This window comes from Streptomyces sp. NPDC051214, assembly GCF_040682375.1.
Classification (GTDB): domain Bacteria; phylum Actinomycetota; class Actinomycetes; order Streptomycetales; family Streptomycetaceae; genus Streptomyces.
This window is the reverse complement of record NZ_JBFBAT010000013.1, coordinates 230,687-279,901: the sequence shown is the minus strand read 5'-3', so window position 1 is coordinate 279,901 and position 49,215 is coordinate 230,687. Positions and strand designations below refer to the sequence as shown.

Here is a 49,215-nt window from a genome sequence, read left to right as displayed (position 1 = left end):
GACACCTTGAGGTGCTGGACCGGTATCTGCACCACCTGCCAGCAGCCGCTGCCCAGAAACCGCAGATCAGCACCAACTTAACGGAGTCCTACTAGCGGTCCGTGTCCGGTGCTGCCGCCGGTAGTTCCACGGTGATGCGGAGTCCACCCTCCGGGCGTGCAGTGAGGGTGAGTGTGCCGTCGTGCGCGTGGGTGATGGTCTCGACGATGGCCAGGCCGAGGCCGACGCCCGCGTGGTCGGTGTGAAGGCGCTCGGTGCCGCGCTGGAACGGTTCGGTGAGTGTCGCGACCAGGTGCGGAGTCAGTTTCTCGCCGGTGTTCTCGACCGTGAGCAGCACGGTGCCGGGACGGGCGCCGGTAGTGACCCACACCCTGCCCCGCCCGGACGGATTGTGCACGATCGCGTTGTGCACGAGGTTCATGGTCAGCTGCAGCAGAAGCGCCGGCGAACCGCTCGCGGGGGTGACGTCACCGCGGGTCTCGATGGTGACGCCGTTCCTTTCTGCGAGGGGGAGCAGTGTCTCGGTGGCTTCTTCCGCCATGAGGGACAGGTCGACCTGTTCCCGGGTGAAGGACCGCTGGCCGGCCCGGCTGAGCACGAGCAATGCTTCAGTGAGGTCGATCGCTCGGGTGTTGACGGCGTGCAGGCGGTCAAGGACTTCGCCGGTGTCGTGTGAAGGGTCGCTGCGGGCCACGTCGAGAAGTGACTTCGAGATGGCCAACGGGGTGCGCAGCTCGTGCGAGGCGTTGGCCGCGAATCTCCGCTGCTCGGCGACATGTGCCTCAAGCCGTGCGAGCATCGCGTCGAAGGCGTCGGCGAGTTCGCGAAATTCGTCCTGGCGGCCGGGCAGCTGGATGCGGTGCGAGAGCGACCCTGTCGCGGCAGTGCGGGTGGCCTCCGTGATACGGGTCAAAGGGGCGAGCATACGGCCCGCGAGGACCCATCCTCCGAGGAGGCCGAACACCAGGAGGAACACCATGACCGCGGCAGCGATGGGAGCGAACCCACGCACGAACGTGGTGCCCGGAGTCGCGGTCCATGCCCCCGCTTTGTTGGTCTGCAACCACCCCACTTTCAGAAGCCACCAGCTCACGGCGGCGAGCAGCAAGGCACCGGCGAGCAGGAGGAACCCGGCGTAGCTGAGGGTGAGCTTGAGTCGGACGCTGAGGCCGCGGGATCTATCCACCGTCGCCTCCGATGCGATAGCCGACGCCGGGCACGGTGGCGATGATCCAGGGTTCGCCGAGCCGCTTGCGCAGCGCCGAGATGGTGATGCGGACGGCGTTGGTAAACGGGTCGGCGTTCTCGTCCCATGCGCGCTCCAGGAGTCCCTCGGCGCTGACGACACCCCCTTCGGCGGCGATCAGGACCTCGAGGACGGCGAACTGCTTGCGCGTCAGCGCGACGTGACGGCCGTCCCGGTAGACCTCGCGTCGGAACGGATCAAGGCGCAGCCCCGCGATCTCACGGACCGGAGGCCGGCTGTGGGCACGCCTACGGTCGAGCGCCCGGAGCCTGAGGACAAGTTCCCGCAGATCGAACGGTTTCGTCAGGTAGTCGTCGGCGCCGAGCTCGAACCCCGATGCCTTGTCGTCAAGCCGGTCGGCCGCGGTGAGCATGAGGATCGGCATCCCGCTGCCGGTGGCGACGATGCGCTCGGCGATCTCGTCGCCGGAAGGCCCGGGGATGTCGCGGTCGAGTACGGCGATGTCGTAGGCGTTGATGCTCAGCAGTTCCAGAGCGGAATCGCCGTCACCCGCGATATCGGCCGCGATCGCTTCCAGGCGTAGGCCATCGCGAATGGCTTCCGCCATGTAGGGCTCGTCCTCGACGATCAACACGCGCATGCTCTCGATGCTACGAGTGGGCGCATATCGCCGGCGTATCGAAAACCGCATACGTGCCGGCAACACTCTGCTGCCTTGACTGGCGGCATGACGCGAACCCCACCATCAGCACGCACCATGCCCGGCCGGATGCCTCGACGCATGCCTCTACGGATGCCTCGACGGATGCGCCGGCGCCTTGCCGTAGGGCTGCTTGGCCTGCTCGGCCTGGCAGTCGTCATAGCGGCGATCACCGCGGCCCTCGGCGGGCGATTACTCAAGCCCTCGTCCTCCTCGGCCGCATCACCCCTGCACTCGCTCGGCAGCGATCGTGACCGTGACCGGGACCGGGACCGGGACGGGGACCGTCACCGCGATGCGCTCGGCGAGGAGGACGGCGTGGTCCCCGACGGCGTGACGGTCTTCGACGACACGACGCCGGCCGTGACCGGCCTGGACCCGGAGCTGCTCAAGGCCCTTCGCCGGGCCGCGACGGAAGCGTCGTACGACGGCGTCAAGGTCTACGTCAACAGCGGCTGGCGCTCCGCGGATTATCAGAACCAGCTTCTTCGCGAAGCGGTCGCCGAGCACGGGTCTGAGGACGAGGCGGCCCGATGGGTGGCCACCGCGGCGACGTCTCCCCACGTGTCAGGGGATGCGGCCGACCTCGGCCACTCCGAAGCCACGAAGTGGCTCACCGAGCATGGCGCCGAGTACGGGCTGTGCCAGATCTACAAGAACGAACCGTGGCACTACGAACTACGCCCCGAAGCGGTCGATCACGGCTGCCCGCGTACGTATGCCGACCCCACCGAGGACCCGAGGATGCAGCAGTGAACGTGAGCGAGCGAGAACAGAGCGTGGTGCAGGTCGACACGGAGGAAGAGGCCAGCCAGGGCCACGAGCGCGACCAGGGCGACCAGGGTGTCCGCGGCCGGCCGGGCGGGCCGGGCTGGGCGGGCCCCTGGAAGCGTGGCCCGGTGCTCGCCGCCCTGGCCCTGCTCCTGGGTCTGTTCATGCTGCTGCACACACAGATCACGAACTACGGGGGCCTCGGCAGCCTGGTGGAGACCTTCCTGCCATGGTTCGGCCTCTTCGTCCCCGTGCTTCTGGCGGGTGCGCTGTGGCGTCGCTCCGCCTCCGCGGTTGTCGCGCTGCTGGTACCGGTCACGGTGTGGCTGAACCTCTTCGGCGGGATGCTCACCGACAAGTCCCACCCCGGCAGCGACCTCACCGTGGCCAGCCACAACGTCGGCGCCGACAACCCCGACCCGTCCGGCACCGCCCGCGCGCTTGCCGCCTCCGAGGCGGACGTACTGGCCCTGGAGGAGATCAGTGCCCAGGCGAAGCCGCTGTACGAGAAGGCCCTGGCGAAGACGTATCCGTATCACGTGGCGAAGGGGACGGTCGGGCTGTGGAGCAAGCTGCCGCTGTCCGACACTCGGCCGGTCGACACCGAGATGGACTACGGACCGCTGGGGGACAGCAAGCCGGCCGACGTCAAGCTGGCCTACAACCGCGCGCTGCGCACCACGGTGGCCACGGACCAAGGTCCGCTGGCGGTGTATGTGGCCCACCTGGGTTCCGTACGCGTGGTTCCCAGGGACGGCTTCACGACGGACGACCGGGATCGCGGCGCGAAGGCGCTCGCCGAGGCCGTCGCCGCCGAGCGGAACGAGCGGGTGGTCCTGCTCGGCGACCTGAACGGCACCACGGATGACCGCGCGCTGGCCGGCATCACCTCGCAGCTGCGGTCGGCGCAGGACGAGGCCGGCGATGGCCTCGGCTTCAGCTGGCCGGCGTCCTTCCCGGTGGCGCGGATCGACCAGATCCTGGTCAGGGGTGTGGAGCCGGCGAATGCGTGGGTGCTGCCGGAAACGGGCAGCGACCACCTGCCGGTGGCGGCCGGGATCAAGTGGTGACTGACGCGAAGCTACTGGTGACTGATGCGAAGCAATGGGTGCTGACGCGGCGAGCGCAGTTGCTCCGGGGCGAAACGCGTTTTGCGGCGACTCGGTGGTGGAAGGGGAGGTCCTTCGACCTCCCCAGGCGTACAGCCCTCCCCTTCCAGCCTTCGCCGGGTGCCCAGCCGCGCGGGATCCATGCGCGCCGGGGCGATCATTCCCCGGGCTTGTTTGTCAGAGGCGTCCACTACTGGGGCGTGACGGACTCCCTGGTCGACCGCAGCCGGACTGACCCCCTCTGAGAGAGCCATCCGACAGGCGCTCACCGGGTCGGCTCTCTTCGCCTGCCTGATGCGACCTGACCACGGTGGGGTCAGCAACGCAGGAGGAGGCCGTGTCGACCGTGCGCGGGGTTTCGATAACCTCACCTTTCAGCGCAGAGATTCGGCGTACGTACGCCACGACATGGGGGCTTTTCGATGAGCGGCAACTCACAGGATCCGGCAGCACGAGCCGCCGTCGAAGCGCGCGTTTTGCGGGACTGGGGCCTGGAGCTGCCCGAGTCGATCTTCCGGTTCTGGCGGTTCCTTGAGTCACTCGGCCCGGTGGAAGAGCGCGCGCTGGGGGATATCGGGATCAGGCCGTTCGGCATCATGGACCTGTTCGCCGACCCTGAGCGGATGCCAGTCGAGAACATCGACGTACGCGTGCACGGCCGCTACTACCGGGACCCGCCCGAGTTCCTGACCTTCATGCACGGTGGTACGGACGGCCTGCACTACGGCCTGTGGTTCGACGACGGTCGCACCTGCAGCACGGTTGCCTCCTACTACAACAACGACGGCGACGGGATCGACACCACCGCGAGCACGCCGCTGGAGGCGGTACGCGCCCTCCTCGAACGAGTCTGGCGTGACATCGAGGACGACGTACGAGACGAAGAGGCGGACGTACGACGCGATCACTTGGCCCAGCTGCGTGCCGCGCTGACCGCCGAGGAGACGGGGGACCGGCCCGAAGTCGGTCTCGCCTACTCCTCGAAGTACGACAGGGCCACCGGACCCGTGGACCCGGACCGGATCACCACGCTGGACGGAGCCGGCGGGCTCGCCTCAGGCGCCTCCACCCTGGACCGCCCCGGGCACCGCGGCGCCGACGAGTACAAGTTCGCGACCTACATGTACGACCTGTTCGACGATGCCGCCGCCTTGCGGGCGAACGTGGAGGACGCCCGCCGCCGCTGCGCGCAGGGCGATCCCACGGAGGCGCTGCTCCTGGGGCGCGACCTGCACTGGGCGTCGGCGGGCGACCCGGACCGCGAGGCCCTGGCGCACGAACTCCTCGTCCTCGCCTATCGCGCGCTGGACCGCCCCGCGCTGGAGGCCATCGCGGAGGCGCACCACCGGCACCGTTCCCTTCCGAAGGTGGACGTGCTGGCGACGTGAACCGCGGGGCTGGGCAGGGACGTACGCCCTCTCAGACCGCGACCAGCAGTGGGCGAGCGTCCGCGCGGCCGTAGGCGAGCACCTTCGCAAGGACCGCGCGGAAGCCATCGCGGTCCGAGATGCCGGCCTCGATGAAGTCGCCGTCCGGGTCTATCTCTGTGCCGGCTTCACACGCGACGAAACGGTAGGTCATGACGCCGTTTCTAGCAGGCCCTCCGTACAGGGCCGTGCCCCGTGCGCCTCACCAGGTCTTGCCGGCCTGTTCCCGGGTCGTGCGGTTGATGCGGTTGAAGAAATTGGTCAGCGCGATCTCCATGGTGATCGCGCCCAGTTGCTCCTGACTGAAGTGTTCGGCGGCGGCATCCCAGATCTCGTCGGTCACGCCCGCTGCGCCGTCCTGGAGGCGGGTGGCAGCCTCGGTCAGTTCGAGCGCTGCGCGCTCCTGCTCGGTGTAGAAGGGGGTCTCGCGCCACGCGACCACGTGGTGCAGCCGGTCGTCCGTCTCGCCCGCCTTCTTCGCCCCCGTGACGCTGGCGAAGACGCATGGCGCGCAGCCGTTGATCTGGCTGGCGCGCAGGTGGACCAGCGTCAGCAGGTGCTGGTCGACACCACCGGCGGCAATCACCTTGTGGAGGTGCTGGATCGCGGTGATCAGGTCGGGACTTACCGCGCTCTTCAAACGTGCTTCCATCGGTCTGCTCCTTCATCGGTTACCTGAGCCCGTTCGGGCCCGTCATCACCTACGACGGAGCAGCTCTGAGGAAGGTAACAAGATGCGCGACACCAGCCCGGCGAACCCGACAGACCCCATGGCCGCGGCGTTCGAATCCCAGCGGGACCGGCTGCGCGCGGTAGCCTACCGCATGCTCGGATCGCACGCCGACGCCGAGGACGCCGTCCAGGAGGCATGGCTGCGGCTCTCCCGCCAGGACGCGGCGGCCATCGACAACCTCGCCGGCTGGCTGACGACGGTGGTCGGCCGGATCAGCCTGGACGTCCTGCGCTCGCGCCGCTCCCGCCCCGAGGCGCCCTACGGCGACCAGCTCCCCGAGCTCGTGGTGACCCTCGACGACGGGGTGGTACCCGAGGAGGACGCGATGCTCGCGGACTCGGTCGGGCTCGCGCTCCTCGTCGTACTCGAGTCGCTCCGGCCGAACGAACGGCTGGCTTTCGTGCTGCACGACCTGTTCGCGGTGCCCTTCGACGAGATCGGCCGGATCCTCGGCAAGTCGACCGACGCCACCAAGATGCTCGCCAGCCGCGCCCGCAGAAAGGTGCGGTCGACCGAGCGGCCGTCGGGCGTCGGGCCAGGACAGCGTGAGGTGGTCAAGGCGTTCTTGGCGGCGGCTCGGCTCGGTGAGTTCGAGGAGCTGCTGCGACTGCTCGACCCCGACGTACAACTGACCGTCGACACCCCCGACGGTGTGGCCGTCGTCCTCGGCGCCTCCAAGGTGGCCTCGGGCGCGAAGCTGGCCGCCGGTGCGGCCGCAGTGGGGCATGCGGCGATCGTCAACGGTTTGCCCGGGGTCATTTCCTGGCACGAGGACGGCACCCCGCTGTCGGTCCTCGCGTTCACCGTCGTCGACGGGCGGATCACCGAGATGACGGCAGTGACCGACCCGGCCAAGCTCGCGCTGATGGACCTGCCTGCCCCGGCGTGAGCGCGGACGTAAGCTGGCAGGCATGCGGATGCGACCCACGTTGACCTGGGAGCCCACTGCCGGTCTGCTCCCGGCCTCGAACGACCTCACTGCTGTCGTCGAGGCGGTGCGCGCGGGCCAGGTCGTGGTGCTGAGCGGTGCGGGGCTGTCCACGGAGTCGGGCATCCCGGACTACCGCGGCGAGAACGGTTCCCTGCGCCGGCACACGCCCATGACGTATCAGGAGTTCATCGGCGCCGAGCACGCTCGACGGCGGTACTGGGCGCGCAGTCAGCTGGGGTGGCGGGCGATGACGCAGGCGCGTCCCAATGCCGGTCATCGGGCCGTGACCGCGCTGTCCGACGCGGGCTTCGTCACCGGCGTGATCACCCAGAACGTCGACGGGCTGCAGCAGTCGGCCGGGGCCCAAAACGTCATCGAGCTCCACGGAAGCCTGAGCCGGGTGGTCTGCCTGACCTGCGGGCGAGGCAGCACCCGAGCGGAGCTCGACCATCGGCTGAGGGAGGCCAACCCGGGGTTCGAGGCCGCCGCCGAGCGCTATCGTGCCGCGCGGGTCAATCCGGACGGCGACGTGGAACTGCCGGATGAGGCGGTACGCGAATTCCGGGTGGTGGCGTGTGCGGCCTGCGGCGACGGGGTGCTCAAGCCGGACGTCGTCTTCTTCGGCGAGAACGTCCCCCCAGCACGGGTCGCGGACTGCCGCCGCCTGGTCGATGACGCCGCCGCCCTGCTCGTCCTCGGCTCCTCCCTCACCGTCATGTCCGGCCTGCGCTTCGTGCGCCAGGCGGCAGAGTCAGGCACGCCGGTCCTGATCGTCAACCAGGGCCCAACCCGAGGCGACCGCTGGGCAACCCAACGCATCGAACTACCACTGGGCGAGGCGCTGGCGACCCTGGTGGCGAAGGTGTGCCCCTGAGGGTATGCGACCAGGCAGGTCGTGCACCTCAGACGTGCACCTCAGCAGGTGCTCTTCTCGGCGGCGGATCTCTCAGCGGCGGAGTCGTGCAGGCAGCTCCACCCAGCGGCGCGGCGAGCGGCGGTCCAGGGCCTCCTGGGCGTTACTGATGCGCAGACCGGCTGACGCGGCGGCGTAGGCGAGGATGTTGGCGTCGTGCGGGAAGGTGTGCTGTCGCTGCCAGAAGCGGAAGTGCCAGTGGCTCGATGGATCCGACTCACCCGGCGGCAGGCCGATCTCCTCGCGCACTACGACTTCACCGTTGCGGGCCAAGGTTCCGTAGGTACCGCCCTTGGGGTTGAAGTAAATGCCGTACGCCACGGTGTCCGCGGATATCGCTTGCAGCAGGGTGTCGTCGCTCGGCATGTATCCCTCTTGGGTGATCACACAGCCGCCCGGTGTGCCGGCCACGCTTGTCACCCCCACATAGCGGAGGGTCGCGTCATGGTCCGTCAGGGCGAAGGGGGCGTACTCAAGACCCGCCGTCGGGCATCGGGTGGGGTCAGCGCTGAGGCGGAGGATCAGTTCTTCCTCACTCAGTCCCCGTACGAAGCAGAGGCCGAGTCCCTCGGTCCACAGTTCTTGCTCGCCGCAGGCCGCAATGAGCGCGTCCGCCTCCCGGAAAGCAGCGGCTTCGTCGGCGGGCAGCTCCACCCTCCCGGGCAGTTCCGCGACAAGTCCTGCGAGCGATGTGGTCATCAGTAGCCGACCCGGCGACCACGGTCCCGTCTGCGGTGTCCACACGTCGGCCCCAGCGGCGATCAGCGCACGGACACTGGCCTCGTTCACGGTGCAGGCGGCGTACCACAGTGGCGTGTGCTCTTCCTCGTCGTGAGAGTCGGCTCCGGCGCCGTGGGACAGGAGTGCGGTGACCGCTTCAGCTGCCTCGCGCTCCGCCGCGAGGTGCAGAGGAGTCGTACCTTGGACGCGTGCGTTGGGCGGCGCGCCGGCGTGCAGGCGAGCCCGGACCACCGCTGCGTCCCCCCAATCCCCGTAAGCCATGCGTTCCCAGTCGGGCCTGGGAAGGTAGCGCAGCCGTTCTTCCTCCTGGCGGCGCAGCATCGTGCGCTGGTGTCGTGTCAGCGGCGGAGCCAGAAAGGCGGGCGGTCCGTCCGTCTCGAAGGTCGCGAAGGTCTCCGGTTGTTCCGCCGGATCGGGTGCTTCAAGGCCTGGCCAGATTTCGAGAGCCCTCGCCGACGCGGCGACCAACGCAGCGGCATCGATCGGCGTGCGCGTCTCCGTGATGCCCTCGTCCGGCCACTCGACGACCAACTGTGCCTCGCCGGGCGGGGGAAGTTCCGGCAGATACAGATCGATGTCGCTCTTGAAGAGAGAGCGGCGGGACCTGTGCAGCCCGGTGTCCAGCCGGATCAGCCCGACGGCCTGATCCGTGACAACCGTGGTCTCCTGGCCGTCCGGCCTCGTCCACTGCAGAGGGCGTTGCACCTTGGCGTCAAGTGAGGTCACCCGGCGCCCGTCACAGAACAGCAGGCCGATCCGGAGCCCGGACTGCCGTCCGCCCTCAGTGCTGGACCATCTGGCGCTGCGAAAGACCGACAGATGCAAGGTCGCCGCGTGCGGCCACAGGGACCAGCCCGTCATCGCCACCCGGGCGTGCGCCCCGGAACCGACCACCGCCAACTGCGAGTGCAGCACCGGTGCGAACCACTCGGTGGGCGGTGTGAAGCGTGCAGCGTCACTTCCCGGCGGACTCAGCCGGACCAACGCGGTGCGTTCTGCGGCCGGTTCCTCGGGTAACACCAGATCATCGAAGAATCCCATGCGGAGATCGTGGCAGAGAGGTCTGACATCGACCGGTGCCGAAGCCGGGCCGAGATCAGAGGGGCGAGGCACCTTGTGGCGCTCGAGGACCGGCAGCAAGGTGAGCTGCGATGCGATCGATCGTCCGGGTGTTGTCCTCGAACCGATGCCCCTGCATGCCCACCGCCTCGGCGGCTTCGACGTTGACCGCGACATCGTCGATGAACAGGCAGTCTTCCGGGAGCACATCCAAACCGGCGCATGCGGCCTCGAAGGCTCGCGGGTCCGGCTTGGCGATGCCGATCTCGTGCGAGTAGACGATCTGTTCCACCAGGTCGTCAAAGTGGTACAGCGACGTCTCCCGCGCCCGGGCGCCGACGAAGCTGTTGCTCAGGATGCCCAGGCGGCATCTTCCCCGCAGCTCCCGCACATAGGAGATGAGGTCGCCATTCGGCATCCCCAGGTACTCCGCCCACAGATCGGTCATGAAAGCCGATACCTGAGGTTCGTCGAGACCCAGGCGCGCAGCTACCTGCTCGTGCACCTCACGTTCGCTGATGCTCCCGATGCTTCCGGCGTGCCACACGTCGTGCATCCGCTCATGCACTGAGCCCGCCGGCAACTTCATCTGTTCTTCCCACCGTTGAATCCACCCCGTTTGTGGCGTGACCTCCAGCACGCCACCGATGTCGAGAATGACGCAGGTCTCGCTCATGCGGCCCCCTCTTCTTTCCGCCGTAGAGCGCACTCAGCATCCACTGATCGCCCGCTCCTGTGATCAACAAAGACACTGTTGTTCGACTCCCGGGGGTGGGGTCAAGCGATCTTGGACTGTTGTGACAGTCCCGTCGCGAGCCGAGGGGGGCGGACGTGCCCGGCTTTCGGTGTTGGTGGTGCCACACTGGCGTCGTGAGCGACAAGGAACGGCCGATCGAGCAGCGCCTGGAGCGTGTCATCGTGGAGTTGCTTGACGGGCGTGCGGCAGATGCGACCATCTGCCCGTCCGATGCCGCGCGGGCGGTGTACGAAGGGGACGGTGACGGCTGGCGTGAGCTCATGGAGCCGGCCCGTCGCGCGGCCCGGCGGCTGGTGACGGCCGGCGAGGTGGAGATCACCCAGGGCGGCCGGACCGTCGATCTGGACAAAGCTCGCGGTCCGATCCGTATCCGCCGCGTTCGCTGACTGCCGCGCTCGTCCTCAGAGTGTGCGTCGTAGCGCCGTCTCCACCGCGTCGATCAGTGGATCGCCCTCGGTTCGTGGGTGTCGTGCGAGGCCCAGTTCGATGTCCGGCAGGGTGGGCAGGGCGTTCGTGTCGTGGCCGACCATGCTGGGTTCGAGGTTCGTGGGCATGAGTGCGGCGACGCCGAGCCCGGCCCGTACCGCGGCGAGTACGCCGACCAGGCTGTTGCTTTCGAACGCCACCCGCCAGCTCCGGTCGGCCCGTTCCAGGGTCTCGAGGACCGACGTACGCCAGGTGCACGGACCCGAGAAAAGCACCACGGGCAGGGGATCGGCGGTCACGTCCACGCCTTGGCCGACCGCCCAGACCAGCGGGCGGCGGACCGTCCAGCGCGGGGGTGCGGGCACCACCGGCACCTCGTCGAGCACGAGTTGTACGCGGCCGGCCTCGTACGCCTCGCGCATCTCGGCGGTGGAACAACTGAGCACCTCCAGCGTCGCGCCGGGGTGCAGTCGGGCGAGGTCGGCGAGAGCTTGTGGAAGCTGGGCCGCGGCGAGGTCTTCGAGCAGCCCGACGCCGCAACGGCCGGTCAGCGCGCGCCCGGTCTCGGTGAGGGCCTGGGCGCTGAGCGAGAGGATGCGTTCGGCGTACGGCAGGAGCTCCTCGCCCGCCCGGGTCAGTGAGACACCGGACGGCGATCGGTAGAGCAACGGGCGGCCGACGGCGCTCTCGAGCTTGCGGACCTGCTGACTGAGCCCCGGCTGGGTCCTGCCCAGCGTGGTCGCTGCGCGGCTGATGCTGCCCGCCCGAACGACGGCGACGAATGACCGCAGCAACGCGGTCTCAAGGTCCTTGGCCATAAATAATTACTATGGCAGCTCCAGCGAAATAACCTCTACCTATGTCGTGACGCGGGAATTAGCGTCACACACGTGACCGGATACCGACAGATACTCGCCGTGCCAGGGATGGCACCGCTGCTGGGCATCTCCCTGCTCGCGCGAGCCGCGATCACGGCTGACGTGATGGCGCTGACGATGTACGTCGTGCTGGGTCTGGACATGAGCTATGCGGCGGCCGGCGGTGTCGCGGCGGCGCTCACCACCGGACTGGCGCTCGGCGGGCCGCTGCTCGGCCGCATGATCGACCGGCGGGGCCTGCGCGTGGTGGTGCCGGTAACTGTCGTGGTCCAGGTCGTGTTCTGGCTGAGCGTGCCGATCCTGCCGTACGGGACCCTGCTGGGCGCCGCCTTCGTGGCGGGGCTGCTGATGGTGCCGGCTCAGCCGGTGACCCGGCAGGCGATCGCCGCGATGACGACGGCGGAACAGCGCCGCCCCGCCTTCGCGCTGGAATCCGTGCAGGGCGAGCTGTCGTACATCATGGGCCCGCCGATCGTGATCCTCTGCGCGGCGCAATGGTCCCCGGAGATGGTGGCCTGGGGTGTCGGTGCCGCGATCGTGGTCGGGGGCGCGGGCATCGCCCTTCTTAACCCGCCGCTGCGCACCAAGGACGAGGCGGGCGCCGGCACGGTCGTACGCCCGCGTCGCCGGGAGTGGCTCGGCCCGGGCATGATCGCCATGCTCATGATGGCATTCGGCACCACGATGCTCCTCAGCGGTACCGACCTGGCCATCGTCGCCACCCTCAAAGAAGCCGGCCAAGTGTCCTGGGCCGCCGTGGTCGTGGCGACGTACGGCGCTGCCTCTGTCGTCGGCGGGCTCGTCTACGGCGTGCTGTCCCGGCCGGTGCCGACATGGCTGCTGCTGGGTCTGCTCGGCCTTGCGACCATCCCGGCCGGACTGGCCCACGACTGGCCCTGGTTGTGCGTGGCCGTCGCCCTTTCGGGGCTGCTCGTCGCGCCGACCCTTTCCACGGTGGCCGACGCGGTGATGCGACTCGCGCCGGCCGGCGTACGTGGTGAGGCGACGGGCCTGCAGTCCTCGGCGCTGAGCGCGGGTTTCGCGCTCGGAACGCCGATCGTCGGGGTCGCGATCGACGCCTCCGTGCCAGGGGGCGGCTTCGCGGCGGCGGGGCTGGCCGGCCTCGCCGCCGCACTGGCCGGATACCTGCTGTCCCGCGGCTCACGGGCCCGAACGCGGCCTTCCCCCGGGGAACTTGGGCTCCCCGGGGGAAGGGACATCGATCCGCACCCGACCTGCCCGCCCCGTATGCGCGAGACCGGCACCCGGCCTCGCGGATGAGGTCAGGTCCGCCGGAGCACGGCACCACCTCTCGGCGGGGCCGGTTTGGTGCGGTTCGGTTTGACGGGGTCGGTCAAGGCAGGATCTCGATGTACCCGTCGGTTCCGTGGACGCGGATACGCTGCCCGTCACGGATCAGGCGGGTGGCCTGCTCCACGCCCACGACAGCCGGCAAGCCGTACTCACGGGCGATCACCGCGCCATGGGTCATCAGGCCGCCCACCTCCGTCACCAGGCCCGCGATTCCGACGAACAGCGGGGACCAACTGGGGTCCGTGAAGGAGGTGACCAGGATGTCGCCCGCTTCGAGATCGGCCTGCGACATGTCGAGGATGACGCGGGCCCGTCCCTCGATGGTCCCCGCCGAAACCGGCAGGCCGACCAGAGCGCCGGCCGGCACGTCGTCGCGCCGGTACGCCCCGGTGAGGGCCTCCCCGTCCGACGTGAGCACGCGGGGCGGGGTGAGCGCCTGGTACGACCGGAACGCGTCTTTGCGCTGCGGGATGAGCTGGTCGTCCAGCTGCTTCGAGCGCACGACCTCGTGGAGTTCCTGGAACGTGAGGTAGAAGATGTCCTCTCTCTCGGGCAGTACGCCTGCGCGCACGAGGCGTTCCGCCTCGTCCAGGAGGGCCTTCTTGTAGACGAAGTAGCGGCAGATGATGCCGTACTTGGGGTACTCCCGGTAGCCGATGAAGGTTCTGATCCGGTCGATCATCTCCTTGGTCTCGTCGGCCTTCCGGTCCCCGTCCGGCAGGGCCCGCAAGCGCGACAGCACTTCCTGTTCCTTCTGCTGCGCCCTCTGCCGCCCCTGCTCGAAGCGCTGTTCGGCGGCGCCCGGCTCGAAGTTCCTGACGTTGTCGAGGATCACGGGCACGAGCGTGGTGGGGCACTCGCTCCAACGCGGCCTGGTGATGTCGATCTCGCCGACGCAGCGCATGCCGTACCGGTCGAGGTAGGCCTGGATGGCGTCGCGCGCCTCGGTTCCGCCCGCGAGCTTCGGCAGCTCGTCCAGGAAGCTCTCGTCCTGGACGCCCTGCAGGAAGGCCACCACCTCCGGATGCGGGCGGATCACGTCCGCGACGTCGAGCAGCGCCAGTCCCATCTCCGACGTGATGTTGTCGGGGGCGGACAAGGTGAGGGTGTCGGCCGCGTTCTTCTCGCCCAGCCACTCCTGCAGCTTCTCGTTGAGCCACCAGGTGGCCTCCATCCCCGCCATGACCGCCTGCATGCTCAAGGGGTCACCGAGGACTCGCTTGTGTTCCTCGAAGGCCTCCAGGAGGAAGTCGAACAGAGCAGGTCCGGTCTTCGTCCGGACGTCGCGCTCCAGGGCGGCGACAGACGCCTCGCTACGCTTGATCAGTTCGGTGACGAGGGCTGGGTCGGTCGCGATCGGGGCTGCGGGCGCAGCGCCGGCCGGTGGCCCGGCTGGGGCCGCGTCCGCGAGCGGTGGGGCCTTCGGGGGCGGCGGGACCTCCACGAACGACGGGATGAGGTCGTCGCGGTCGATGACGGTCTCCAGAGCGTCCCTGACCAGCGGATCACCTTTCCCCATGAGATCCAGGAGGACGGTGCGGCTCGCGGGCGAGGCCAGGCGCCGGGTGACGTCGACGAACAGCCTTCCCCCTGCCTCGTGCATCTGCACCATGGCCGTCAGCTGCCACATGGAGTACCCGAGGGGCTTCATGGCGTCGGTCATCATCTGCTGGTGGCCGACCGAGACGTAGACGTGATGGTCCTGGTCATCGGCCTCCGGGATGGGGTAGAGGGTGGTGATCGGCCGGCTCTGAACGATCTGAAATGCCTCGCTCACGGTCTTGCCGTCGCCGTCGCCGTCGCCGTCACTGTCACCGTCATCGTCTTCGGTCAGGCACCATTCGATGTCCTGGGGGCGGCCGAAGTGCGCTTCGATGCGCCGCCCGATCCGTACGAGCTCCAGGACCTGGTCGTCCGTCAGTGCCGGCTGCTCCTGCTGCGGTGCGGCGACGCTCACTTCCTGCGTGCCGCCGGTGGGCAGGGGCTGCACGGCACGCTGTTTGGCGGCGATCGTCTTGGCGACGACTTCGCCGTGGCGCACCTTGAAGGTGTCGGGGTTCACCAGGCCGGAGACCAGGGCTTCGCCGAGACCGAAGCCCGCGTCGACCGTGGCGACCTTCCGGTCGCCCGTGACGGGGTCGGCCGTGAACAGGATCCCGGCCGCACGGGGGAAGACCATCTGCTGCACGACCACGGCCATGTGGACCGTACGGTGGTCGATGCCGTTGCGCCGGCGGTAGGTGACCGCCCGCTCGGTGAACAGCGAGGCCCAGCACCGGCTGACGTGCTGGAGGATCGCCGTCGGGCCCCCGACGTTCAGGTACGTGTCCTGCTGGCCGGCGAAGGAGGCCGTGGGCAGGTCCTCTGCCGTCGCGCTGGACCGGACGGCGTAGGCGGCTTGCTCGCCGTGCCGGGCGAGCGCGTGGGTGATCGACGTCGCGAGATCGGCCGGGAGGGGAGTGTCCTCGATGGTCCGACGGATCTCCGCACTGAGCGTGCGGATCTCTTCCCTGTCGTCAGGGTTCACACGCGCCAGCCGGTCGAGCCGCTCCTCGAGCGACGGCGCTTCCGCCATGGTCCGCCGGAAGGCGTGCGTCGTCACGCAGAAGCCTCGCGGCACGCGGATGCCTTCGATCCGCGAGAGCCCGCCCAGGTGCGCACCCTTACCGCCGACGACCGCGACCTGCGTCTCGTCGACTTCTTGCAGATCCAACACGTACTGCTCAGTCACTGCGTTACCTCCGGGGCAGCCGCGCTGCGTTGTACTGGGGTGGGACTTGTTCGACGTACTGGGGTGAGACTGGTTCGACGTCACCACGCGGCCGTGCGGTCGACAACGGGACACGGATGTCGTGCCCTGATTTCCGCAGGTGGTGGCGTCGGCGGATGATTCTGCGCCGTGATGGGGGCCTTGTGGCAAGCCCCCCACTGGGATATATCTTGAGAGTGGCAAGGAGAGGTCTCTCCTTGCCTTTGCTTTTTTCTGCCGTACCCGCAGCGACTACCTGTGACCACCGCAGCCGGCTCGGACTCCCGTCGGACTGCTGTCGGACTGCCGTAGGACACCCGTCGGACTGAGGGTGGAGGCCCGACAGGGTGCGTGCCCGGTCATCTCCGGGCAGAGTTGATGGCGAGGTTGTGCCAGTGGTGCACCAGGCGAGAGACAGCTGAACCGACGCGAGGTGCTCTCGCGGAACCGGGGCGATCGATGTTCCGTACGCAGGCGGCCGACGACGGCGACGAGCTGCTTGCCAGGCTCGGGGCCCTGACCGCCCGGGCCCGGGAGCTCGCGGAGATGCAGCGCTCCCGCGTCGAGCTTGCGGTGGCCCTGCAGCGCGGCATGCTCCCGCACGACCTCCCGGAGCCCCCGGGCGTCCGGCTGGCCGTGGGCTACATGCCCGCCAACCACGGGCTCAATGTCGGGGGAGATTGGTACGACGCCTTCACCATGCCCGACGGCCGTATCGGGCTGTCCATCGGAGACGTGCAGGGGCACAACATCAAGGCCGCCGCGTTCATGGGACAGGTCCGTGTAGGCCTGCGTGCGCTGGCCTCCGTCACGGGGGACCCGGGGGAACTGCTCAGGCGTACCAACGACCTGCTCATCTCCCTGGGCGCGGACCTTTTCGCCACGTGTACCTTTCTGCGGCTCGATCCGGCGACCGGCGTACTGGAGTGCGCTCGGGCCGGCCACATCCCCCACATCTGGGCCACGGCCGACGGCCGGTCCGGTGTCGACGAAGGAGAGTGTGGGCCTCCGCTCGGCGTGCTCGAAGGCGCCGAGTACCCCGTGGTGTGCCACCGGCTCACCACGAACGGGGTCGTGGTGCTGCTGACCGACGGAGTGGTGGAGGGACCGTCGCTGAGCCTTGACGAGGGCCTGCGGCGGGTGATGCGGCTCGCCGAGATCACCACCGCTGCCGGTCTCGGCATCAACGCTCTCGTCGGCGGTGTGATGCGGCTGGCGGACACGGTGGGGCATGAGGACGATGCCGCCGTGCTTGTGGTGGGCCATGACGGTGGGGCGCTGTAGCGGTGCCGGGGTTGGTGCTGGTGCCGGGGCCGGGGCCGGGGCCGGTGTCGGATCGCTGAGGGAGGCTGCGTACGCGTCGCGGCTGGACCCGGACAGGGGTCCTCACATGGCCGAAGTGGTCCCCTCGGTGTCTGATGGCCCTGTGTTGGTGACTCGACGGTTCCGGCGGTTCCGGCTGTCCCTGGAGGTAGTACTCAAGACACTGGCCGTGGCCGCCTGCTACTACGTGGCCGGGCGTCTGGGGCTGCTCGGCCGGCTCACCGTCGAGGGAGTGATCGTCACACCCATTTGGCCGCCTACCGGCGTCGCCGTCGCCGCGCTGCTCGTCTACGGCGTGTCGATCTGGCCCGGGCTCGCCGCGGGTTCCTTTCTCGTGATCGCGTCCCTCACCACACCCCAGCTCACCACGCTCGTCACCGTGGCGGGCAACACCATCGGCCCGCTGTGCGCCTACCTGATGCTGCGCCGGGTCGGTTTCCGGCTAGGCATCTCACGGTTGCGTGACGGCCTGGCCCTGGTCTTCCTCGGCGGGCTCGGCGCGATGCTGATCAGTGCCACGGCGGGGGTCGGGCTGCAGGTGCTGACCGGCGGCCTGGACACGGGGGAGTTCTGGTCGGTGTGGCTGGCCTGGTGGGTGGGCGATGCGATGGGCGTCCTGCTCGTCACTCCGCTTCTGCTCGTGCTGGTGGGCGCCGCTGGGCCGCTGCGGCTGAGGCGATGGAAGGAGATGCTGTGCCTGGGCCTCGCAGCCGTGGTCGTCGTACCACTGGCGGTGCTCGGCCACCTCAGCCTGCTTTTCCTCGTCTTCCCGCTGCTCATCTGGGTGGCGCTGCGCTTCCAGTTGGCCGGGAGCATGCTGTGCGCGTTGTTCGCGTCCGTGCTGACGACCTTCGAGGCGAACAAGCAGCAGGGCGCCTTCCAGGACCTGACTGCTGTTGAGGTCATGACCAAACTGCAGGCGTTCAACGGCGCCACTGCGCTGACGGCGCTCCTGTTGTCCGCCATGGTCGCGGAACAGCGCGCCACCCGGCGGTCGGTGAAGAGTGCCTGCGGGGAACTCGCGGAGGTTTTGGAGCACCTGGCGGCGGGGGAGACCCCGCCCGAACTGTCCCCCCGGCACGTGGCCGCGCTCCATCCCGACGACGGAACGGCGCCGGCGACAGACAGTCTCAGCCATCGTGACGCCTCGCCGACACACCGCCGACGGGACATGGACGTGTAGGCCCGTACCGCCCTTGCCCCGTCCTGGTGGCCGTCATCGGACTCGCACTCTCCGGGTGTGCGCAGGCCTCGTCGTACGGTGTGCCTGTGGGCAACGTGTTCAGTGACGCTACGGAAAGCCTGTACCTGTCCAACGGCGGGACAGCGGTGTTCGTCAACGTGCTGATGCTGGCGGTGTCCGATCTCGTCGATGACGAGTGGGACTACCGCTTCGCCTCCCTCTTGTCGCTGCAGGACCAGAACATGATGGGGCGCGGGGCTGTCGGATTCGACCTGCGAGACATCGCATGGGGCACCACGGATAGCGAACGTGTCAGGTCGAAGGAGTTCGTGCTGCGCGCCACCGCACTCGCGTTGAGCGGCCACCGCTGGAGCGAGCTGGACTACGAACCTCCCTTCGCCCGTGACTACCTGCGCCAGTTCCAAGCGATGGTCGAGTCCTTCGAGCCGACCGGAGAAGTTCGTCGCGCCGGAGATTTCCCGGGAGCGGACGAACGTGCGGTTGCCTCCTGCGCACTGCACCGGATTCTCAGCGCGCTCCCGTACTGGGAGGGCTGTTTCCTCTGCACCGAGCCACCCTAGAGAGCGCGGAACGTAGCGCGGTGAAAGGCGTGTTGAGAGGCAGGGGCCGGGGCCGGTTTCGATCTAGGGCGGCGAGCCGGCGCCTGGGATGATCTCCGGCATGGTCGACTCTGCCCTCTGGATTTCATCGTTGACCGCCGGGACCGCAGTCATGGCCAGCTGGGTCACCAGCAGAGGGACCGCCAGGGCCGCACAGATCCAGGCGGCCACCGCCGAGCGGATGCAGCGCTCCGTGCACGTGAGTGAGGTGCGAAGAGCCGCCTATGTGCGCCTCATCGAGCAGGCGCACAAGATGGCCGAGTTGTACTGGGCGGTGTCCGACATTCACGCGGCCGGCGGCACCCGCGCCGAGCAGGTGCCCGCGCTGAAGGAGATACGGGTCGGCCTTCGGGAGGCGTACAGCAGGCTCCGCCACTGCATATGGGTGATCAGCCTTGAAGGACCGGACGACGTCGCCGAGGCCGCGGAGACACTGAGGCTCGCGACCAGGCCCCCGTATCGCGTACTGGACGAGGCGATCACGGACAACCCCGACGCCCTCGCAGCCTTCGACCAGTACTACGACCCCTTCTGGCAATCCCTCCTGGCTTTCGTCGCGACCGCTCGGGTTGCGGTACAGGATCTGTAGCCCTCGGGCTCCCCTGGCGGGAACGCGCACGCATAAGGGTGACTTGAAGCATGAAGAGTGGTGAGCCTGGACTGGGGAGTGGTGGATTGTCGCTAGGGTGGTGGTGAGTTGAGAGAGGCTGTGGGGATGGACCAAGCACCCGAGAGCGAACGCGCCCCGGGCATCAGGAATGTGACCGAGGCGCGTGAGGAACTGCACGCCCTGGTGAAGCTGGCCGAGGGGCAGGACGCCAGGTCGACACTGATCGGCAATCGCGGTGTCCGCGCGGTGCTTGCCCCCTTGGACCGCTTTCCCGCCGCCCGGCGCCCGGAGAGCAACGGCCTTGCCAGTCACGCCCTGGGCGCGGCGCAGAAGGAACTCGGCGAGCTCGTCGCGCTGGCGGCGGGCGGGCAGCCCCAGGTGCTGCGCCGCTACGCCACCCCCGTGGCCGTCCTGCTGCCCGCGGACGGCCCCATCAGCAGCACCCCATCCGATGCGGCCGCCTCTGACGCGGCCCTGGCAGGAGGCGCGGTGAACACCCAGCCCACAGCACGCCGCAGGCTTGCCACGCTCGGCGACGCCATCGGCGATGTCTTCACCTCTGCCTCGGTGCCGGGCCTCTCGTTCGGCCTCGCCGGTCTGGACGACGCCACCGGTGGCCTGCACCCGGGGCGCCTGGTCCTGGTGGCTGCTCCGCCGCAGGCGGGCGGCAGCCTCATCGGTCTCGCCGCGGCCCGCCACACCGCACTCGTCCAGGGCGGCCGCGTCCTGTACGCGGCCTCTGGACCCAGCAGTGCCGACATCACCCGCCGCGTCATCGCCGCGGAGGCCGGCGGCGATTACGCACGCCTCAAGCGCGGCACCCTCACCCCCCACGAGCAGGACGTCGCCGACCGGCTGAGGCACGCACCGCTGCTCATCGACGACGGCACCGACCTGAGCGCACAGGCCATCGCGGAGACCGCACCGCTGGCCGACGACCTGGCACTCGTCGTGGTCGATCGCCTGCAGCGGGCCCCCAACCCGCGTCTGCCGTTGTCGGGAGAGCACCTCCCGCAAGCCGTCCAGGTCCTGGGCGAACTGGCCCGCACCCTTGATGTGCCGGTCCTGGTGGTCGTGGACACCGATGAGCCTGCCATCGTGAATCTGCTCGACGCGGACGTCATCCTCACCCTCACCCCGGGGGCATCCCTGACAGGTGTGACGGTCGCCGAACGGGATCTGGGCATCATCGGCCGCGCCCATCTGCGGCCCGACCTCGTCCATGCGCGATTCCTGGACGCAGGCCCCGCGGCCCCTGCTCCCGCGGCCCCTGCTCCCGCCGCCGAAGACCCGGTCGCCGTTTCCTCCGGCACGCTGGAGGAGAGGGGACACGACGCCGAGCGCGAACTGGCCGATGCCGGGCTCCCTTTCACCTCCGGCGCACTCAAGGGTCTGCCCGCCGAGGCCACCCGCCTGCTCGCGGCGCTGCGCACGGCCGTGGCCGACGGGGACGCGGGCGCCCTCGCGGAACTGCGCGGTCCGCTGCACGACCTGGCCGCCGCCGATCCGTCGTATCCGGACACCGCCCAGGGCCGACGGCTGGCCGACGCCCTGCACGCCTACACCACCACGGGGCCCGGCTCCGCCACTGAAACCGCGGCAGCGGTGGAGCCCACCGGCGGCGAACCGACTCAGGCGCATGCCGAGCGACCGGCCGAGACGCTCACCGAATCCCCGACCGAACAAAGCGCCGAGGCCGACGACGAGGCCGATGACGACACCGACGGCCTGGCACCGGGGGACGAGGAGGACGAGCCCGAAGGAGTGGTCTTCCCCGCGCTCGTGATCCTCAAGGACGCGGTCGCCCGGTCGAAGATGCACCCCATCCAAGCCATCCGTACCGAGGAACGCGACAGTGGCCCCTGGCCTCTGATCAGCGAGGACATGGACGGTGAGCCGCGCTGGGTCCACCCCGAGGTCACCAGCGAACGCGTCGCCCACATCAACGCGAACGGCAAGCGTGTCAGGCGTGACCAACTCTTGGTGCCCGACTCGTTCGGCGACGGCGTGATGTGTCTGATCGACCGCAACGGCTCCTACCCCTCCGCCTGTTCGGCCGTCCCGCTGGCCCCGAACAAGCTCCTGCACACCGGCCCCCTCGAGGCGTTCGACAAGGCCCAGGCCGGTATCTACCTCATCGACATCCCCCAGTGGGATCACCCCGCCATGCCCCACCCTCTGGGGCGGGTCGTCGAGAGCGCCGACGAGCACGGCCGTGTGTGGGTCACCACGCCGCACATCCGGCAGCTCGAACGGCTCATCCGCGAGGGGCACATCGACACCCCGCTGACTTTCCACGACTCCTGGACCGGCAAGGCCAACGAATCGCTCTTCAAGCCCTTCTACACGGCCGCCCGCGAAGCACGTGCCGAGCTCGTCCAGGACGGTGGCGAGCCCTACAAGGCGTACAAGACGCGGCTGTCGATCGCGCTGCGTCTGCTGTGGCCCAAGCGGGAGGAACAGCGTTCGCCGTTCTGGCGCCCCGACTGGCGCATGAGCATGGTCGCCGAGGCGTCCGTACGCCACTGGATCACGGCCTTCAAGGCGGTCCAGGAAGGCCACCGGCTCATCGCCCTGCGCAACGTCGATGCGGCCGTCTTCTTCATGCCTGACGCCACGCCTCCCGCCCCCTACCGGGTCGGGACCGGCTTCGGCGAAGTGAAGGTGAAGTTCGTCCGACGCGGCGAGATCATCCCCGAGGGTGAGGACTGATGGCCGGCCCCACCGGGCACGGTCCTTCGCTGGGCGGTGCCCTGGGTGACCTGTTGCGCGCCCAGGTCACCCCGCGCCACCGCCTGTCCTCCTACACCGCCCGGCACTGGCACGCCCAGCTCAGCCACCTCACCAAGACCCACCGCGGCTACCGGATCCTGGAGGACGCCGGGCTGCACGTCACGACCAAGACCCTCGTCAACTGGCTGTCGGACCCCGAGTACAGCGTCCGCCGCAGCTATCGCGATGTGATCCACACCGCCTACGAGAACGCCGCCTTCGTCCCCGCCGAACCGATCCCCGCACAGGTCAAGAACGGCCAATTCGAGATCAGCGGCACGGTCAAGACCGGTGCCGACGAACGCGTCCGCGGGACCAGACGGGCCGCGCCCCTGCGGATCGACGGGCGCCGGGGGCACTGGGACGACATCGAGACGCTCTGGGCGGCGGGCGAGCTCACCGACGAAGCGTTCGAGGATCACTTCATCGACGACGTCATCGTCGAGGACATCGGCGAGGGCACCGACGGGTGGGACTTCCCCGGAGCCTCGTACGCCGTTGAACTCAGGTGAGGCCTGCGTTCAGGTGAGGGCCTCGCCGTACGCGATCCCTTTCAGCGGCCGCCGCCGCTGAGCAGGCGACGTCCTCGTGACCGGCTTACGTTGAAGGCCCAGGCCCCCGCGTCAGAACCGTCAGAGGGGCTCCCCGGAAGGAGAGGCCGTCGTGGCTGACAAGGTGGGCCGGAGAAGGTGAACGGCAGGCCCGCGTGCCGTGGCTCGGCCCGGCAGCGGCACGGGCGGCACCAGGATCTGCCGCCGTCGCCGCCCGTGGGTCAGGTTCTGGCCGGAGTTCTGCGGGCCGCGGCCCTGTTCGCGTTGCGTCGCCGCCTCGACCGCTCGTCCTCGCCCATTCCGCCCCACACACCTGAGGCCTGCCCCGTCTCCAGTGCCCAGTTCCGGCACCGGTCGAGGACCGGGCAGCGATGACACACCCGCTTCGCGGCGAGCAGGTCCTCCTCGGCGGGGCCCGACGTGCCGACCGGGAAGAACATCTCGGGGTCTTCGTCAGCACAGGCGGCTTGCCGCCACCACAGCTCCATGACGCCTCCTTGCGGCGCCGGATCACGACCGCGCCGCCAGATTGGTTGTGTTGTGTCCACGCTCAACTCAGGGCCGGGTTCCCTGGGCACACCGGGTGAAACAGAAGGCACACGGGTAACGCCCGGCACGCCAGAGGGCAGATCCAGAAGGCGGACCCGGAAGGAAGATCCCGATGCCGCGCGGGTCGAAGCGTTCCGACGGGGAACCCGGCGACGACCGAGACGCCATCCGAGGAAGGGAGCGCAGAGCGCTCATGGCACACACCACCGAAGAATCCTTGGCAGGGCAGACCGCGCTCGTCACCGGAGGGTCGCGGGGACTTGGTCTGCTGATGGCCGACCGGCTGGCTGCCCGCGGCTGCACAGTGATCATCGCTGCCCGTGACGCCGATGAGCTCGCGGCCGCCCAGAAGAAGCTGCTCCACCGCCGGCCCGACGTCGCCGTGCACACCTCGGTCTGCGACGTGCGCGACCAGGAGGCGGTGCACGCGATGTTCCGGGCCGCCCACGACGCCTGCGGCGGGCCGGACATCGTCATCGCCAACGCCGGCGTGATCCAGGTGGCGCCGGTGGAAGCCATCGGCGCCAAGGAGTTCAGGGACGCGATGGACACGATGTACATGGGGGCCGTGCACACCTGCCTCGAAGCGCTTCCCTACCTCAGGGAGAGCGAGCAGGGAGGGCGGCTTGGCGTCATTTCCTCGGTGGGCGGGCTCATGGGCGTGCCCCACCTGCTGCCCTACGCCGGTGCCAAAGCTGCCGCGGGTGTCCTCGCGGAAGGCCTGCACGCCGAAGCCGCCGCGAGCGGTGTCAGCGTCACCGCGGTGTACCCGGGGCTGATGCGGACCGGGTCGCATCTGCAGGCCGAGTTCGGCGGCGTACGCAGCAAGGAGTACGGCTGGTTCTCCGCGGCGGCGGGGGCGCCGCTGGTCTCGATGAACGCGCAGCGCGCTGCCGAACGCATCGTCAAGGGCGTCGTCCGGCGCCGTACTCGGCTGGTCCTGACGCCCCTGGCTCGTGCGGCCGACCTGGCCCATGGCCTGGCACCCGCCGTGACGACGCGCCTCAACGGCGTGGTGGCACGGCTGCTGCCGCAGGCCCCCTCCGGACGCCCGCGGCTGCGACGCGGCGCCGAGGTCGACCCGCCGAAGGGAGCGGTCAGCGGCCGCTTCCAGACATGGGGGAGCGCGTTGAACGAACGTGCCGCTGACGCCTACAACGAACGCGAGAGCTGACCCATGGGCGGCCCCGACGAAACTCCGGGCCGCTTCGGATACCACCAAGGCCCGGTCTCGGGCGGCAGCCTCAGTCGTACTCTCGGAGGGCGGCCGCCAAGTGGTGTCCTTCCTTGGACGCTTGACGTATCAGCACAGCAGCAGTGGCGTGCAGTTCGTTCCATGAATGCGGGCGCCCGATGTCGGCGGCGTCGGGGACGCTCGCCACCGCGACCGATGCCGCTTGTGCCGCCTCTCCGGCGCCGGCCAGAGCGTGAGCGAGGCAGGCCCGGTACCACGTCTTGTCGCGTCGGTACTCGTCCGGCAGCGCTTCGAGCCCGGCCGTGATCTGGTCCGCCGCTCCCTGCCAGTCACGCAGGTGCAGTGCTGCCATGCCACGTTGAAGGGTGAACCATGTCTCGTCGTAGAAGTACATCCAGACCGGCTCGTCCTCGGGGTGCTCGGAGGCTCGACGGATGAGCACCTGGGCTTCGTCGAGGAGACGGCGGGCATGATTGGCCTCGCCTTCGAGCGCTTGCCCTCTGGCCGCCATCTGCGCGGCCATGCCCTGCACTCCGAGAGACGTGCCCGGCGCAGACCAGCGGGCGGCCTCCGCGAGACGGACGCACCTGGTTCCGCGGCCTCCCGACCATGCCATGTGTGCCTTCATGCTGAGCGTCGTGGCCGCCATGTCGGCGTCCCCTGCCTCCAACGCCCACTCGTGCGAACGGTCGTACCAAGCCAAGGCTGCGGCGGTCTGTGCCTGGTCCTGGGACATCCACGCAAGGAACTGCGCGTGTTCGGAGGCGAGCCGTACGACGCGGTCGGCGAGCGGGCCCCGCGCACCCGCGTAGAGGTCGACGACCGTGCGGAGTTGCTGGCGCATCACGCCGACGAGCGGCCGTGACCCGATGTGGTCCTCCGCGCGACGGTGCTCGGCGAGCAGGCGGTCAAGCCAATCGAGGGTGGCCGCGTCGACTCGATGGGAGGAATCGATCACGCTCGTCACGCGGGTCAACAGATCCTCGTCCGGCGTGGCCCCCGGAAGCGAAAGCCCTGGAACCGGGGTCTCTGTCAAGCCTGCTACGGCCTGGAGTTCGGCCGGAATCCCGAGCCCGGCCACGATGCGTTGCCGTACCTCGACGGAGGTGATCCGGCGACGCTCACGCTCGATGTCGGACACGTCCGACTGCGCGAGGCCGATCCGTTCCCCCAGCTTCGTTTGACTCAAGCTGGTGAGCTTGCGATACGTGCGGAAGACGGCGCCCCAGTCCTCGCCGGCGACCGCCGTTGCCAGCTGTGGGTGGGACCACAGGTTTCCGGGAGTGTCTCCCATATCTCCAATATAGGGCCGGTCCATAGGGCCGTGGGATGGGATCAACGAGTGTTCGGCGTAAGGGTCTTGCTGCACAAGTTCCCCCGCGACCGCAATGGACGGGCCCGGGGGCGTGGCCCGCAACCCAGAAGGGGGTTGACGACATGACTCAACCTGTCGGCAGACTTCGAGCGATGTTCCTGTGGCAGAGGGCGGGGTGAGGGCGTGACGATCACTACGCGCGCCGTGCGACTGCTTCCTTGGTCTGCCCCCGATGGCAAGCCGTGCTACCTGTCCAGCGATGGGTACGGCTATGTGACCCGCGTGGCGGACAACGTCGAAGCGGTGCAGCTTGGCATGGCGGGTGACCTGCTCGATCATGTCGGCGAGCTGCTCACCGACGGGGAGGCCACTCCTGATCAACTCCGGTTCGCGCTGGGCTGTATGAGCCAGGCACTGCGCGACACGAAGCGGATCGCGGACAGCAGGGGCACGCGGCTGCCCGTGCCGGACGACGATCCCGGCACTGTCGATGAGGAGGAGGACGATTCCGGCGGCGGAGAAGGTCCGTGGCTACCGGCCGAGGCGTTCGGATGAGCGCGGGCGGACTCCCGCGCAGGATCTACCGCTTTGCCGGGTGGACACTGAGAGCCGAGCAGGAAGCGACCGTGCGTCACGTCGGCAAATGTCTCGCCTGCTCGGAACGATGCGTCGACATGGAGGCAGGAGAAGATGCCCAACTGTGGTGTCTGAAGCACGCGGGGGCGACCGGGCACAGGGGCTATGAACTGGAGGCGTTCCAGTTCTTCACCGCCGCCATGGCTGAGCCCGGCCCGGCGCGGAAGCCCACGACGCCCATGTGACCTGCCCTGAGCAACTGTCGGCGGAGACTTCAGTCTCAGGGTGGCTGAGCCGGGCGCCCCGGCCAGTCGTCCCGGGCGCCCCGCTCCTCGCTGCCGTCAAGGCACCGCGTTCAGATCACGCCCTGGGCCAGCATCGCGTCCGCGACTCGCTCGAAGCCTGCGATGTTGGCGCCTGTCACGTAGTTGCCGGGGGCGTCGTAGCGCTCGGCGGTCTCGTGGCAGGTGGCGTGGATGTCGTTCATGATGTGCGTCAGCTCTTCCTCGACCCTTGCCGCCGTCCACGACGTACGGGCGTGGTTCTGGGCCATCTCCAGGGCGCTGACCGCGACGCCGCCCGCGTTGGCGGCCTTGCCGGGCCCGAAGGCGACGCCGGCCTGCTGGAACAGGCGTACCGCATCGGGGGTCGTCGGCATGTTGGCGCCCTCCGAGACCACCTTGACGCCGTTGCGGATCAGGGCGGCCGCGTCGTCGGCCTCCAGTTCGTTCTGCGTGGCGGACGGCAGCGCGATGTCGGCGGGGACCTCCCAGACCCGGCCGCCCGGGACGAAGCGGGCCGAGGCGCCCCGGCGTTCGGCGTAGGTGTCGACCCGGCCGCGCTCGACCTCCTTGATCTGCTTGAGGAGGTCGAGGTCGATGCCCTTCTCGTCGACCACGTACCCGGACGAGTCCGAGCAGGTCACGGCGTTGGCGCCGAGGGCGGCCAGCTTCTCGATGGTGTAGATGGCGACGTTGCCGGAGCCGGAGACGACCGCCGTACGGCCCTCCAGGTCCTCGCCGCGCTCGCGCAGCATCGCCGCCGCGAAGAGGACGTTGCCGTAACCGGTGGCCTCCGGACGGATGAGCGAGCCGCCCCAGCCCTGGCCCTTGCCGGTCAGGACGCCGGCCTCCCAGCGGTTGGTGATGCGCCGGTACTGGCCGAACAGGTAGCCGATCTCCCGGCCGCCGACGCCGATGTCACCCGCGGGCACGTCCGTGTGCTCGCCGATGTGCCGGTGCAGCTCCGTCATGAACGACTGGCAGAAGCGCATGACTTCCGCGTCGCTGCGGCCGTGCGGCTGGAAGTCGCTGCCGCCCTTGCCGCCGCCGATGCCGAGGCCGGTCAGCGCGTTCTTGAAGATCTGCTCGAAGCCAAGGAACTTGATGACGCCGAGGTTCACCGACGGGTGGAAGCGCAGGCCGCCCTTGTACGGGCCGAGCGCGCTGTTGAACTCCACCCGGAAACCACGGTTGACGTGGACGCGCCCCCGGTCGTCCTGCCACGGCACCCGGAACAGGATCTGCCGCTCCGGCTCGCACAGCCGCTCGATCAGGCCGGGCTCGGCGTACTCGGGGCGGGCTGCGATGACCGGCGCCAGCGTTTCCAGGACTTCGTGTACGGCCTGGATGAACTCCGGCTGGGCCGGGTTGCGGTGCTCGATCTCGCCGAGCAGCTGCGCGAGCGTGGTCTTCGTCTCGGATCGCGTGGTCAAGGGAGCCCTTTCTGGCACGGCTGACACCGGGAAAGCGGTACGGAGTGCGCCGCGCAGTGGTGGCGTACTCCGGTCCAATCCGGTCGGGACGCTCGGCGCCGTTGCCGCGCGCGTGACACTCATGTATGACGCGCATGTAAACACACTGACCAGCATCCGGGTCCAGGGTGCGACCACGATGCGAGATCAAGTGAGAGCAAGTGAGAGCAAGCGAGATCAGGTGCGGTCGCCCGGCGTCTTCTGCGTACGCGGCCTCCGGGCCATCTCTCACCGCGCCTCGCGCAGCTGGAGAAGGTAGGCCGCCGTCACCGCCACGGCGCGGTCCTCGTCGTGGGAGAGCTCGACGAGGGCGCGTGATGTCGTCGTGCCCGGAATGCCCGCCATCGCCTGGGTCAGCCGGCCGCGTGCGGGCGCGCTCGTGGTGGCGTCGGCGAGGCGGTCGACGAGCGTGGTCGCGATCTGATCCGCCCTCGCGGAGTCGCTCGCCAGCACGCTCAGCACATCGGCCGCGTCGGTGTCGTTCCTGCCGTCGACGATCATGTCGATGAGCGTCGGGATCGCAGCGGCCGCACCCCGTGCGCCGAGCGCCAGAGCCGCAGGCCCGCGGACCGCTTCGTCAGGGCTCGCAAGGGCTTGTCGCAGCAGTGCGGCGGCCTCGTCGCCGGGCATTTCGGCGAGGGACCGAACAGCACGTTCCCGTACCGCGGCCGTCGGCGAGTGAAGGCCCTCCGCCAGCAGTGCCACACCGTCCGCGCCCGATCGGGCCAGCGCCCAGCGAAGGGCCCCGGCGACGTTCGGATCCGTCTCGCCGAGAGCCGCCTCGACCAAGGCCTCCACCGGCACCGGAACCTCCTCGTCCGAGGCGAGAGCCGCACGCTGGCGCGCGCTTGCGCTCTGCGAGCCCAGTGCCTGGAGCAGCGCGACGACCTGAAGGACGTCCTCCCAGTCGGCGGGGTCCGCGGCATCGATCCGGCGCAGCCGTGTGAGCAGCTCGGTCTCCGCCGCGATGCGTTCGCGTGTCCGCAGGACGAGGTCCCCGACGAGCGCCGATGGCGTGAAGCCGGGCTCGTCGAGAGCGCGCCCGATCTCCCGCAGCGAGAGTCCAAGGGACCGCAGGCTCTCGACATGGAAGATCCGCCGGATGTCCTGCCCGGAGTACTCCCGATAGCCGGAACCGGTACGGCCGGAAGGCCGCACCAGACCGAGCGACTCGTAATGCCGCAGCATGCGGGCACTGACCCCGGACCGTCGCGCCACCTCACCGATCAACACGCTTCATTGTCCCTCCGGGCCGCCCCCGCCGAGGGCCACCACACGCTTCGCCTCCTCGATCGCGAACTCGAACCCCGTGTCCGGGTCGCGCAGCAGCCGGGTCGTGGCCAGTGCGTGCGTACGCGTGCGCGGGTCCGCGGCCGTCGCCGCGGCGTGCAGTGCCGGCTGGATCGCTTCCCCCAGCGCGACCAGGGCCCGGCTGAGGCTCAGCTGCGTCTCCCGCTCACCGCGCCCGAGTTGCGTCGCGAGGACCGTGGCCAACGCGGCCTCCTCGCCTTCCGGTACGAGGATGACCGCGGCCCGCCAGGCGCTGCGCGCCACCTCCACCTCGGGGTCGGACAAGAGCGCCCCCGTGATCGCCGGCCACGCCCGCCGGTCCCCGATCTTCGACAGCGTGTGCAGCGCCTGGCTCCGGGCCTGTGCCCGCTCCGAGCGGAGCTCGCGGAGCAGCTCGGGCAGCGTCAGGGCGACCGGATGGCGGGTGAGCGCCCAGGTCAGCATGTCCCGGACGAAGAATTCGGGCTCGATCGCGCACCGCTCGACGAGCGTGGCGACGAAGCGCGGGTCCGGCGCCGTGCCGACCGCCAGAGCGGCTCGCAGGCGCACCGACGAACGCCCGTCCTCCAGCCCGCGCAGCGCTCGTAGCGCCTCCGTGTCGAGTGCCTTTGTGTCCTGTCCCGTGACCGTCATCGAGATCGCCTCCTCGCCGATCAGTGAAGACCTTGCCACCGTGTCAAGGTCAAACAGGGGCACATGGCCGTGGCTCGACGGGCAGGCAGAGCAGGCACGTTGAACGGCGCTCATTGCTAGGCTGACGCCCATGCGGATGGGCGTGAACGTTCCCAACTTCGGGCCCGGGGCGAATCCCGATCACTTGGCTCGTTGGGCCGAGACCGTGGAGGGCCTCGGCTTCGATCTGCTGATGATGTCCGATCACGTGGCGATCACGCCGGACGTGGCCGAGCAGTACCCCCCGCCTTTCTACGAGCCGTTCACCACGCTCGCCTGGATGGCCGGGCTCACGAGCGAGATCAAGCTGGGCACGACCGTCCTCATCACCCCCTACCGGCACCCTCTGCTGGTCGCCCGCATGGCCGCCAATCTGCAGCAACTCAGCGGTGGCCGCCTGGTGTTAGGGGTGGGGGTCGGCTGGGCCCGGGGGGAGTTCGAGGCCCTCGGTGTGCCCTTCGAACGGCGCGGCGCGCTGACCGACGAACATCTGCGCACGCTGCGCACCGCGTGGGAGAACGACGCCGACTATCGGTGCGGGCAGATTCCGCTCTGGATCGGCGGCAACAGCGACGCGGGCATGCGCCGGGCCGTGCGTTTCGGGGCTCCCTGGCATCCGCTGGGATTCACGATGCCCTGGTTCAGGGAGGCGCTGCCCCGCCTGAAGGGGATTTCCGCCCAGCTCGGTCGGCCCGTGCCGGGTCTGGCGCCGCGGATTCGGCTCAACCTCACGGATCAACCGGTCGACCACCCCGATCGCCGCGCCGGGGAAGGCACCCTGGAGCAGTTCCTCGAGGACGTCGAGGAACTGCGCCTGGCCGGTGCCGACAGCATTCTGCTCGACCCGTACCACGGCGATCCGGACGAGACCCTGCGGCCCGAGGTGGCCTGGCAGGCGCTGGCCACCGTGGCCGCACACCGGCGCTAGCGGAATCCCACCGGTAGCGGAATCCCTCCGGCAGCTGCGTCGAGACGCCGGAATTCAAGAACACCGACGGACAGAGAGGGAGCAGCAGTGGCACCTCATGACCACCACCTTTCCGGAGCCGACGCCGTGTCGGCCGGCACGACGGTCACCCGGGCCGATCTGCCCTATCTGCGTCGCTGCATCGAACTGGCGGCGGAGGCGCTCGATGCCGGTGACTGGCCGTTCGGGTCCGTGCTCGTCGACGCGGGCGGCACGATCAGGGCCGAGGACCGCAACCGCGAGTCCACGACCAAGGATCCGACGGCGCACCCGGAGATCGCGCTCGCCCGCTGGGCCGCGGCGCATCTGACGCCCGACGAGCGGGCCACGGCGACCGTCTACACCTCGGGGGAGCACTGCCCGATGTGCGCGGCCGCGCACGGGTGGGTCGGCCTTGGCCGCATCGTGTACGCCAGCTCATCCCGGCAGGCCCGGGAATGGAAGGCCGAGTGGGGCGTGCCCCTCACCTCGCCCCTGAGCCCGCTGAGCATCCAGGACGTCGTACCCGGCCTGGAGGTGGCCGGCCCGGTGCCGGAACTTGCCGATGAGGTGCGGGAGTTGCAGTGGCGCTTCCGTAAGAGCAAGAGCGCGGAGGACTGAGGGCGGGGCAGCCAGTCCCAAGGCCCGGCAGCGTGGTGCGCTGCCGGGCCCCGGCTTGTCCCATGCGTGCGCGGATCGGGCTCCGCGGAGTCGCGGCACGTGGCGTCAGACCATGAACTGGTCGTACTTCGCCATGTGTTCGCGCAGTTCCTCCATGCTGGGGTTGCGCCCGTTGGCCGTCAGGCGGCCAAGGCCGCGGAAGTAGTCCTCGCGGTCGTAGATCGGGTAGAACATGATCAGCAGGGTGGCGTCCTCGGTGCCCCGGTTGGTGAAGCCGTGCGGCTCGCCCTTGGGGACGTAGGCGAACGCGCCCGGCTCACCGACCACCTTGCGGTCGCCGATGGTGAACTCGATCTCGCCCTTGACCACGTAGAACATCTCGGTGGACTGCTTGTGGATATGCGGGGACGCGCCCTTGGCCTCCGGAGCCATGTGATGCTCGAAGAAGCCGAACTCGCCGTTGGAGTCAGGTGTGGTGAGCTTCAGATACGTCCTCTTCGTGTCCCGGATGTCGACGTATTCGCCTTCACCAGCGGGGACGTACAGCGGAACAGACACTTTTCCCTCCAAAGTGATGTTCGAGGTGACGCTTTGTTGAGCCGCACACCGGACCGGTGCGCGGAGGTGATCACGTGGCCTCGGCCAGGGCCGGGTCCTGTTGCGGCGGGCGGTTCGCCTGTGCCTGCGCCCAGCGGCCGATGACCGGCGCCGCCAGGCCACATGCGGCGAACAGTGCGGCCAGGACGACCCACCCGGTGGTGCCGGTGGTGATGACCAGGCCGATCAGGAGCGGTGCGGCGATCTGCTGGACGGCCACGCCGAGCCAGAAGACCGACAGGTAGACGCCCTCCTGGCCGGGCGCCGCGAGCAGATACGACCCGCCCCAGCCCCCGGCGGACTGGAACAGCTCGCCCGCGGTCAGCGCGACCATGGCGAGCAGCAGCACGCCGACGGCCACGACGACGGGCGGCTTCGGTGCCGCGACGAGCAGCAGGCAGCACGCCGCGAGGGCCAGACCGGCCCGCACCAGCGCCCGTGCCGAACCGGCGATGGTCTCGGTGCCCCGGCTGGCGCGGACCTGCAGGGCGACGGCCAGCACCGTATTGACGGCCACCAGGGGCGAGATCACCGCGGCAGGGGCCTCGGTGTGCTCGACGATCCACAGGGGGATGCCGATGCTCAGCAGGGTCATGTGCATGGTGAGCACCGCGTTGATCCCGGTGAACGACAGGAACGGTTTGTCGCGCAGCGCGTCGACCGAGAAGCGCCGCCGCAGGCTCTTCGCCGGCCCGCCGAGCAGCGGCAACCGGTGGGCCAGGAAGGCGAGTACGGCGAACGAGACGGCGTTGAGCAGCAGGATCGCTCCATAACCGGCGCGGGTGTCGATTAGCAGGCCGACACCGCCGAGCAGGGCGCCGACGGTGAAGCCGACGTTGCGCAGGGACCGCAGGACCGCGACCACCCTGACCCGGTCGTCGGTCGCCGTCACCTGTCCGACCAGGGCCTGTTCCATCGGCGCCGCCGCCTTGTCGGCCAGGCCGAGCAGGCACACCACCGCGAGGAACTGCCACAGGTTCTGGACGAAGGGGTAGAGCACGAAGCAGGCGCAGCGCCACAGGCTCACCCCGACCAGAACCTTCTTCGGGCCGATCCGGTCGGCCAGGATGCCGATCGGTACCGCCGTGGCCAGAGCGATCGCGGCGGACAGGGTCAGACCGAGACTGAGTTCGCCCACCGACAGACCGACGGACCGGGTGATGAACGGTACGGAGACGGCCAGGAAGGCGCCGGTGCCGACGGCGTCGATCATCGCCATCACGGACAGGCGCAGGCCGACCGGGCCTCCGGGGACGGACCTCGGCCATCCGCGGACGCGCTGCCAGAGGACAGACATCTGCTTCCTCACTGTGTGGTGATGCGGACGAGGGCGTCGGCGGTGAGGACGCGTCGCTGCGCGGTCTCCGCGTCAGGACCGGTGGCGATGATGTGTCCGGCGCGGTCCCAGGAGGACGCCCACGGCCGGACTTCCTGGCCTGCCTCGACGTCGACCTCCACCTCCCGGACACCGGGCAGGACCCGTGCCGCCACTGTCCCGGCGACCGCCGTGACGGTGCCCGGCTCGGCGGCCAGGAAGCGGATCGCCGAGGTCTGTTGCGCGGTGCGGGGGAGGACGACCGTGCGGCCGGCCAGCAGGTCGATGAGGGCCAGCCTGATCCGTGTGCCGTAGGCCAGGTCGTTCAGGTCGATCAGATAGTCGCCGGGGCAGCGTCCCGCGCATTCCACCAGCGCCGGACCGGACCCGGTCAGGATCCACTCGGCGTGCAGGATGCCGGTGCGGTAGCCGGTCGCCGTGACGAGCGCACGCATGGCCGTCTCGAACGCGGCCTGTGTGTCCTGCTCGAGCGGTGCGGGCAGCAGGTGACCGAGTTCCACCGGGTACGGGCCCGGGATCACGGTCTTGGCCGTGACGTTGTGAAAGATGATCTCGCCTTGCCGGACCAGCGCCTCGACGCTGTACTCGGGCCCGCGCAGGCGTTCCTCGGCCAGGAAGCGCCAGGTCAGGCTCCGGTCGGGCACCTGCTCGTACTCGGCGGCGGACGAGGTGCGCTCCCACGCCCGCGCCGCGCTGGTCGCGTCGACCGAGTCGAGGAGCTGGACGCCGACGCTGGCCTGCCGGTTGGCCGGCTTGACCACGACCGGGCCGCCGTCGGCGAAGTCGAGGATGTCCGCGGGGCCGTGCACCTCGCGCCAGCGCGGCCCGCGGACGCCGCCGGCGTCGCAGACCTCGCGCAGCCGGACCTTGTCGCGCAGGGCTTGCGCGGCCTGTTCAGTCGCGCCCGGAAGGCCGAGCTTCTCGGCAAGGGCCGCCGCCGCGGGCACCGCGTACTCCAGGCCGGGCACGACCGCGGACACCGGACGCTCGGCCTCCAGCGTGGCGGCCAGGTCGAGGGCCCCGGAGGACTGCTGGTAGCTCGCCGGGATGATGCGGTCGAGGCAGCCGAAGCGCGCCGCCGCGTCGCTCAGTTCCCGTTTGCGGATGATGTCGGGTTCTTCGAGGACCACGACGGACCCCTCGGGCACGCTCCCGTCGATGGCGCGTAAGTAGGCCGCGTTGTAGCCGACGAACACCACCCGGGGGTCGGTGCCGGGGGTGGTCATGGCCACCTTCTGGTCGGTCATGACGGCCTCCTGGCCGTTGATGCGGGTATGTAGGGGTGCGGGCGGCTGTTGGGCCCGGCCGTCCGCTCGTACGGGCGTTCCGTCGATGACGAGCTCGATGGCGGCGAGCACGTCCGCGCACCGGGTACGGGCCTGCTCGGGAGTGGCGCCGGAGACGATGACGTGCCCCTGGCGCCCCTTGGAGTCGCGGACCTCCGCCACGGTGTCGCCGGGGCGCAGCCGCAGGGTCAACTCATCGACGTACGGCAGCCTGCGGACCTGCTCCAGGCCACGGACCTCGTCGACGCGGCCGGGCGGGAAGGTGAAGAACCGCACGGCTGCCGTCGCCGTCGGCTCCGGCACGTCGACCGGTGCGCCCGCGAGGCCCGCGAAGATCGCCTGCTCGATGTCGAGGCCGCCGGCCAGTTCGACGAGCCTCGGGATCCGGTCGCCGCCGAGGCGGGCCTGCGACTCGACGATGCGCGGGCCCTGCGGCGTCCAGATCACCTCGGTGTGCGCGGGGCCGAAGCGGTACCCGCACAGGGTGAGGAAGCGGACGGTCAGTTCTTCGATGGCCTGCTCGCGGGCCGGGGGAAGCGGTGCCGGATGGACGTGCCCCACCTCCACGAACAGTGGCGGCGCGCCCAGAAGCTTCTCGGTGATGCCGACGACGTGGTGCCTGCCGTCCTGGCTCAGCGTCTCCACGCTGTACTCGGGGCCGCGCAGATACTCCTCGACGAGGAAGGGACCTTCGTAGCCGTACGCGTCGACGAGTTCCGTCCAGGCCGCCTGGTCCCGCGCCTCCTGCCACAGGAACACACCGCGGCTGCCGGCGAGTGCGACCGGCTTGACGACGGCCGGACGGCCGATCCGCTCGACGGCGGCCGGCACGTCATCCCGGGTCGGGGCCAACTCGTAGGCCACCGGGGACAGTTCGTGCCGTGCCAGCAGATCCCGCATCGCGTGCTTGTCGGCGAGGCAGCGAATCGCCGCGGCCGGGTTCACCTCGGCGTGCAGGTCCTCGGCCACCTCGTGGGCGGTGACCATCGTCTCCTCCCGCCCGATGTGGTAGATCACCGAGGCGTGGTGCTGCCGGGCCACCTCGCGGATGGTGTGCCCAAGGAGCACCGGGTCCTGGAAATCGGTCGTCACGAACAAGTCCGCCAGGGCGTGCACGTCGTCGAGATACTCCGGCGTCTGCAGCCGCGGATCCCAGATCGCGCCGACCCAGAACCCCGCGGCCTGCGCCTTGCGCACGAACTGGCGGTAGGGCATCACCATCAGCAGGCGCGGCCGGTCGTCGGGGGGCAGGCCCGTGGCGGGCCGGGGCGCCGTCATCGTGCACCGCCCGGTGCCGTCGCGCTCTCGCGGCCCAGCAGGCTCAGATAGCGCTCGCCGGTGTCGGGCAGGAGCGTCACGATGCGCCGGCCACGGTAGTGCGGGCGGGCGGCCAGGACGCCGGAGGCGTGGACGACCGCGCCGCCCGAGACACCGGCCAGCAGACCGGCGTGCCGTGCGAGCCGCCGGGTGGTGTCCATGGCATCCGCGTCGGACACCGTGATCACCTCGTCGATGAGGCTCTGTTGCGTCGTCGGCGCGATGAAGCCGCCGTTGAAGCCCGGGATGCCGTGCGTGCCGGGCCTGCCGCCGGACAGCAGCGGCGAGCCCGCCGGCTCCACCGCCACGATCCGCACCGCGGGGTGACATTGGCGCAGATAACGCCCCGCGCCACTGAGCGTACCGCCGGTTCCCACGCCGCAGACCAGCATGTCGATCCGGCCGTCGGTGTCGTTCCAGATCTCAGGTCCGGTCGTCTCGTAGTGGGCCCGCGTGTTGTCCGGGTTGTCGTGCTGGCGGCAGAACCACGACCCAGGAGTCTGCCGGTGCAGTTCCTCCGCCTTGTCGACCGCTGCCTGATAGCCGCCGGTATGCGGGGTGCGCACCACCTCGGCGCCGAGCGAGCGCAGCATGGCCACGCGTTCGCCGGTCGCGTTGTCCGGCAGCACGATCACGCAGCGGTAGCCGCTGACTGCCGCCAGCGCGGCCAGCGAGATCCCGGTGTTGCCGGAGGTCGCCTCGATCACGGTGCCGGTGCCCGGGACGAGCAGCCCCTGTTCCTCGGCGCCGCGCAGCATCGACAGGGCGGCCCGGTCCTTGCTGCTCGACCAGGGGTTGAACAGCTCCAGCTTCGCCAACACCTCGGCATCGGCCGGGGCGCCGTCCACGATCCGCTCCATCGGCAGCCGCAACAGCGGTGTACCGCCGATCAGGTCGGACAGGGAGTTGGCTATCGGACGCCGGGAGACCGGCTCGGTCCGGATGCCGATCTCCTGGGCGGCGGCCTCCGCGGTGCGCGCCGCCAGCTCGGCGCTCTCGGCCACCACGAGCACATGACCGGCGCGATCGCCGTTGCGGCGCAACTCGCGCACCACGGAGCCCGGGGTGGGCTTGACGACGACTTCCTCGACGCCGGGCAGCGCGGCGGCGCGCTGCTGTCCGGTCACCGACACCACCCGGCCCGGTTGCGCGGTCAGATAGCGGATGGCGGCGCCGCCCACCGGCCGGAGGGGAAGTACCGGGGCCGGCAGCGGCTGGCCGAGGTACTGGCGGGCCACCAGCTCCAGGGACTTGATGCCCAGGGCCCGGTCGACCAGATAGGTGATCTTTCCGCCGGCGGGCCTGGGGTTGATCTCGATGAGCTTGGGTCCCGACGCGGTCAGCTTGACCTCGACATGCGCCATGCCCAGGTCGAACCCGACCGCGCGCAGCGCCTGCACGGCCAGATCACCGCAGGCACGCACGAGCGGCTCGGGCAGACGCGAGGGGAAGGTGTGGGCCAGCTCGACGAAGTAGCCGATACCCACGACCGACTTGTCGGTCACCCCGAACACCTCGTACCGGTCGCCGTCGGCAAGGACCTCGACGCTGACCTCGGGGCCGCTCAGATACTCCTCGACCATCAGCTCGTGATACCGGGCCTGACCGCGGGTGTTCTGCGCACGGGACTGGATCAGGGCGACATGCTCGGCGGCCTGATCCGCGCTGTCCACGAGGCGGACGTCGGCGCTGCTCGTCTCGTCGGCCGGCTTCACCACACAGGGAAGGCCGACCTCCGCCGCGGCCTTCGCCGCCTCGGCGGGCGTGCCCACCGTGCGGAACTCCGGTATGGGAACGCCGAGGTCGGCGCAGCGGCGGCGCATCAGCGCCTTGTTGCGGGCGGTGGCGACGCCGTCGACGCTGACGGTGGGGAGCCCCAGGTGGACGGCCACCTCGGCGGCCACGACCACGTCGTACTCGGCCAGGGTGAGGAAGGCGTCGAAGGGATGCTCGGCCGCTGCCTCGTGGACATGCGGCAAGAGCTCCTCGAAGACGTTCGTCTCGCACTGGACGATGTCGTCGACGTAGCGGTCGAAGTAGGCCGGACCGCCCGGGACTTCGAGATAGCGGTCCAGGTCGCGGGTGAAGAAGGTGACGCGGCAGTCGAGTTCCTTGATGATCTGCAGGCCCTCGAAGCCGGAACCGGAGAGATTGCTCTCCAGGACTCCGACGTGAATCATGTGTGCCTCCGTTGGCATTCCGGCGCGCGGCCGGTCGAAACAGCGAGTGATGGGCGAGCTACGGGTGGGGGAGCGGTCGTCACCAGCACCCGGCGGTGGCCAGGGTGCGCAGCAACTGCTCCGAGGCCGCGCGCTCCGCGGCCGACAGCGGTACGACGACTCCGGCCGCGGGAGCCGTCACGCGGGCCCGGGGCGGTACATCGCCCAGGACCAGCGAACCGGCGCCGATCAGCGCGTCGGCGCCGACGGTGACGGGGCCGAGGACGATCGCGTTGGTGCCGAGCACCACCCGGTCGCCGACGACCGGATGGCGCCGGGCGCCGGGCTCGCGCCGCTCGTCCCGCCACCAGCCGACCGCGCCGAGGGTGACCTGGTGGAAGATCGTGACGTCGTCACCGATCTCGGCGGTCTCCCCGATGACGACGGCGGCCCCGTGGTCGATGAACACGCGCCGGCCCAGGCGCGCACCCGGGTGGATCTCGATGCCGCCGGTCACCGCCCGCGCCAAGTAGGCCAGGGCGCGCGCGAGTTGACGGTGGCCGCGCATGTAGAGGACGTGCGCCGCGCGGTGGGCCCACAGGGCCGGAAGGGCGGGGTGCAGCAGTGCCTCGGCACGGGTGTGGATCGACGGGTCCCGGGCCACGATCATGGCGAGGTCCTGCCCCATCCGCGTGAGTGTCCTGCGCATCTGGTCTACCCGCCTCAGTAGTTCGGACTTTTGACGAGATGGCCGGGGTCCTCGACGATCTCGGGGATGTAGACCCGCTCGTTCCACACGTCCTGGGCCACGGGTTCGAGGGCGATGGAGACGACGTCCTCGTCGACCGCGAAGGCGGTCCTGACCGCGCGGGTGATCGCGTCCACCAGGGCCGATATCTGGGCCTCCTCGAGGTTGTCCGGGAAATGCTTGATGTTGACGTGGGGCACTTGGATGACCTTCCTGGAGAGTCGAGCGGCCCGGAGGGCGGCGACGAGTTCGTCCACCCCGCCGGCACGCAGCAGTGCGTAGTGGTCGGCCCGCAGCCGACTGATCCTGGGATGCGTGCTCGCCAGTGCGGGGTCGCGGTCGATGAAGGAGTCCTGGTCGCCCGCGGCCCGCAGGACCGTGACCGGCGCCGAGAGCCGGTGCCCGGCCACGTCATGGGAGGCGTACTCGAACAGGAACGTCGTGCGCACCACGTCGACGATCCGGCGCACCAGTTCGCGGTCCAGATGCTCGAACCGGTCGCAGACGCAGGCGATGAAGGATTCCTCGTCGTGGGTCGACGCCAGGCATCGGGCGACGGCCGCCGGTTCGAGGTTCGCGGCGAACACGGAGTAGAGGATCGAGACGAAGACGGGGTCGGTGAAGCCGACCGTCGGCTCGCTGAGCGCTCCCGCGCGGGCTTCCACGGGCGGTTTGCCGGGTGCCAGGAGGATCACCTCGTCGACCCGCTCCCCGGCCCGCTCCAGCTCGCGGGCCACCGCGAAGGCCACCCGCGATCCGAAGGAGTAGCCCCACAGGGTGTAGGGGCCGGCCGGCTGTGCCTGCCGGATCAGCTCGATGTCCTTGGCGACCATCTCCTCGAACGTCGGGTAGGCGCTCTCGCCCGGGTTGATGCCGTGGGCCTGGACGCCGAGGAACGGCCGGTCGAGTGCAAGGCGGCCGGCCAGCAGCCGCAGACTCATCGGGTAGCCGCCGAGGCCGGGCCAGCAGAAGACCGGCCGGCCGCCGTCCGCGCCGCGCAGCCGCACCAGGCGCGAGAGCGCCGTGTCCGGGGCGCGGTCGACCAGCCGGGCAAGGCCCGCGATGGTCGGCGCGTCGAAGAGGACCTGGAGCGGCAGCGAGCTGCCCAGTTCCCGGTTGATCCGGCCGACCAGGTTGACCGCGGTCAGCGAATGACCCCCGACGGCGAAGAAGTTGTCCCGGATCGAGACCCTCTCCTGGTGCAGCACCGCGCACCACAGCGCGGCGATCGCCTCCTCGGTGGGCGTGCGCGGCGGTACGACCGGCGCGTCGGCGTCGTCGACGGCGGCCTTGTCCTGCTCCCGCAGGGCCTGGTGGTCGATCTTGCCGTTGGGGGTGAGCGGGAAGGAGTCAAGGACGGTGACCCGGTTGGGCACCATGTACGGCGGCAGCGATTCGGCGAGGTTGTCCTTGATGATCTCGGCGGGCCCCCGCATGTGGACGGAGTCCTCCTTCATGCCCTCGCTGAGCCGCTGCTCGGCACTGATCCGGCCGCCGACGGCGAAGTAGGAAGCCGTGTCCGGGCGCGAGGCCCCGTCCGGTCGTGAGCCCAGCAGGTCCGCGATGCGCCGGGCGGAGGCGAGGGGGTTGCCGGTCTCCGAGCTGTAGCCGGAGGACATCAGACCCAGACCGAGGTCGTTCATCTGCAGGCGTTGCAGCTCCCGGCCGAGGTCGGCGTAGCGCTGCCATGGTGAGGGCGCGCTGCCGATCAGGCTGATCCCGAAGCTCGACCGTGCGTAGACCTCCTGGTTGATGGCGATGACGTCCTGCTTGCGGATCAGACCGTCGGACACCGGCACCAAGTCCCCGTCGCGATACCGGTACTGGCCCTCGGCCAGATCGGTGACGCGTCCGGGATGGGCCTGCACATACAGCTCGACCGGGTCCGGCACGGCCGGGGCCGCGGCCGTCTCCACCTCGTACGTGCCCAGGTAGAGGTCCTCCTCCGGGCAGCGCAGGACACCCTTGAGCCCGGGCTCGTCCGCGCGGGCGTTCACGCGGAGCCCGTACGCCGGGAGCACGTGGTCGAAGAGGCCCACCATGTGACCTGATTCGAACCGCAGGACTTCCTGGATGTTGTTCTGGTAGACCGGCTCGATGGCCGACCGGCGCCCCACGAAGTGGATGCGCAGCCGGGGCCTGCCACCGGGAGCGGGAGCGATCAGCGTGAGGCGGTGGTGCACCGGGTGGTAGTAGTAGTGGCCCGCCTCCAGACCGGCGATGCCGGACAGCTCCAGGTACAGCTGGGTGGCGTACAGCGAACCGGGTGAGGCGTAGCCGTACTTGGGCAGCAGCCGCTCGGCGCTGGGGAACTGGCCGAAGTGGCGCAGCAGCGAGCCGAGTTCGGACAGCGTGAGGGTGTCCGGACGGCGCGGCGCTGCCGGGCGGTCCGCCGGGCGGGCGAGCAGGGCCAGGAGGTCGTCGCGGGTGACGGGGCCGCCCTCGTAGAACCGGTAGGTCTTGCGGGCGAACACCGTACGCCGCTGCCGGGCCGTCGGCGTCCGTCCCGGCAGCTCGACGACAGGCAGGCCCTCGTCCTGGCGGGTACCCAGGTTGCCCAGCTGCGCCTTGAGCTGGAGCTTGCTCTGCTTGGACTGGTGATGTGCGCCGTGGTTGCCCTGGTCCATCAGCGCGGCCCGGTCCGGGTCGAGCTCCACGAAGGCCACGAGATTGGCGCCGGTCCGCGCGTCGTCTCGCACCAGGACGACGGCGGACTTGACCCAGTCGTGCTTCTCGACGGACACCTTGATCTCGTCCAGCTCGACCCGGAAGCCGCGCAGCTTCACCTGGCTGTCGGTGCGACCGAGGAACTGTACGGTGCCGTCGTCGTTCCGGCGGGCCAGGTCCCCGGTGCGGTAGAGACGGGTGGGGCGGGAATCGCCGGTGGATGGATCGGTGAACGAAGCGGTGACGAACCGCTCGGCGGTCAGTTCGGGGTTGTTCAGGTAGCCGCGAGCCAACTGCCGCCCCGCTATGTACAGTTCACCGGAATCGCCGACGGCGACCGGCCGGCGGGCCGGGTCGAGGATGTGGAAGGTCATGCCGCGCACCGGCCGGCCGATGGACACGTGGTCCGGGCCGTTCTGTACGGCATCCCGGTCCACGCGGTGGGACGAGGCGTTGATGGTGCACTCGCTCGGGCCGTACAGGTTGACCAGTTCGCAGCCGGGCAGCGCGTCGAGCAGCTCGGTGGCCAGGTTCTTGGTGAGCGCCTCGCCACCGCTGAACACCCGGGTGAGCGAGGTGCACTGGGACAGCCGGCCGGTGTCGGCCAGGGCCTGCAAGAGGGTGGGGACCCCCTGGAGGGTGGTCACCCCGTTCGCCAGGATCAGGTCGACGAGGCCTCCGGGGTCGGCGTACACCCCCGGTTCGCTCATCACCACACCTGCGCCGCAGGCCGGGGCGAGGATCTCCCACTGGGCCGCGTCGAAACTCAGCGGTGTCTTCTGCAGCACCGTCCTGGTCCGGTCAAGGCCCTGCTCGTCGGCAAGCCAGCGCATCTGATGGACGATGCTGTGGTGCTCGATCCCGATGCCCTTCGGGTTTCCCGTGCTCCCCGAGGTGTAGATGACGTACGCGAGGTCGTCGTCCCGTACCGGCTCCGCACACAATGTCTCTGTCACCGTCGCAGCGTGGGAGCGTGCCTGGGCGAGGGTGACGATCTTCGTGCCCGGCGGTGTCATGGCGGCCAGCCGGGAGACCAGGGACTCTTCCGTCAGGATCACCTTGGTCCGTGAGTCCGTGACCATGTAGCGCACGCGATCGTCCGGATACTCGGGCGACAGCGGCAGATAGGCCGCACCCGCGCCAAGGACACCCCAGACGCTCACCATGAGGTCGACGGAAGGCTGCATGAAGATGCCGACCGGTTCATCCGCCGACGCGCCGAGGTGCCGCAGGCGCTCCGCCATGTTCGCGCTCTGCTCACCGAGTTGCCGAAAAGTCAGTCTCTTTGCGCCGCAGGTGACGGCGATCCTGTCGGGCTGGGCGACCATGGCCGCGCGCAGCATGTCTGGCAGGGACAATTCCTTGGGCCCCGTGGGCTTCGTCATCATTCTCTGACCTGGAATCCGTTAACTATGGGGGTGCGTCATTGGAAAGGCTTCGCCGGCCTACGCGTAAGCCGGGCGCGAAAGGGTCATGCCGAAATGGCAGCCGGAATCGGCCGTCGGCCGCTGACCGTCGTGCGAAAGCAGCCAGGGAGGGCTGGAATCAAAGAAGGCGCGACGAAGGGCGCTTCGGTGCGCGTGTTTCGTCTCACCCGGAAAGCGCGCCGGCGCGCACACGGTGCATGCCGGAGGGAAAGAAGTCGCGACTGCGCGCGGTTCCCCGTCAGCGCTCAGAAGGCCTCAGCAGCGTCGGACTATGAGCTGAGTCACCTCGAGAAGGTTCTCGAACATACCTTTACACTCTCCCCGTTTTGACCGGCCGGTCTGGGATCAAGCGGTACGGGCCAAAAGGTCCGAACCTGCATTTGTGATCCTGGTCGGTCATCTCTTACCAAGCGCTCACACTAATGACTGAGAACACTCCTTGTAAAACATTAACTTTGTTACAGAGTACGGGAGTTGGCCGGACAGTACGGGTCCCGAAACGTCGATCGCCATCCGGTTCGCCTCTCTCCGAGGACGCACGGGCACGCCCGCAGGGGAAACAGTCCGTCGGCTTTACAGACGTCAGGTTCCGGCAACCGGCGCCCAGTTGGCCGATAATGAGGGTTGACCCGATGGGTGATGCCGTGCGCTCCGGTCACTCCGTGCTCGGCACGCACAGGGAGCGCAATTCTTCTGGACGAGGCCCCGATTAGGTGATGCCCGAAGCCATCTGATCGAGCCAGCCCGAACCACGTACTGAGCCCGGGTAATCCAGGTATCGATTCTGCCCGAACCAGGTATTGGACACCTCACACTCCGGGTGCGGCCAATGTCGCTGTGGAGCGGCCGGGTTGTTGGTTAGGGTGCCGCTGGACGGGGAGTCGGAGACAACGGGGGGCTCGCATTGGATCGCCTGGGCAAAAGAGCGGAACTCCGCGTCGGCAGGCGCGGGTGACCGGCCGGCCGACGCCCGCGGTGCCGGTCCCCGCGCTGCGCGTGTGGCTCGGGCTCACCGCGTTGCTCGCCGCGGCCACAGTCGTCGCGCTCGGGGTTCTGTACGCAGGGCACAGCGAGCCCGGCAGGGTGGACAGGTGGTTCGTCGAGCCGACGGCCGACAGTGTGCGGCCGCCGTGGCGGTACCTCGCGCTGGCCGTCGATTTCCTGGCGGAGCCCATCGGCGCGGCCATGGTGATGATCGCCGCCGTGACGGGATGCCTGCTGCTTCGGCTGCCTCGGGGAGCGGTCCTCGTGGTGGGCGGTGTCGGCATGACCGTCGTGACGACGACAGTGATCAAACCTCTGGTGGGGCGCAGCATCCACGGCGCCGACAACCTGTCCTACCCGAGCGGGCACACCGCCTTCATCACCGCGCTCGCCCTGGTGGTGGCGCTGCTCGCGACCGGCAGGCTCGGCCTGGGCAGGACTGCGGGAGCTCTGCTGATGCTCGCCGCGACCGTGGTCGCCGGAGCCGCCATGGGCTGGGCGCAGGTCGCGCTGAGCGCGCACTACGCGACCGACGTCCTCGGCGGCTGGTGCACCGCCCTCGCGGTGATTCCGCCCACGGCATGGCTGATCGACCGGTCAGCCGACTCGCTGGCCGACCGGTCGGCCGACGCCGAGCGGCGCGAGCGCCGCTGACATCACGTCAAGCCGCGACGGCCCGCGTCACGCCAAGCGGCGGAACACGGGCTTGACCGGTCGCCCCGCGAGCCAGGCAGTGGGGTCACCGGCGTCAAGTGCCTTGCGGTAGACGGCGCATGCCTGGGCCACCACCTCGACGGTGCGATCGATGTCGGCGTCGCTGAGCGCGCTGCTCACCACGAACGACGGGGCGAGCACCCCGCCCGCGAGGAGGCGGCGCAGGAACAGGGTGCGGTAGGGCTGCGACGGCTGCCGGTTCTCGTCGAGGGTGGCGAACACCAGGTTGCTGGCCCGGCCCCGGACGACGACATGGTCACCGACGCCCATGCCCGCCGCGGCCTCGCGGACCCCGGCGGCCAACCGCCCGCCCAGGGCGTGCAGTTGGGCGGTGACGCCCTCCTCGGCATAGGTGGTCTGCACGGCCATCGCGGCGGCCAACGCATGTGTCTCCGCGCCGTGCGTGGTGGACAGCAGGAACACCCGCTCGTCGGAGTGACGCAACCCGCCCCGCTCCATCAGCGCGCGGCGCCCGGCAAGCGCGGAGACGGCGAATCCGTTGCCCAGCGCCTTGCCGAACGTGGAGAGGTCGGGGACGACGCCGTACAGCCCCTGGGCGCCCGCCTCGGACCAGCGGAAGCCGGTGATCATCTCGTCAAAGATCAGCACGCAGCCGTGCCGGTCGGCGAGAGCGCGCAGGCCTTCCAGATACCCGGGGGGCGGCTCGGCGTGGCCCGCGGGTTCGAGGATCAGGCAGGCGACGTCGTCCTGGTACCGGGTGAGCAGTTCCTCCGTGGCGGCCAGGTCCCCATAAGGGAACGCCACGGTGAGCTCGGTGGTAGCCGCCGGAATACCGGCGGACATCGGCGTGGTCCCGATGAACCAGTCGTCGACGGAGAAGAACGGATGGTCGCCGCAGATGGCCACCCGCCGGCGCCCGGTGACGGCGCGGGCCAGGCGCACCGCGGCGGTGGTGGCGTCGGAGCCGTTCTTCGCGAACTTCACCATCTCGGCGGTCGGCACGGTGGCCAGGAAGCATTCGGCGGCATCGAGTTCCACGATGGACGGCCGCACGAAGTTGCTGCCCCGGTCGAGTTCGCGCCGCACCGCCTCGACGACACGCGGGTGGGCGTGGCCGAGGCTGACCGACCGCAGACCGGAGCCGTACTCGATGTAGCGGTTGCCGTCGACGTCCCACACATGGGCGCCCTGGCCGTGGCTGATGACCGGGGCGAGGTTCTCGGGGTACTGGTCGTCGCCCTTGGCGTAGGTGTGCGCGCCGCCCGGGATCAGCGCGTGCAGCCGCTCGTTCGCCGTACGCGACCGGGGCAGGTCGAACTCTTCCGTGTCTTGAGTGGTCACGCCGGTGTCACCCTTCCCTCTGCTTCAGGACCTCGGCGAGGCTTGGCGCCTCCCGGTCCCTCGACGACATCGATGTGGGCGGCAGCGGCCACGGAATGGCGAGCTCCGGGTCGTCGAAGGCGATCGTGACGTCCTCCGCCGGATCGTGCGGACGGTCGATGCGGTACGAGGTGTCGGCGGTCGCGGTCAGCGCCTGGAAGCCGTGCGCGCACCCCGCGGGGATGTAGAGGGTCACCTGGGTCTCGCCCGACAGCTCGAAGAACGCCCGGTTGCGGTACGTCGGGGAGTCCTTCCGCAGGTCGACGACGACGTCGAAGATCTGCCCGTACGAGCACCGCACCAGCTTGGCCTCGCCGGCGCCGGAGCGCAGATGCATCCCGCGCAGCACGCCACGCACCGAGCGGGACAGGCTGTCCTGGAGGAAGGCGTCCGGGTCGAGGCCCACCGAGCGGACCACGTCGGCGTCGAAGGTGCGGCAGAAGAAGCCGCGTTCGTCGGCGTACGGCGTCGGCTCGAACAGGTACGCGCCGTGGATCTCCGGGACTTCGGTCGCTTTCATGTGGCCTTCCGCAGGGTGTGGTCGTTCGTCGGGAACAGGGCCGCGGACAAGGCGGTGAACTGGTCCTCCAGTCGCCGGGCGGCGAGCAGATTCTGCTCGGTGAGGTCCCGCCGCACCTCGGCCGAGCCCTGCTCCAGCGCCCGGAACTGCTCGAGCAGCCGTGCGGTGTCCACCTCGCGGGCCGGGTGGCAGTACGCGCCGAGCCCCATCCGCGCCATGAGCGCGTCGCTCTTGGCCGAGTAACTGATGGCGAGGGTCGGTGTGCCGACCTTCAGCGAGCAGATCAGGTTGTGGTAGCGGGTCGCCACCACGGTGTCGGCAGCCGTCATCTCCTTCATCAGGTCGTCGAGCGAGGCCGTCTCGGCCTCGGTGACCAGCGGTGAGTCCACCGCGTCGAGGATGGCGGCGACCACCGGCCGGTCGAGTTCGTCGCCAGTGACCAGGCGCACCGGCCTGCCGTCCTCGACCAGCGCGCGCACGAACGCGGTCGTCCCCTCCATGTAGCGGCGGTGGATCTCGGCGGCTCGGGCACGCTCGTCGTTGCTGCCGTGGAAGTCCATGACGCCGACGCAGACCGGGCCCGGAGCTCCCGGGGAGGCGCTCGCGGATGGTGTCGGCAGGGCGAACACGAGGTCTTCGTAGACCTTGTCGCGGGCGGTGTCCACGCCCATCGCCCGCATCGCGTCACGGGACTGTTCGTCCCGGTAGGACCGGTAGGAGGCAAGCCGCGCCGACCAGCGCACCAGGGCCCGGGTCGGCCGGTTGCCGATCCTTCCGGCGCCGACGCTGACCAGCGCGACCCGCGTGCCGAAGAGCCGGCCCGTCGCGCAGAGCAGGAACAACGAGTAGGGGAAGCCCCACGGCCGCAGCGGCAGGGTGGTCTCCAAAACGCCCGTGCCCGGCACGATCACCACGTCGTGCCGGCGCACCCAGGCCGCGGTGCGGACGACGTCGACGAGTTTGCCGAGCCCCTTGGTCGCGATCGCACCCGCACGGGACGCGGTGCGGTACTCCCCGCGGTTCCAGTTCATGCGCGTCGCGGGGATCCGGTACCGGGTCGTCACGTCCTCGGGGCCGCCGCACAGCGCGTCCACGACCGCCTTGGGGTGCTCGGCGCGGAGGTACCCGAGCACGGCCTCGAGCGACCCGTCGTTGCCGACATTGCCGGAGCCGAGCAGGCCGAACACCCCGACACGCACCGCAGTCTTGTCTCTGGACGTCACCCCTGCCTCCCTTCACGGCCGGCGACCAGGGCGTCGACGGAGACGGTGATCAGGTCCGGATCGACGGGGGCGCGGTCCTCGACCCGCTCGCCGGTGCCGGGCCGGGTCCGGCTGGTCATCCAGGCGGCCAGGTGCCGGTAGCAGGCGCGCCGGTCGGCCGCGGACAGCGGCGCCCGTTGGATGGCCGAGACGAAGCCCCAGACGTACTCGGCAAGAAGCCGCGGCGTCGGGTGCAGCGGGCCCGCCCGGCGCGGGTCCAGGTTGACGCACCGGGATCGCTTGGACGGATTCGCCCGCTCGGCGCGGGTGGGGTGGTCGCGGCGGAAGAACAGCAACTCCGGCACCTGGTGGAAGGGCCCGTGCAAGGCGATCTCGGCGACGAAGGTGCGGTCCGCGTGGTGGTAGCTGTCATGCGGCTTCACCCGGCGCAGCACGTCGGCCCGCAGCACGCCGTAGAAGTCGTCGCCGCCGGGCTCGAACAGCATGCTGCGGAAGCGCTCCGGCGCGCGCGGCGAGTCGGTGGCCAGCGTGTACTCGTAGGGCACCGTCACCTTGCCGTCGCCGTCGATGACGGCCTGATCGGCGTGCGCGAGGACCACTTCCGGACGCTCGTCGAGCGCCTCGACGCAGCGCCGCAGCAGATCCCGTGCGTACAGATCGTCGTGCGAGGCCCACTTGAACAGCTCGCCGTGGCACTGCGTGAAGACGTAGTTGTGGTTCGGCGCGGCACCGATGTTCTTGAGCAGCCGGATGTAGCGGATGCGAGAGTCCCGGGCGGCGTAATCGCGGCAGATGTCCTGGGTCTTGTCGGTCGATGCGTTGTCGGTGATGACCAGCTCGAAGTCCTCGTAGGTCTGGCCGAGCAAGGCGTCGAGCGATTCGGCGAGGTACTCCTCGCCGTTGTAGACGGGCAAGCCGATGCTCAACCGGGGATGGGCGGTCATTGCGTCCTCACTTCGGGAATGGGGTTCTCGCGGCGCTCGCGCAGAGCGGACCGCAGTTGCTGCCACCACACGGCGGAGCTGCAGGCGGCCGCGGCGGCAACGCCCCAGGCCGACCCGGCCGTACCGGCCAGGACCGCGCCGCCGAGCCCGCCGCAGACGTAGAAGGTGGAGGCGAACAGTTGACAGCGCAGGCTGCGCCGGGCCGCGGCGAGCGCGCGCAGGCCGGCCGCCGCGCCGGTGCCGAGTCCGGCGCCCGCGACG

At 69.7% G+C, this 49,215-nt stretch carries 43 protein-coding genes and 1 pseudogene (1 of these 44 running past the window's edge); 19 read left to right on the top strand and 25 right to left on the bottom strand.

Annotated features, from left to right (window positions below):
- Window positions 1-91 precede the first annotated feature (91 nt).
- Together AB0M70_RS31650 and AB0M70_RS31645 are read right to left on the bottom strand one after the other, a co-directional pair.
- On the bottom strand, window positions 92-1,186 hold the full coding sequence (locus AB0M70_RS31650) for a HAMP domain-containing sensor histidine kinase (protein WP_365825294.1): 1,095 nt from the start codon (window positions 1,184-1,186) through the stop codon (window positions 92-94).
- On the bottom strand, window positions 1,179-1,847 hold the full coding sequence (locus tag AB0M70_RS31645) for a response regulator transcription factor (protein ID WP_365825292.1): 669 nt from the start codon (window positions 1,845-1,847) through the stop codon (window positions 1,179-1,181). Before AB0M70_RS31645 ends, AB0M70_RS31650 begins: the two co-directional genes overlap by 8 nt.
- Window positions 1,848-2,012: 165 nt before the next feature.
- Between AB0M70_RS31645 and AB0M70_RS31640 the strand changes: the two genes are divergently transcribed.
- The 3 genes from AB0M70_RS31640 (at window position 2,013) to AB0M70_RS31630 (ending at window position 5,175) form a co-directional block, all read left to right on the top strand.
- Complete coding sequence (locus tag AB0M70_RS31640) at window positions 2,013-2,663, top strand: M15 family metallopeptidase (RefSeq protein WP_365825290.1); 651 nt, start codon at window positions 2,013-2,015, stop codon at window positions 2,661-2,663.
- A gap of 143 nt (window positions 2,664-2,806) precedes the next feature.
- Window positions 2,807-3,748, top strand: coding sequence for an endonuclease/exonuclease/phosphatase family protein (locus AB0M70_RS31635; protein WP_365825332.1), 942 nt, complete (start codon window positions 2,807-2,809; stop codon window positions 3,746-3,748).
- A gap of 461 nt (window positions 3,749-4,209) precedes the next feature.
- Window positions 4,210-5,175 carry an ADP-ribosylation family protein gene (locus AB0M70_RS31630; RefSeq protein ID WP_365825288.1) on the top strand — a complete coding sequence of 322 codons (966 nt, stop codon included), beginning with the start codon at window positions 4,210-4,212 and terminating at the stop codon, window positions 5,173-5,175.
- Between the two features lie 31 nt (window positions 5,176-5,206).
- On the opposite strand, the gene AB0M70_RS31625 is transcribed toward AB0M70_RS31630, so the two are convergent.
- Both AB0M70_RS31625 and AB0M70_RS31620 read right to left on the bottom strand, forming a co-directional pair.
- Window positions 5,207-5,368 (bottom strand): hypothetical protein, encoded by a 162-nt coding sequence (locus AB0M70_RS31625; protein ID WP_365825286.1) that lies wholly within the window; start codon window positions 5,366-5,368, stop codon window positions 5,207-5,209.
- A 48-nt stretch (window positions 5,369-5,416) separates the two neighbouring features.
- Window positions 5,417-5,866: a carboxymuconolactone decarboxylase family protein gene (locus AB0M70_RS31620; RefSeq protein ID WP_365825284.1), complete on the bottom strand. Its 450-nt coding sequence runs from the start codon at window positions 5,864-5,866 to the stop codon at window positions 5,417-5,419.
- An 82-nt stretch (window positions 5,867-5,948) separates the two neighbouring features.
- On the opposite strand from AB0M70_RS31620, the gene AB0M70_RS31615 reads away from it, so the two are divergent.
- Entirely contained in the window at window positions 5,949-6,836 is an 888-nt protein-coding gene (locus tag AB0M70_RS31615; RefSeq protein ID WP_365825281.1) for a sigma-70 family RNA polymerase sigma factor, read from the top strand.
- Between the two features lie 22 nt (window positions 6,837-6,858).
- Window positions 6,859-7,752: an NAD-dependent protein deacetylase gene (locus AB0M70_RS31610; RefSeq protein WP_365825279.1), complete on the top strand. Its 894-nt coding sequence runs from the start codon at window positions 6,859-6,861 to the stop codon at window positions 7,750-7,752.
- A 72-nt stretch (window positions 7,753-7,824) separates the two neighbouring features.
- Here AB0M70_RS31610 and AB0M70_RS31605 read toward each other — a convergent pair whose 3' ends face one another.
- Both AB0M70_RS31605 and AB0M70_RS31600 read right to left on the bottom strand, forming a co-directional pair.
- Window positions 7,825-9,573 carry an ankyrin repeat domain-containing protein gene (locus AB0M70_RS31605; protein ID WP_365825277.1) on the bottom strand — a complete coding sequence of 583 codons (1,749 nt, stop codon included), beginning with the start codon at window positions 9,571-9,573 and terminating at the stop codon, window positions 7,825-7,827.
- A 55-nt stretch (window positions 9,574-9,628) separates the two neighbouring features.
- A complete protein-coding gene (locus AB0M70_RS31600; protein ID WP_365825275.1) occupies window positions 9,629-10,267 on the bottom strand; it encodes an HAD family phosphatase in 639 nt (212 codons plus the stop codon).
- A 194-nt stretch (window positions 10,268-10,461) separates the two neighbouring features.
- On the opposite strand from AB0M70_RS31600, the gene AB0M70_RS31595 reads away from it, so the two are divergent.
- Window positions 10,462-10,734, top strand: a complete 273-nt coding sequence (locus tag AB0M70_RS31595) for a DUF3253 domain-containing protein (protein ID WP_365825273.1) — start codon at window positions 10,462-10,464, stop codon at window positions 10,732-10,734.
- Window positions 10,735-10,749: 15 nt separating this feature from the next.
- On the opposite strand, the gene AB0M70_RS31590 is transcribed toward AB0M70_RS31595, so the two are convergent.
- Entirely contained in the window at window positions 10,750-11,592 is an 843-nt protein-coding gene (locus tag AB0M70_RS31590; RefSeq protein ID WP_365825271.1) for a LysR family transcriptional regulator, read from the bottom strand.
- A gap of 72 nt (window positions 11,593-11,664) precedes the next feature.
- Between AB0M70_RS31590 and AB0M70_RS31585 the strand changes: the two genes are divergently transcribed.
- The gene (locus tag AB0M70_RS31585; RefSeq protein WP_365825269.1) at window positions 11,665-12,933 is read left to right on the top strand and encodes an MFS transporter; all 1,269 of its coding nucleotides are present in this window, start codon (window positions 11,665-11,667) and stop codon (window positions 12,931-12,933) included.
- A 73-nt stretch (window positions 12,934-13,006) separates the two neighbouring features.
- On the opposite strand, the gene rph is transcribed toward AB0M70_RS31585, so the two are convergent.
- On the bottom strand, window positions 13,007-15,697 hold the full coding sequence (gene rph / locus AB0M70_RS31580) for a rifamycin-inactivating phosphotransferase (RefSeq protein ID WP_365825267.1): 2,691 nt from the start codon (window positions 15,695-15,697) through the stop codon (window positions 13,007-13,009).
- Window positions 15,698-16,174: 477 nt separating this feature from the next.
- On the opposite strand from rph, the gene AB0M70_RS31575 reads away from it, so the two are divergent.
- The 6 genes from AB0M70_RS31575 (at window position 16,175) to AB0M70_RS31550 (ending at window position 22,735) form a co-directional block, all read left to right on the top strand.
- Window positions 16,175-16,999 (top strand): PP2C family protein-serine/threonine phosphatase, encoded by an 825-nt coding sequence (locus AB0M70_RS31575; protein WP_365825265.1) that lies wholly within the window; start codon window positions 16,175-16,177, stop codon window positions 16,997-16,999.
- A 142-nt stretch (window positions 17,000-17,141) separates the two neighbouring features.
- Window positions 17,142-18,221, top strand: a complete 1,080-nt coding sequence (locus tag AB0M70_RS31570; RefSeq protein WP_365825263.1) for an MASE1 domain-containing protein — start codon at window positions 17,142-17,144, stop codon at window positions 18,219-18,221.
- Window positions 18,222-18,307: 86 nt separating this feature from the next.
- Entirely contained in the window at window positions 18,308-18,802 is a 495-nt protein-coding gene (locus tag AB0M70_RS31565) for a hypothetical protein (protein WP_365825261.1), read from the top strand.
- Window positions 18,803-18,953: 151 nt separating this feature from the next.
- Window positions 18,954-19,430, top strand: a complete 477-nt coding sequence (locus tag AB0M70_RS31560) for a hypothetical protein (RefSeq protein ID WP_365825259.1) — start codon at window positions 18,954-18,956, stop codon at window positions 19,428-19,430.
- Between the two features lie 126 nt (window positions 19,431-19,556).
- Window positions 19,557-22,163, top strand: a complete 2,607-nt coding sequence (locus AB0M70_RS31555) for a DnaB-like helicase C-terminal domain-containing protein (RefSeq protein ID WP_365825257.1) — start codon at window positions 19,557-19,559, stop codon at window positions 22,161-22,163.
- Entirely contained in the window at window positions 22,163-22,735 is a 573-nt protein-coding gene (locus tag AB0M70_RS31550; RefSeq protein ID WP_365825255.1) for a hypothetical protein, read from the top strand. The genes AB0M70_RS31555 and AB0M70_RS31550 overlap by 1 nt, the downstream gene beginning before the upstream one ends.
- Window positions 22,736-22,995: 260 nt before the next feature.
- Here AB0M70_RS31550 and AB0M70_RS31545 read toward each other — a convergent pair whose 3' ends face one another.
- Entirely contained in the window at window positions 22,996-23,262 is a 267-nt protein-coding gene (locus AB0M70_RS31545) for a WhiB family transcriptional regulator (protein ID WP_365825253.1), read from the bottom strand.
- 254 nt (window positions 23,263-23,516) lie between these two features.
- On the opposite strand from AB0M70_RS31545, the gene AB0M70_RS31540 reads away from it, so the two are divergent.
- Complete coding sequence (locus tag AB0M70_RS31540; RefSeq protein WP_365825251.1) at window positions 23,517-24,497, top strand: SDR family oxidoreductase; 981 nt, start codon at window positions 23,517-23,519, stop codon at window positions 24,495-24,497.
- A gap of 70 nt (window positions 24,498-24,567) precedes the next feature.
- On the opposite strand, the gene AB0M70_RS31535 is transcribed toward AB0M70_RS31540, so the two are convergent.
- The gene (locus AB0M70_RS31535; protein ID WP_365825249.1) at window positions 24,568-25,812 is read right to left on the bottom strand and encodes a helix-turn-helix transcriptional regulator; all 1,245 of its coding nucleotides are present in this window, start codon (window positions 25,810-25,812) and stop codon (window positions 24,568-24,570) included.
- Window positions 25,813-26,016: 204 nt separating this feature from the next.
- On the opposite strand from AB0M70_RS31535, the gene AB0M70_RS31530 reads away from it, so the two are divergent.
- On the top strand, window positions 26,017-26,388 hold the full coding sequence (locus AB0M70_RS31530) for a hypothetical protein (RefSeq protein WP_365825247.1): 372 nt from the start codon (window positions 26,017-26,019) through the stop codon (window positions 26,386-26,388).
- Window positions 26,389-26,507: 119 nt separating this feature from the next.
- The gene (locus AB0M70_RS31525) at window positions 26,508-26,654 is read left to right on the top strand and encodes a hypothetical protein (protein ID WP_365825244.1); all 147 of its coding nucleotides are present in this window, start codon (window positions 26,508-26,510) and stop codon (window positions 26,652-26,654) included.
- 110 nt (window positions 26,655-26,764) lie between these two features.
- Here the strand turns inward: AB0M70_RS31525 and gdhA are convergent, their stop codons facing one another.
- From gdhA to AB0M70_RS31510, 3 genes are all read right to left on the bottom strand, one after another.
- Window positions 26,765-28,123: an NADP-specific glutamate dehydrogenase gene (gene gdhA / locus AB0M70_RS31520; RefSeq protein ID WP_365825242.1), complete on the bottom strand. Its 1,359-nt coding sequence runs from the start codon at window positions 28,121-28,123 to the stop codon at window positions 26,765-26,767.
- Between the two features lie 267 nt (window positions 28,124-28,390).
- Window positions 28,391-29,395: a MerR family transcriptional regulator gene (locus AB0M70_RS31515; RefSeq protein ID WP_365825240.1), complete on the bottom strand. Its 1,005-nt coding sequence runs from the start codon at window positions 29,393-29,395 to the stop codon at window positions 28,391-28,393.
- Window positions 29,396-29,398: 3 nt separating this feature from the next.
- Window positions 29,399-30,085: a HEAT repeat domain-containing protein gene (locus tag AB0M70_RS31510; protein WP_365825330.1), complete on the bottom strand. Its 687-nt coding sequence runs from the start codon at window positions 30,083-30,085 to the stop codon at window positions 29,399-29,401.
- Window positions 30,086-30,215: 130 nt separating this feature from the next.
- Here AB0M70_RS31510 and AB0M70_RS31505 point away from each other — a divergent pair, with 130 nt between their 5' ends.
- Both AB0M70_RS31505 and AB0M70_RS31500 read left to right on the top strand, forming a co-directional pair.
- The gene (locus AB0M70_RS31505; protein ID WP_365825237.1) at window positions 30,216-31,052 is read left to right on the top strand and encodes an LLM class flavin-dependent oxidoreductase; all 837 of its coding nucleotides are present in this window, start codon (window positions 30,216-30,218) and stop codon (window positions 31,050-31,052) included.
- A 126-nt stretch (window positions 31,053-31,178) separates the two neighbouring features.
- Window positions 31,179-31,691, top strand: coding sequence for a nucleoside deaminase (locus AB0M70_RS31500; RefSeq protein ID WP_365825327.1), 513 nt, complete (start codon window positions 31,179-31,181; stop codon window positions 31,689-31,691).
- 105 nt (window positions 31,692-31,796) lie between these two features.
- Here the strand turns inward: AB0M70_RS31500 and AB0M70_RS31495 are convergent, their stop codons facing one another.
- From AB0M70_RS31495 to AB0M70_RS31465, 7 genes and pseudogenes are all read right to left on the bottom strand, one after another.
- Complete coding sequence (locus tag AB0M70_RS31495) at window positions 31,797-32,249, bottom strand: cupin domain-containing protein (RefSeq protein ID WP_365825235.1); 453 nt, start codon at window positions 32,247-32,249, stop codon at window positions 31,797-31,799.
- Between the two features lie 70 nt (window positions 32,250-32,319).
- Entirely contained in the window at window positions 32,320-33,585 is a 1,266-nt protein-coding gene (locus AB0M70_RS31490) for an MFS transporter (protein WP_365825233.1), read from the bottom strand.
- A gap of 8 nt (window positions 33,586-33,593) precedes the next feature.
- Window positions 33,594-36,188, bottom strand: coding sequence for an ATP-grasp domain-containing protein (locus AB0M70_RS31485; RefSeq protein ID WP_365825231.1), 2,595 nt, complete (start codon window positions 36,186-36,188; stop codon window positions 33,594-33,596).
- On the bottom strand, window positions 36,185-37,141 hold the full coding sequence (locus AB0M70_RS31480) for a cysteine synthase family protein (RefSeq protein WP_365825325.1): 957 nt from the start codon (window positions 37,139-37,141) through the stop codon (window positions 36,185-36,187). Before AB0M70_RS31480 ends, AB0M70_RS31485 begins: the two co-directional genes overlap by 4 nt.
- Before the next feature lie 30 nt (window positions 37,142-37,171).
- Window positions 37,172-38,407: pseudogene (locus AB0M70_RS31475) on the bottom strand (ATP-grasp domain-containing protein); the annotation flags it as partial.
- Window positions 38,408-38,486: 79 nt separating this feature from the next.
- Window positions 38,487-39,095, bottom strand: a complete 609-nt coding sequence (epsC, locus tag AB0M70_RS31470) for a serine O-acetyltransferase EpsC (RefSeq protein ID WP_365825228.1) — start codon at window positions 39,093-39,095, stop codon at window positions 38,487-38,489.
- Between the two features lie 14 nt (window positions 39,096-39,109).
- A complete protein-coding gene (locus tag AB0M70_RS31465; protein WP_365825226.1) occupies window positions 39,110-43,186 on the bottom strand; it encodes an amino acid adenylation domain-containing protein in 4,077 nt (1,358 codons plus the stop codon).
- Window positions 43,187-44,179: 993 nt separating this feature from the next.
- Between AB0M70_RS31465 and AB0M70_RS31460 the strand changes: the two genes are divergently transcribed.
- Complete coding sequence (locus tag AB0M70_RS31460) at window positions 44,180-44,866, top strand: phosphatase PAP2 family protein (protein ID WP_365825224.1); 687 nt, start codon at window positions 44,180-44,182, stop codon at window positions 44,864-44,866.
- A gap of 27 nt (window positions 44,867-44,893) precedes the next feature.
- Here AB0M70_RS31460 and AB0M70_RS31455 read toward each other — a convergent pair whose 3' ends face one another.
- The 5 genes in view from AB0M70_RS31455 to AB0M70_RS31435 are tightly spaced (at most 7 nt apart) and all read right to left on the bottom strand, a layout consistent with a single transcriptional unit that may run on beyond the window.
- A complete protein-coding gene (locus AB0M70_RS31455; RefSeq protein WP_365825222.1) occupies window positions 44,894-46,228 on the bottom strand; it encodes a glutamate-1-semialdehyde 2,1-aminomutase in 1,335 nt (444 codons plus the stop codon).
- A gap of 7 nt (window positions 46,229-46,235) precedes the next feature.
- A complete protein-coding gene (locus tag AB0M70_RS31450; RefSeq protein ID WP_365825220.1) occupies window positions 46,236-46,787 on the bottom strand; it encodes a dTDP-4-dehydrorhamnose 3,5-epimerase family protein in 552 nt (183 codons plus the stop codon).
- Window positions 46,784-48,010 (bottom strand): polysaccharide pyruvyl transferase family protein, encoded by a 1,227-nt coding sequence (locus AB0M70_RS31445; protein WP_365825218.1) that lies wholly within the window; start codon window positions 48,008-48,010, stop codon window positions 46,784-46,786. Before AB0M70_RS31445 ends, AB0M70_RS31450 begins: the two co-directional genes overlap by 4 nt.
- Entirely contained in the window at window positions 48,007-48,954 is a 948-nt protein-coding gene (locus tag AB0M70_RS31440; protein ID WP_365825215.1) for a glycosyltransferase family A protein, read from the bottom strand. The genes AB0M70_RS31445 and AB0M70_RS31440 overlap by 4 nt, the downstream gene beginning before the upstream one ends.
- A protein-coding gene (locus AB0M70_RS31435; protein WP_365825213.1) for a hypothetical protein crosses the window boundary here: on the bottom strand, window positions 48,951-49,215 show its end. 1,019 nt of this gene lie beyond the right edge of the window; 265 of the gene's 1,284 nt are visible here — the last part of the coding sequence; the start codon falls outside the window, past its right edge; it ends in the stop codon at window positions 48,951-48,953. The genes AB0M70_RS31440 and AB0M70_RS31435 overlap by 4 nt, the downstream gene beginning before the upstream one ends.

Bases quoted from the DNA above. Each gene is read 5' to 3' on its own strand.
- AB0M70_RS31645 (WP_365825292.1), bottom strand. From the start codon at position 1,847: ATGCGCGTGTTGATCGTCGAGGACGAGCCCTACATGGCGGAAGCCATT.
- AB0M70_RS31640 (WP_365825290.1), top strand. From the start codon at position 2,013: ATGCGCCGGCGCCTTGCCGTAGGGCTGCTTGGCCTGCTCGGCCTGGCA.
- AB0M70_RS31630 (WP_365825288.1), top strand. From the start codon at position 4,210: ATGAGCGGCAACTCACAGGATCCGGCAGCACGAGCCGCCGTCGAAGCG.
- AB0M70_RS31625 (WP_365825286.1), bottom strand. From the start codon at position 5,368: ATGACCTACCGTTTCGTCGCGTGTGAAGCCGGCACAGAGATAGACCCG.
- AB0M70_RS31620 (WP_365825284.1), bottom strand. From the start codon at position 5,866: ATGGAAGCACGTTTGAAGAGCGCGGTAAGTCCCGACCTGATCACCGCG.
- AB0M70_RS31615 (WP_365825281.1), top strand. From the start codon at position 5,949: ATGCGCGACACCAGCCCGGCGAACCCGACAGACCCCATGGCCGCGGCG.
- AB0M70_RS31610 (WP_365825279.1), top strand. From the start codon at position 6,859: ATGCGGATGCGACCCACGTTGACCTGGGAGCCCACTGCCGGTCTGCTC.
- AB0M70_RS31605 (WP_365825277.1), bottom strand. From the start codon at position 9,573: ATGGGATTCTTCGATGATCTGGTGTTACCCGAGGAACCGGCCGCAGAA.
- AB0M70_RS31600 (WP_365825275.1), bottom strand. From the start codon at position 10,267: ATGAGCGAGACCTGCGTCATTCTCGACATCGGTGGCGTGCTGGAGGTC.
- AB0M70_RS31590 (WP_365825271.1), bottom strand. From the start codon at position 11,592: ATGGCCAAGGACCTTGAGACCGCGTTGCTGCGGTCATTCGTCGCCGTC.
- AB0M70_RS31575 (WP_365825265.1), top strand. From the start codon at position 16,175: ATGTTCCGTACGCAGGCGGCCGACGACGGCGACGAGCTGCTTGCCAGG.
- AB0M70_RS31560 (WP_365825259.1), top strand. From the start codon at position 18,954: ATGGCCAGCTGGGTCACCAGCAGAGGGACCGCCAGGGCCGCACAGATC.
- AB0M70_RS31555 (WP_365825257.1), top strand. From the start codon at position 19,557: ATGGACCAAGCACCCGAGAGCGAACGCGCCCCGGGCATCAGGAATGTG.
- AB0M70_RS31550 (WP_365825255.1), top strand. From the start codon at position 22,163: ATGGCCGGCCCCACCGGGCACGGTCCTTCGCTGGGCGGTGCCCTGGGT.
- AB0M70_RS31545 (WP_365825253.1), bottom strand. From the start codon at position 23,262: ATGGAGCTGTGGTGGCGGCAAGCCGCCTGTGCTGACGAAGACCCCGAG.
- AB0M70_RS31540 (WP_365825251.1), top strand. From the start codon at position 23,517: ATGGCACACACCACCGAAGAATCCTTGGCAGGGCAGACCGCGCTCGTC.
- AB0M70_RS31535 (WP_365825249.1), bottom strand. From the start codon at position 25,812: ATGGGAGACACTCCCGGAAACCTGTGGTCCCACCCACAGCTGGCAACG.
- AB0M70_RS31525 (WP_365825244.1), top strand. From the start codon at position 26,508: ATGGAGGCAGGAGAAGATGCCCAACTGTGGTGTCTGAAGCACGCGGGG.
- AB0M70_RS31510 (WP_365825330.1), bottom strand. From the start codon at position 30,085: ATGACGGTCACGGGACAGGACACAAAGGCACTCGACACGGAGGCGCTA.
- AB0M70_RS31505 (WP_365825237.1), top strand. From the start codon at position 30,216: ATGCGGATGGGCGTGAACGTTCCCAACTTCGGGCCCGGGGCGAATCCC.
- AB0M70_RS31490 (WP_365825233.1), bottom strand. From the start codon at position 33,585: ATGTCTGTCCTCTGGCAGCGCGTCCGCGGATGGCCGAGGTCCGTCCCC.
- AB0M70_RS31485 (WP_365825231.1), bottom strand. From the start codon at position 36,188: ATGACGGCGCCCCGGCCCGCCACGGGCCTGCCCCCCGACGACCGGCCG.
- epsC (WP_365825228.1), bottom strand. From the start codon at position 39,095: ATGCGCAGGACACTCACGCGGATGGGGCAGGACCTCGCCATGATCGTG.
- AB0M70_RS31465 (WP_365825226.1), bottom strand. From the start codon at position 43,186: ATGACGAAGCCCACGGGGCCCAAGGAATTGTCCCTGCCAGACATGCTG.
- AB0M70_RS31450 (WP_365825220.1), bottom strand. From the start codon at position 46,787: ATGAAAGCGACCGAAGTCCCGGAGATCCACGGCGCGTACCTGTTCGAG.
- AB0M70_RS31440 (WP_365825215.1), bottom strand. From the start codon at position 48,954: ATGACCGCCCATCCCCGGTTGAGCATCGGCTTGCCCGTCTACAACGGC.